The organism is Streptomyces specialis, from assembly GCF_001493375.1.
Classification (GTDB): Bacteria; Actinomycetota; Actinomycetes; order Streptomycetales; family Streptomycetaceae; genus Streptomyces; species Streptomyces specialis.
Map to the genome: position 1 here is coordinate 580,695 of NZ_LN929895.1, position 57,671 is coordinate 638,365.

General features: G+C 71.2%; 41 protein-coding genes, 1 tRNA gene and 6 pseudogenes (2 of these 48 cut by a window edge). 27 read left to right on the plus strand and 21 right to left on the minus strand.

From position 1 onward, the window contains the following. The 3 genes and pseudogenes from topA to tmk all read left to right on the plus strand — a co-directional run. A protein-coding gene (gene topA / locus BN2279_RS17375; RefSeq protein WP_059010597.1) for a type I DNA topoisomerase crosses the window boundary here: on the plus strand, positions 1-552 show its final stretch. Its footprint begins 2,361 nt before the window's first position; 552 of the gene's 2,913 nt are visible here — the last part of the coding sequence; its start codon lies off the left edge, out of view; it ends in the stop codon at positions 550-552. 258 nt (positions 553-810) lie between these two features. Then, positions 811-1,194 (plus strand): annotated as a pseudogene (locus BN2279_RS31530) (dTMP kinase); the annotation flags it as partial. 349 nt (positions 1,195-1,543) lie between these two features. After that, complete coding sequence (gene tmk / locus BN2279_RS17385) at positions 1,544-3,850, plus strand: dTMP kinase (RefSeq protein ID WP_234347974.1); 2,307 nt, start codon at positions 1,544-1,546, stop codon at positions 3,848-3,850. Positions 3,851-3,853: 3 nt separating this feature from the next. On the opposite strand, the gene BN2279_RS17390 is transcribed toward tmk, so the two are convergent. Next, complete coding sequence (locus BN2279_RS17390; RefSeq protein ID WP_059010601.1) at positions 3,854-4,807, minus strand: choice-of-anchor P family protein; 954 nt, start codon at positions 4,805-4,807, stop codon at positions 3,854-3,856. A 162-nt stretch (positions 4,808-4,969) separates the two neighbouring features. Between BN2279_RS17390 and BN2279_RS17395 the strand changes: the two genes are divergently transcribed. From BN2279_RS17395 to BN2279_RS17405, 3 genes are all read left to right on the plus strand, one after another. Further along, a complete protein-coding gene (locus BN2279_RS17395) occupies positions 4,970-6,172 on the plus strand; it encodes a DNA polymerase III subunit delta' (RefSeq protein ID WP_059010603.1) in 1,203 nt (400 codons plus the stop codon). A gap of 13 nt (positions 6,173-6,185) precedes the next feature. After that, a complete protein-coding gene (locus BN2279_RS17400) occupies positions 6,186-7,778 on the plus strand; it encodes an alpha/beta hydrolase (RefSeq protein ID WP_059010605.1) in 1,593 nt (530 codons plus the stop codon). A 357-nt stretch (positions 7,779-8,135) separates the two neighbouring features. Then, positions 8,136-8,209: transfer RNA gene (locus BN2279_RS17405), tRNA-Thr, on the plus strand. A gap of 118 nt (positions 8,210-8,327) precedes the next feature. Here the strand turns inward: BN2279_RS17405 and BN2279_RS17410 are convergent. Further along, positions 8,328-9,896 (minus strand): tyrosine-type recombinase/integrase, encoded by a 1,569-nt coding sequence (locus BN2279_RS17410; protein WP_059010607.1) that lies wholly within the window; start codon positions 9,894-9,896, stop codon positions 8,328-8,330. A 148-nt stretch (positions 9,897-10,044) separates the two neighbouring features. On the opposite strand from BN2279_RS17410, the pseudogene BN2279_RS17415 reads away from it, so the two are divergent. The 4 genes and pseudogenes from BN2279_RS17415 to BN2279_RS17435 all read left to right on the plus strand — a co-directional run bounded on the left by BN2279_RS17415 (position 10,045) and on the right by BN2279_RS17435 (position 14,261). Further along, positions 10,045-10,301, plus strand: a pseudogene (locus BN2279_RS17415) (hypothetical protein). A 540-nt stretch (positions 10,302-10,841) separates the two neighbouring features. Next, complete coding sequence (locus BN2279_RS17420) at positions 10,842-11,876, plus strand: DUF3631 domain-containing protein (RefSeq protein ID WP_407702262.1); 1,035 nt, start codon at positions 10,842-10,844, stop codon at positions 11,874-11,876. A 329-nt stretch (positions 11,877-12,205) separates the two neighbouring features. After that, the gene (gene mobC / locus BN2279_RS17425; RefSeq protein ID WP_159037250.1) at positions 12,206-12,649 is read left to right on the plus strand and encodes a plasmid mobilization relaxosome protein MobC; all 444 of its coding nucleotides are present in this window, start codon (positions 12,206-12,208) and stop codon (positions 12,647-12,649) included. Between the two features lie 274 nt (positions 12,650-12,923). After that, positions 12,924-14,261 (plus strand): relaxase/mobilization nuclease domain-containing protein, encoded by a 1,338-nt coding sequence (locus BN2279_RS17435; RefSeq protein WP_234347975.1) that lies wholly within the window; start codon positions 12,924-12,926, stop codon positions 14,259-14,261. Positions 14,262-14,339: 78 nt separating this feature from the next. On the opposite strand, the gene BN2279_RS17440 is transcribed toward BN2279_RS17435, so the two are convergent. The 3 genes from BN2279_RS17440 to BN2279_RS17450 form a co-directional block, all read right to left on the minus strand. Then, on the minus strand, positions 14,340-14,885 hold the full coding sequence (locus tag BN2279_RS17440; RefSeq protein ID WP_059010614.1) for a class IV adenylate cyclase: 546 nt from the start codon (positions 14,883-14,885) through the stop codon (positions 14,340-14,342). Positions 14,886-14,916: 31 nt separating this feature from the next. After that, complete coding sequence (locus BN2279_RS17445) at positions 14,917-16,011, minus strand: radical SAM protein (RefSeq protein WP_059010616.1); 1,095 nt, start codon at positions 16,009-16,011, stop codon at positions 14,917-14,919. Between the two features lie 132 nt (positions 16,012-16,143). Continuing rightward, a complete protein-coding gene (locus BN2279_RS17450) occupies positions 16,144-16,569 on the minus strand; it encodes an ATP-binding protein (RefSeq protein ID WP_059010618.1) in 426 nt (141 codons plus the stop codon). A 626-nt stretch (positions 16,570-17,195) separates the two neighbouring features. Between BN2279_RS17450 and BN2279_RS17455 the strand changes: the two genes are divergently transcribed. Then, positions 17,196-18,143, plus strand: a complete 948-nt coding sequence (locus BN2279_RS17455) for an NsdA family TPR-like regulatory protein (protein WP_159037251.1) — start codon at positions 17,196-17,198, stop codon at positions 18,141-18,143. A gap of 466 nt (positions 18,144-18,609) precedes the next feature. On the opposite strand, the gene BN2279_RS27890 is transcribed toward BN2279_RS17455, so the two are convergent. Genes BN2279_RS27890 through BN2279_RS27895 form a run of 3 tightly spaced genes read right to left on the minus strand, consistent with a single transcriptional unit; the run spans position 18,610 to position 23,290 of the window. After that, a complete protein-coding gene (locus BN2279_RS27890; protein WP_159037252.1) occupies positions 18,610-19,821 on the minus strand; it encodes a DNA adenine methylase in 1,212 nt (403 codons plus the stop codon). A 46-nt stretch (positions 19,822-19,867) separates the two neighbouring features. Next, positions 19,868-21,241: a hypothetical protein gene (locus tag BN2279_RS29435; RefSeq protein WP_159037253.1), complete on the minus strand. Its 1,374-nt coding sequence runs from the start codon at positions 21,239-21,241 to the stop codon at positions 19,868-19,870. 42 nt (positions 21,242-21,283) lie between these two features. After that, positions 21,284-23,290, minus strand: coding sequence for an ATP-binding protein (locus tag BN2279_RS27895; protein ID WP_159037254.1), 2,007 nt, complete (start codon positions 23,288-23,290; stop codon positions 21,284-21,286). A 495-nt stretch (positions 23,291-23,785) separates the two neighbouring features. Between BN2279_RS27895 and BN2279_RS17470 the strand changes: the two genes are divergently transcribed. Then, entirely contained in the window at positions 23,786-24,172 is a 387-nt protein-coding gene (locus BN2279_RS17470) for a hypothetical protein (protein WP_059010624.1), read from the plus strand. A 518-nt stretch (positions 24,173-24,690) separates the two neighbouring features. On the opposite strand, the gene BN2279_RS31215 is transcribed toward BN2279_RS17470, so the two are convergent. Both BN2279_RS31215 and BN2279_RS28935 read right to left on the minus strand, forming a co-directional pair. Next, complete coding sequence (locus tag BN2279_RS31215; RefSeq protein ID WP_324612848.1) at positions 24,691-25,626, minus strand: tetratricopeptide repeat protein; 936 nt, start codon at positions 25,624-25,626, stop codon at positions 24,691-24,693. Between the two features lie 234 nt (positions 25,627-25,860). Beyond that, a pseudogene (locus BN2279_RS28935) lies at positions 25,861-27,229 on the minus strand (AAA family ATPase); the annotation flags it as partial. 495 nt (positions 27,230-27,724) lie between these two features. Here BN2279_RS28935 and BN2279_RS27900 point away from each other — a divergent pair. From BN2279_RS27900 to BN2279_RS17490, 3 genes are read left to right on the plus strand one after another with little or no spacing between them, the layout of a single operon-like run. Continuing rightward, a complete protein-coding gene (locus BN2279_RS27900; RefSeq protein ID WP_159037150.1) occupies positions 27,725-28,387 on the plus strand; it encodes a helix-turn-helix domain-containing protein in 663 nt (220 codons plus the stop codon). After that, positions 28,384-29,742, plus strand: a complete 1,359-nt coding sequence (locus BN2279_RS17485) for an ATP-binding protein (protein WP_059010629.1) — start codon at positions 28,384-28,386, stop codon at positions 29,740-29,742. The genes BN2279_RS27900 and BN2279_RS17485 overlap by 4 nt, the downstream gene beginning before the upstream one ends. Then, on the plus strand, positions 29,723-30,628 hold the full coding sequence (locus tag BN2279_RS17490) for a tetratricopeptide repeat protein (protein ID WP_059010631.1): 906 nt from the start codon (positions 29,723-29,725) through the stop codon (positions 30,626-30,628). Before BN2279_RS17485 ends, BN2279_RS17490 begins: the two co-directional genes overlap by 20 nt. A gap of 44 nt (positions 30,629-30,672) precedes the next feature. Here the strand turns inward: BN2279_RS17490 and BN2279_RS27905 are convergent. Both BN2279_RS27905 and BN2279_RS29440 read right to left on the minus strand, forming a co-directional pair. After that, positions 30,673-32,024: pseudogene (locus tag BN2279_RS27905) on the minus strand (tyrosine-type recombinase/integrase); the annotation flags it as partial. A gap of 75 nt (positions 32,025-32,099) precedes the next feature. Beyond that, positions 32,100-32,246, minus strand: a complete 147-nt coding sequence (locus BN2279_RS29440; protein WP_159037255.1) for a hypothetical protein — start codon at positions 32,244-32,246, stop codon at positions 32,100-32,102. 281 nt (positions 32,247-32,527) lie between these two features. Between BN2279_RS29440 and BN2279_RS29445 the strand changes: the two genes are divergently transcribed. After that, positions 32,528-33,592, plus strand: a complete 1,065-nt coding sequence (locus BN2279_RS29445) for a helix-turn-helix domain-containing protein (protein ID WP_159037256.1) — start codon at positions 32,528-32,530, stop codon at positions 33,590-33,592. A 391-nt stretch (positions 33,593-33,983) separates the two neighbouring features. Here the strand turns inward: BN2279_RS29445 and BN2279_RS29450 are convergent, their stop codons facing one another. Continuing rightward, a complete protein-coding gene (locus BN2279_RS29450; RefSeq protein WP_159037256.1) occupies positions 33,984-35,048 on the minus strand; it encodes a helix-turn-helix domain-containing protein in 1,065 nt (354 codons plus the stop codon). Between the two features lie 281 nt (positions 35,049-35,329). Here BN2279_RS29450 and BN2279_RS29455 point away from each other — a divergent pair, with 281 nt between their 5' ends. Both BN2279_RS29455 and BN2279_RS27910 read left to right on the plus strand, forming a co-directional pair. Then, positions 35,330-35,476, plus strand: coding sequence for a hypothetical protein (locus BN2279_RS29455; protein ID WP_159037255.1), 147 nt, complete (start codon positions 35,330-35,332; stop codon positions 35,474-35,476). 75 nt (positions 35,477-35,551) lie between these two features. Further along, a pseudogene (locus BN2279_RS27910) lies at positions 35,552-36,888 on the plus strand (tyrosine-type recombinase/integrase); the annotation flags it as partial. 59 nt (positions 36,889-36,947) lie between these two features. Here the strand turns inward: BN2279_RS27910 and BN2279_RS17520 are convergent. Further along, a complete protein-coding gene (locus tag BN2279_RS17520; RefSeq protein ID WP_159037257.1) occupies positions 36,948-37,970 on the minus strand; it encodes a tetratricopeptide repeat protein in 1,023 nt (340 codons plus the stop codon). Here BN2279_RS17520 and BN2279_RS17525 point away from each other — a divergent pair. Continuing rightward, positions 37,963-39,981 (plus strand): tetratricopeptide repeat protein, encoded by a 2,019-nt coding sequence (locus tag BN2279_RS17525; RefSeq protein ID WP_059010639.1) that lies wholly within the window; start codon positions 37,963-37,965, stop codon positions 39,979-39,981. The two genes, BN2279_RS17520 and BN2279_RS17525, sit on opposite strands and share 8 nt — an antisense overlap. A 12-nt stretch (positions 39,982-39,993) precedes the next feature. On the opposite strand, the gene BN2279_RS17530 is transcribed toward BN2279_RS17525, so the two are convergent. Continuing rightward, positions 39,994-41,736: a hypothetical protein gene (locus tag BN2279_RS17530; RefSeq protein ID WP_324612846.1), complete on the minus strand. Its 1,743-nt coding sequence runs from the start codon at positions 41,734-41,736 to the stop codon at positions 39,994-39,996. A 133-nt stretch (positions 41,737-41,869) separates the two neighbouring features. Further along, entirely contained in the window at positions 41,870-42,523 is a 654-nt protein-coding gene (locus tag BN2279_RS17535; protein ID WP_079032246.1) for a TetR/AcrR family transcriptional regulator, read from the minus strand. 106 nt (positions 42,524-42,629) lie between these two features. Between BN2279_RS17535 and BN2279_RS17540 the strand changes: the two genes are divergently transcribed. Continuing rightward, the gene (locus BN2279_RS17540; RefSeq protein WP_199827747.1) at positions 42,630-43,550 is read left to right on the plus strand and encodes a zinc-binding dehydrogenase; all 921 of its coding nucleotides are present in this window, start codon (positions 42,630-42,632) and stop codon (positions 43,548-43,550) included. Positions 43,551-43,576: 26 nt separating this feature from the next. Here BN2279_RS17540 and BN2279_RS17545 read toward each other — a convergent pair whose 3' ends face one another. Further along, positions 43,577-44,308, minus strand: a complete 732-nt coding sequence (locus BN2279_RS17545) for a TetR/AcrR family transcriptional regulator C-terminal domain-containing protein (RefSeq protein ID WP_104531050.1) — start codon at positions 44,306-44,308, stop codon at positions 43,577-43,579. A gap of 80 nt (positions 44,309-44,388) precedes the next feature. Between BN2279_RS17545 and BN2279_RS17550 the strand changes: the two genes are divergently transcribed. Both BN2279_RS17550 and BN2279_RS17555 read left to right on the plus strand, forming a co-directional pair. After that, positions 44,389-45,609: a glycosyltransferase gene (locus BN2279_RS17550; RefSeq protein WP_059010644.1), complete on the plus strand. Its 1,221-nt coding sequence runs from the start codon at positions 44,389-44,391 to the stop codon at positions 45,607-45,609. A gap of 144 nt (positions 45,610-45,753) precedes the next feature. Next, a complete protein-coding gene (locus BN2279_RS17555) occupies positions 45,754-47,445 on the plus strand; it encodes an FAD-dependent oxidoreductase (protein WP_059010647.1) in 1,692 nt (563 codons plus the stop codon). Positions 47,446-47,518: 73 nt separating this feature from the next. Here BN2279_RS17555 and BN2279_RS17560 read toward each other — a convergent pair whose 3' ends face one another. The 3 genes from BN2279_RS17560 to BN2279_RS17570 all read right to left on the minus strand — a co-directional run bounded on the left by BN2279_RS17560 (position 47,519) and on the right by BN2279_RS17570 (position 51,122). Beyond that, positions 47,519-48,322: a calcium-binding protein gene (locus BN2279_RS17560; protein ID WP_059010649.1), complete on the minus strand. Its 804-nt coding sequence runs from the start codon at positions 48,320-48,322 to the stop codon at positions 47,519-47,521. Between the two features lie 63 nt (positions 48,323-48,385). Continuing rightward, the gene (locus BN2279_RS17565; RefSeq protein WP_079032247.1) at positions 48,386-49,630 is read right to left on the minus strand and encodes a PP2C family protein-serine/threonine phosphatase; all 1,245 of its coding nucleotides are present in this window, start codon (positions 49,628-49,630) and stop codon (positions 48,386-48,388) included. Next, positions 49,575-51,122 (minus strand): sensor histidine kinase, encoded by a 1,548-nt coding sequence (locus BN2279_RS17570; RefSeq protein WP_234347976.1) that lies wholly within the window; start codon positions 51,120-51,122, stop codon positions 49,575-49,577. The genes BN2279_RS17565 and BN2279_RS17570 overlap by 56 nt, the downstream gene beginning before the upstream one ends. Positions 51,123-51,293: 171 nt before the next feature. Here BN2279_RS17570 and BN2279_RS17575 point away from each other — a divergent pair, with 171 nt between their 5' ends. The 5 genes and pseudogenes from BN2279_RS17575 to BN2279_RS17595 all read left to right on the plus strand — a co-directional run bounded on the left by BN2279_RS17575 (position 51,294) and on the right by BN2279_RS17595 (position 56,729). Beyond that, positions 51,294-51,665 carry a hypothetical protein gene (locus tag BN2279_RS17575; RefSeq protein ID WP_059010653.1) on the plus strand — a complete coding sequence of 124 codons (372 nt, stop codon included), beginning with the start codon at positions 51,294-51,296 and terminating at the stop codon, positions 51,663-51,665. Between the two features lie 56 nt (positions 51,666-51,721). Then, complete coding sequence (locus tag BN2279_RS17580; protein WP_079032285.1) at positions 51,722-52,093, plus strand: response regulator; 372 nt, start codon at positions 51,722-51,724, stop codon at positions 52,091-52,093. Between the two features lie 116 nt (positions 52,094-52,209). Next, positions 52,210-54,018 carry a glycoside hydrolase family 15 protein gene (locus BN2279_RS17585; RefSeq protein WP_059010657.1) on the plus strand — a complete coding sequence of 603 codons (1,809 nt, stop codon included), beginning with the start codon at positions 52,210-52,212 and terminating at the stop codon, positions 54,016-54,018. Between the two features lie 87 nt (positions 54,019-54,105). Further along, positions 54,106-55,044 (plus strand): annotated as a pseudogene (locus tag BN2279_RS17590) (lycopene cyclase family protein); the annotation flags it as partial. Between the two features lie 182 nt (positions 55,045-55,226). Further along, positions 55,227-56,729, plus strand: coding sequence for an FAD-dependent oxidoreductase (locus BN2279_RS17595; protein ID WP_059010956.1), 1,503 nt, complete (start codon positions 55,227-55,229; stop codon positions 56,727-56,729). 33 nt (positions 56,730-56,762) lie between these two features. Here the strand turns inward: BN2279_RS17595 and BN2279_RS17600 are convergent, their stop codons facing one another. Further along, positions 56,763-57,671, minus strand: the 3' portion of a protein-coding gene (locus BN2279_RS17600; protein ID WP_059010659.1) for a Rieske (2Fe-2S) protein. Its footprint extends 84 nt past the window's final position; 909 of the gene's 993 nt are visible here — the last part of the coding sequence; its start codon lies off the right edge, out of view; the stop codon is at positions 56,763-56,765.

The following is a 57,671-nucleotide window of genomic DNA, read 5'->3' on the forward strand; positions in this document are numbered from 1 at the left end:
TACCTGAAGAAGGGGACGGACTCCCGCTCGCTGGCCACCGAGGAGCAGCTCTTCACCGTCACCCTCGACGAGGCGCTGGCGATCTACGCGCAGCCCAAGCAGCGCGGCCGGGCCGCCGCCAAGCCGCCGCTGAAGGAGCTGGGCGCGGACCCGGTGACGGGGCGGCCGGTGGTGGTCAAGGACGGGCGGTTCGGCCCGTATGTGACGGACGGGGAGACGAACGCGACGCTGCGGCGCGACGACGACCCGGAGACCATCACGCCGGAGCGCGGCTACGAGCTGCTGGCGGAGAAGCGCGCCAAGGGGCCGGCGAAGAAGACCGCCGCGAAGAAGACGGCGGCCAAGAAGACGGCCGCGAAGAAGGCCCCGGCCAAGAAGACGGCGGCGAAGAAGACCACCGCCAAGACCGCCGCCAAGAAGACCACCGCGAAGACGGCGGCGGCGAAGAAGACCGCCGGTGACGCCGACGCGCCCGCGAAGAAGGCCCCGGCGCGCAAGAGCGCGGCCAAGAAGACCACCGCGGCCCGGTCCGCGGCGGGCGCGCCGGAGTAGCCCGCGACGGCGGGGCCGCTTTCCCGGGCAGATGTTCGGGTACGTGGTTTCGCCGTCCGCGCCGAAGGTTACGCTGGCCGAATGACGCGAGCAGAGCAACCCGAGGTTGTCGACCCCGCCCGCGGCGCCACCGACGAGGCGCTCGCCGCGGACTCACGCGAGCGCGCGCGACGGGCCCTGTTGCAGGTTCCCGAGCTGCGTCGGCTGTGGGAGGCGGCGTTCGCCGGCGGCATAGGCGACGCGCTCGCCCAGCTCGTGCTGATCGTGCTCTCGGTCCAGGCCGCGCTCCACGTCCCGGAGGACGGTGGCGAGCCGCTCTTCGGCGGTGAGTACCGGGGCGTCGCGCTCGCCGTCACCCTCGCGCTCGCCGTGCGGCTGCTGGCCACCGGCCTGACCGGGGTGCTGTTGCTCGGCCCGCTGGTCGGCCTCCTCGCGCCGGCCGGGCCGCTGGACCGCCGCTGGACGCTGGTCGGCGCCGACGCCGTCCGCGCCGCGCTGATGATCGTGGCGCCGCTGTGGATCGACTGGCTGCCCGGCAGCGCGTACGTCTACATCCTGCTCACCGTGTTCATCACCGGTTCGGCGGAACGGATCTGGGCCGTCACCCGCGACACCGTCGCCCCCGCCCTGCTGCCCGCCCCGCCGCCCGAGGGCGCCGCCGTCCGCCCGCTGCCCGACCACCCCGAGGCGCTGCGCCGCCTCTGGCTGCGCAGCGCCTCGGGGCGGCCGGGCCGCGGGCGGACGGCGTCGCCCTCCGGCGGCGGGGCGGGCCGCTGTCTCTTATTCCCACCTCCCCTCCCACGCGCCACCCTCCCCCGCCCTCTTCGGCGGCACATCCAGTGGGGCAAAGGCGCCAGGGCGGCCCGCGCCGCCCGAGGGCGCCGCCGTCCGCCCGCTGCCCGACCACCCCGAGGCGCTGCGCCGCCTCTGGCTGCGCAGCGGCTACGTCGCCATTCCGCTGGCCGCCGTCGCCCTGCTCGGCGCCGCCCTGGTGAGCAACCTGCTGGCCACCGGCCTCGACTGGTTCTCCACCCACCAGGCGGCCCTCGCCTCGTATGTCGCGGCCGGATTCTTCGCCGCGTCCGTCTCGGTGCTGTACTTCCTGCGGCTGCCCGGCACCGCGTCCCGGCGGCCCGGCTCGCCGCTGGAGGGCCTGCGCCGCCCGGCCGCCGGAACCGGCGCGGAGAAGGGCAGGACCGGCGCCGTTCCCGTGCTGATCCTCGGCTGCGCCGCCGTCGCCGCGGCCATCGCCGCGGCCGTCGCGCTCGGTGTGCTGCGCGTCGGGGACCAGGGCGGCGGCCCGGTCTCGTTCGCGCTGCTGGTGCTCGGCCTGACCGGCGGCGTCGCGGTCGGCGTGCGGACCGCCCCGGCCGCGCTGCCCGCGCTGTCGCGGCGCCGGCTGTTCGCGCTCACGCTGGCGCTCACCGGCCTGGGCCTGTTCGGCACCGGCATGATCGCGGACCCGGCGACCGTCCTGTTCACCGCCGCCGTCACCGGGCTGGTGGCGGGCGTCGCCGCCCACACCGGGCACGTGCTGCTCGACCAGGAGACCGAGGCGTTCCGCAGGCCCCGGCTCACCCAGCACCTGCACGCCGTGATCCGCGTCGCCGTCGCGGTCGCGCTGGTCGCCGCCCCGCTGGGCGCGGCGTTCATCGGCCCGCACCGCGTGGAGCGCGGGGACTTCGTCCTCCAGCACGGCGGCGCCGCGTTCACCCTCATGATCGTCGGCGCGCTGATGCTGCCCGTCGCCGCCGTCGTGCTCGGCCGCACCGACGACCGGCGCGGGGTGCCGTTCGGCCGCGATCTGGCCGTCGCGCTGGGCGGCGGCTCGCGGCCGGAGCGGTGGGCACCGGCGGCGGACGGGTTCTTCATCGCCGTCGAGGGCGGCGACGGCGCGGGCAAGTCCACCCAGGTCGAGGCGCTCGCGGAGTGGATCCGCAGCAAGGGCCACGAGGTCGTCGTCACCCGCGAGCCCGGCGCCACGCCGGTCGGTCAGCGGCTGCGCGCCATCCTCCTCGACGTCGCCTCGGGCGGCCTGTCGGACCGGGCCGAGGCGCTGCTGTACGCGGCGGACCGCGCCGAGCACGTCGAGTCGGTCATCCGGCCCGCCCTGGAACGCGGCGCCGTCGTCATCTCCGACCGTTACACCGACTCGTCCATCGCCTACCAGGGCGCGGGCCGCGACCTGTCCGCCACCGAGGTCGCGCGGATCTCGCGATGGGCGACGAGCGGGCTCGTGCCGCACCTGACGATCCTGCTGGACGTGTCGCCCGAGACCGCCCGCGAGCGGTTCACCGAGGCGCCGGACCGGCTGGAGTCGGAGCCGAACGAGTTCCACCAGCGGGTGCGGGCCGGGTTCCTGGCGCTGGCCGCCGCCGACCCGGCGCGGTATCTGGTGATCGACGCGGGCCAGGACCCGGCGTCCGTCACCACCGCCGCCCGGCACCGGCTCGACCGGATGCTGCCGCTGTCCGAGCAGGAGCTGCGCGCCCAGGAGGAGGCACGGCGGCGCGCGGAGGAGGAAGCGCGCCGGCGTGCGGAAGAGGAACGCAAGCGCAAGGAAGAGGAAGAGCGCCTGGAGCGCGAGCGGCAGGCGGAGCTGGCACGGCTGCGCGCCGAGGAGGAGGAGCGCAGGCGGCGCGAGGAAGAGGAACAGCGCCTCGCCGAGGAGGCCCGCCGGGCCGAGGAAGCGCGTCGGCTGGCCGAGGAGGCCCGCAGGCTCGCGGAGGAGGAACGCCGCCGCCGCGAGGCGGAGGAGCGGCTGCGCCGGGAGGAAGAGGAACGGCGCCGGCGCGAGGCCGAGGAGGAGGCGCGGCTGCGCGCGCAGGCCGAGGAGCGGCGCCGCGAGAAGCAGCGGAAGGCCGAGGAGGCGCTGCTGCGCGCCGAGCGGGCACGGCAGGCGGCCGCCGCGGCCGCCGCGGCGGCGGCCGAACCCGCGGCACCGGCCGCCGAACCGGCCGCTCCCGTGGCCGGTGAGTCCGACAGCACCAGGACCGTGCAGCTCCCGCTGGCCGACCCGGACAACGAGGAGACGGCGGTCATCCCGCGCGAGGGAGCGGAAGCGGTCCGCGAGACCCGGCCGATGCCGAAGATTGGCGACGGCGACGGCGGTGACGTCGTGCCTCCGCCTCCGCCGCCCGCGCCGCCGGCCGTTCCGCCCGCGCCGCGCACCCGCCCCGAGTGGGCGGAGGAGACGCCGCTGGACGACGTCCCCTCGCTCGCGGACGAACTGCTCGGCCCGCACCGGGACGAGGACGACGAGAACGGGCCCGGCGGCGGCCGGGGCCGGCGCCGCTGACCGTCAGCCCGCGTCGCGCTCCAGCTCGGACGGGTGACCCATGACGACCTCCTCGCCCGCGGCCACCCGGTACGGCCCGGAGCAGACCGCGTCGGCGTCGGGCATGACGTACCCGTCGGGGACGTCGGCGACGCAGACGTAGGCGTCCATGTCGTCCCGGGGCACGAAGTCCACGCCGCACCGGCCGGCGGCGCCGGTGGCGCAGCTCCCGAGGACGAGACCGGCCTCGTCGACGACCTCGAACCGGACTCCCGCGACACCGGCCGGCGCCGCGCCGCTGTCGGCGGTCCCGTCGTCGGCTTCGTGCGCGACGCCGGTGAGGGTCGCGATCCCGGTGCGGGTGCCGCAGTTGGCGCTGCCGAGGGTCAGCTCGCCCTCCGCCAGCGTCAGATGGAACGCGTTGACGGTCAGCGAGCCGTCGTCCTCGGCGATCTGCTCGTTGAGGACCACCCGGCCGAGGCCGTCGGGCAGGAGGAGCGTGGTGTTCGGCGCCGGGGTCTCGGCGAAGGTCATGTCGGTCCCGGAGGGGACGCCGAGGACGACGTCGCCGAGGGAGACCGCGCCGACCGGGGCCGCGCCCAGGCCCGTCGAGCAGCCGGCGCGGATGTGACCGGTGCGCAGGGCCATGTCGCCGATGCCCAGACGCGCGCTCTCGACCCCGGCCTCGGCGGCGCTGCGGCCCCGTTCGTCGTCGCCTGAGGCGGTCGCGGTGACCTGCTGGACGGTGCCGAGGTCGTCCAGCTCGACGGTCTCGACGGTGATCCGGGCCGGACCCTCGGGGTAGGCGGCGTACGCCTCGGCCACGTCGAGGTCGCCGAGGCGGGCGAAGACGCCGAGGCCGGAGCTGGAGGCGGGGACCGGGGCGTCGTCCGCGACGGCCTGCGACGATCCGGGGACGGTGAGGAGAAGCGCCCCCGCCAGGGCTGCGGTCGCGGCGGCGCGCAGGATGTGCATCATGCGGCAAACGTTCCATATGACGACCCGAATGTGCGCCCAGCGTCACGGTGTCACCACGGGAGGTTCCTCCGAACGGGCCCCGCTGTCAGTGGGGTGCCGCACAATGGTCCCCGGTGCCGGCGGTGGGCCGGCGGTTCCCGTTGCGGTGGGAGGGAGTGCGCGATGGCGGTCTGGGACGATCTGGTCGGTCAGGACCGGGTGGCGGAGCAGCTCGCCGCGGCGGCCCGCGACGCGCACGCCTATGTCGCGGCGGCGTCCGGCGGCGCGGAGCCGGAGCTGTCCGGTTCGGCGATGACGCACGCCTGGCTGTTCACCGGCCCGCCCGGCTCGGGCCGGTCCACGGCGGCGCGGGCGTTCGCCGCCGCGCTCCAGTGCCTCAGCCCCGACCTCGCGCTCGGCGGCCGGCCCGGCTGCGGCTTCTGCGACGGCTGCCACACGGCCCTCATCGGCACCCACGCCGACGTCGAGGTGATCCGCACCGACCTGCTCACCATCGGCGTCAAGGAGACCCGCGACCTGGTCCGCCGCGCGCAGCTCTCCCCGGCCGGCGGCCGGTGGCAGGCCATCGTGCTGGAGGACGCCGACCGCCTCACCGAAGGCGCGGGGAACGTGCTGCTGAAGGCCGTCGAGGAGCCCGCCCCCCGCACGGTGTGGCTGCTGTGCGCCCCCTCCACGGAGGACGTGCTGCCGACCATCCGCTCCCGCTGCCGCCACCTCGCGCTGCGCACGCCGCCGGTCGCCGCCGTGGCCGACGTCCTGATCCGCCGCGACGGTGTCGAGCCCGACGTCGCCCGCGCCGCCGCCCAGGCCACCCAGGGGCACATCGGGCGCGCCAAGCGCCTGGCCACCGACGAGCAGGCCCGCGCCCGGCGGGCCGCCGTGCTCCGGCTCCCCGAGCGGGTGAAGGACATCGGCGGGTGCCTGCGCGCGGCGCAGGAGCTGGTGGACGCCGCCGCCGCGGACGCCAAGCAGCTCGCCGAGGAGCTGGACGAGAAGGAGACCGGGGAGCTGCGCGCCGCGCTCGGCGCCGCCGACGGCAAGCGCCTGCCGCGCGGCACGGCCGGGGCGATGAAGGAGCTGGAGGACCGGCAGAAGCGCAGGGCGACCCGCACCCAGCGGGACGCCCTGGACCTCGCCCTGACCGACCTCACCGCGTTCTACCGGGACGTGCTGGCCCGTCAGTTCGGCTCCACCGTCGCCCTCGCGGGCGGGGAGAGCGCGGCGGCCGTGGAGCGCGTCGCCGCCGCCTCCCGCCCCGAGCAGACGCTGCGCCGGATGGAGGCCGTCCTCGACTGCCGCCGCGCCCTCGACCGGAATGTGGCGCCCCTGCTCGCCGTGGAGGCGATGACGATGGCGCTGCGATGAGCGACTACGCTCGATGACCATGAGCCTCCGCACCACAGGCCGCCTCGCCCTCGGCCTCCTCGCGTCCACGGCCCTGCTCGCCACCGCCTGCTCGTCCAACGACCGCCCGGACGAGCGCGCCCCCTCCGGCATTGGCGAGACCTCCCCGGCGCCGGACGCGCCACCGCTGGAGCCCCTCCCCGAGGAGATCCCGGCGGAGCTGCGGTCGTACTACGACCAGGAGCTGAGCTGGAGCGCCTGCGACGCGGCCGGTTTCGAGTGCGCGAGCCTCACCGTTCCCCTCGACTACGAGAACCCCGACCCGGCCGACGACATCCGGCTCACGGTCACCCGGGACCGGGCGGGCGACGCGTCGCGGCGGATCGGCGCCCTCCTGATGAACCCCGGCGGCCCCGGCGCCTCGGCGGTCGACTTCGCGCAGGGCTCCGCGGAGTACCTGTTCCCCGAGGAGGTCCGCGCGCGGTACGACATGGTGGGCCTCGACGCCCGCGGCACCGGGCGCAGCGAGCCCGTCGAGTGCCTGTCCGGCCCCGAGATGGACGAGTACACGCTGACCGACCGCACCCCCGACTCGGACGCGGAGGCCGACCAACTGCTCGCGGCGTTCGAAGAGTTCGCCACCGGCTGCCAGGAGCGGACCGGCGAGCTGCTGGGGCACATCTCGACGATCGAGTCGGCCCGCGACATGGACGTCCTGCGCGCCGCGCTCGGCGACGAGGACCTGTACTACGTCGGCTTCTCGTACGGCACCAAGCTCGGCGCCGTCTACGCCGGTCTCTTCCCGCAGAACACCGGCCGCCTCGTGCTCGACGCCGCGATGGACCCCCGGCTCCCCACGCTGAACACCGACCGCGAGCAGGCGGGCGGCTTCGAGACGGCGTTCCGCTCGTTCGCGGAGGACTGCGTCTCCGGCCCCGACTGCGCCCTCGGCTCGGAGGACGCCGACGACGCGTCCCGCCGCCTGTCGGACTTCTTCGCCGAAGTCGACGCCGAGCCCCTCCCGTCCGGCGACCCCAACCGCCCGCTGACCGAGTCCCTCGCGACCACGGGCGTCTCGATGGCGCTCTACGCCGAGGACCTGTGGCCGATGCTGCGCGCGGCCCTCACGGCGGCGATCGACGAGGGCGACGGCGGGCCGCTGCTGGAGCTGGCCGACATGTACAACGAGCGCGAGCCGGACGGCAGTTACGGCACGACGATGTTCGCCTTCCCGGCGATCAGCTGCCTCGACAGCCCGGCCGGCAACGAGGACGCCGAAGCGCTGGAGGACACCATCGGCTCGTACGAGGAGGCGTCCCCCACGTTCGGCCGCGACTTCGCCTGGGCCACGCTCCTGTGCGCCGCCTGGCCGGTGGAGCCGACCGGCCACCCGGTGAGCATCGCCGCCGAAGGCGCCACCGACATCCTGGTGGTCGGCACCCTCCGCGACCCCGCCACCCCCTACGCCTGGGCCCAGGGCCTGGCCGACCAGCTCGCCACCGGCATCCTGCTGACTTACGACGGCGACGGCCACGGCGCCTACGGCGGGACGAGCGAGTGCGTCAACTCCGCCGTCAACAGTTACCTCCTGGAGAACATCAGCCCGGAGGAGGGCACCACCTGTTGATGACCTGGGATGATGTCGCTATGCAGTGCATCCGCTACCGCACGGCCATATCGGCCCGCACCCAGAACGCGCCCCTACCGGAGGGGCTGAACGAGCAGGACCTCGACACGCACCTGACGGCCTGCCCGGAGTGCCGCCGCTGGTCCAACCGCCTCCGCACCCTGCGCGAAACGACCGACGACCTGCTCCGCAGAAGGCGTTCCAGCCCACCCCCCACCCCCCCGCGGCCTGTCCCATACCACGCACCCCACCCCCGCCGTCCTCCCCCCCCCCGCACCAGACGCACGCCTCTCCCCCCTGGGTAGGCAGGGTCAGATGTGTATAAGCGGCAGCCCCACCCCGGGGGACCGCACACCCGCCGCCTTAGCTCAGTCGGCCAGAGCGACGCACTCGTAATGCGTAGGTCAAGGGTTCGATTCCCTTAGGCGGCTCGCGGAAGGCCCAGGACATCTTGCTCATGACCTGGGCCTTTAGTTTGTCCGCGATCTTCAGCCGCTCAGACGGTGGTTGGGACGGGACTCCTTGCGTGAGCGATGCGTGAGCGGAGCCTCAGCGATCCCGCCTCTTGCCCTTCCCTTTTCGGTTCTTCTTCTTGCGGTGCTTCGGCTTGTCGTCCCGCTTCTGACCTGCGCGAGGAACCAGCTTGGCGGCTGCCTCGGCCGCCTCCCTGGCGACGTGCGGGAAGACGCTCTGGTAGATGTCGCGCGTGATCCGGGTGTCGCTGTGCCCCAGCGTGTCCGACACGATCTTGATGTCGATCCCCGCGGCGAGCATGAGCGTGGCCGCGCCGTGCCGGAGGTCGTGCAGCCGGATCGGCGGCAGCCCGGAGGAGGCGACCAGCCGCGCGAAGTAGTCTGTGATCTTGCCCGGATGCAGCCATTCCCCATTCTCCTGCGCAAAGACCCGGCCGGTTTCGACCCAGGCCGGCCCCCACTCCTCGCGCTCCCGCTGCTGCCGCTCGCGGTGCCGTTTGAGGACGGCGGCCGTCTCGTCGTCCAGGGCCACGACACGGAACCCGCTGTCGGTCTTGGGCGCCGACTCCGCGACATCCCAGCCGTCCTGCACGAACTGGGTGGTGACGGTGAGCATGCCGGTGTCGAGGCTGACCTCCGACCACGGCTGAGCACACGCCTCGCCGCGGCGTAGCCCCCGCAAGGCGATCAGGTGCCAGAGGGCGTAAAGCCGGTCCTCGGCCACGTGGTCGAGGAAGGCCCCGGTCTGCTGCGGCGTCCACACCATCACCGCGGAGGGCTTCTCACCCGTCAGTTCCCACCTCGCGACCCGCTCATCCGTCCACACCAGCGCCTTGGACTTGCGGACGGGATCCATCTCGACATGGGCTGCCGGGTTGAAGGTGATGATCTGCTGCGCGATGGCATCGTTCAGCGCGGCGCGCAGGGTGGCGCGGATGTGCTGCCGGGTCGCCGGTCCGGTGGTCCGCCGGAAGGGCGGCATCGCGTCGATGGCTGACTTCATCGCCTTGCGGCGATCCCGATTTTCCTTCCCCTTCCAGGGAAGCGTGGCCAATTCCGCCAGGGCGGACCGGCGCTGGGCATTCTGCTCCTCGATTTCCGCGTTGGCATCGGATATCGCGGCGAACATGTCGGAGAGGTGGCCTACACGGAGCCGGTCCAGACGGTGATGGCCGATGCGCGGTTTGAGGTGCATGCGGATATCAACCTCATAGCGGGTGATACCCGATGCGCGTATGCGTTTGGCCCCCAGCCACTGGTCCAGCCAATCCCCGATCGTCAGATAATTCGCCAGGTCCTGGCCGGACGCGAGACGACGGCGGATTTCCTCGACGTTCGGCAAGGGCGTCTTCTCGTCGGCCACTCGCTCCAGCAGTTCGGTGACCTTGGCGACGGCCTCCGGGTCGTCCGCATCCGCGAGGGCGAGGAGCGCCCGCACGTGGTCGAGTGCTGCCTGCGCGTCCTTCAGCGAGGCGAAGCCGGCGCGGCTGAAGGAGCGGCGCGATCCGTCCTCACGAGGCGGCAGCTCTTGGCGGACCGAGTAGTAACCGTGGTTACGCTTAGCCAGGTTCGGGCAACTCTTGCCGAGCGGTTTACCTGTCTGCGGGTCGCGGCAGTAGCAGCGCCGATGCGTTGATCCCTTCATCGCTACCTTCCGTACGGAGTTTCGTTCGCGCGCCCGGGTGAGCTCCGGGCAGGCTGTGCATCCAAGCATGGAAAGGGCGGAATGGGTGGCCGGGGATTCCGTGATATGTGTACTGGCCCAACGACCGCCGGACGGAACAGGAGCTCTCATGGCAACGCACGAAGTCACCACCGCAGAGCAGGGAATGACCCAGGAGGAACTGCTTTCTCTCCCCGCGGCGATCAGCCTGGAAACCGCGAACCGTGCGCTTGCCATCGGCCGCAGCACGGGCTACGCCCTCGCGAAGCGCGGTCAGTACCCCTGCCGAGTCCTCCGGCTGGGCAACGCCTACCGCTCGTGACCGCCGACCTGCTTGCGCTGCTCGGCGTCCAGGGCGAGCAGTGCTTGGCCGAAGCCGCTGCCTGACCCGGAGGTCAGCATGGACTGTTCAGCAGCTATCGACGTAGTGTCCCGGTCGCCCAGACCGGCGGGGAAGGCCAGTCGGCCCCCGGCGCGCCAACGCCGAGGGCCGAGGAGTCCCCAGCCGAACGCCCCGAGCGGGAACGATCGATACGGCGGTGCCCGGGCCTTGCCCGCCCCAGCGCCGCCGGGTGAGGAGCATCTGTGGAGCACCCTACGCGGCAGTCGGCTGCCGCTACACCCCCCACGGCCGCCTGCCCGCAGGCGAAACCCGTCCTGGTCCACGCGGACCAGGACGGGGGCGCGACCGCCGCCCCGGGCGGGTCCACACCGCCGGCGGACCGCACTCCGCGGTCTGCGGACCGGTCCGCGTCCGGTCCACGCGCCGACGGGACGGTCCCCGGATCGGGCCGTGCTACCGTTCCCGGGCTCCCGCCGCGGTCCACGGGCTGTGGACCGGACGGTCCGACGGATCGGTCCACGACCCCGTCCGCGGGCTCCGGAGCGGAACTGCTGGACGAACTACGCGAGTCGATAGCCCGGTTCGTGATCCTGCCGAGCGCCCACGCTCTCGACGCGGTGGTGCTGTGGGTCGCGGCGACGCACCTGCAGATGGCGTTCCAGCACGCGCCGCGCCTCGCGATCCTGGGCCCGGTGAAGCGCTGCGGGAAGTCACGACTGCTCGACGTGGTAACCGAGTCGGTGCACGATCCCGTCATCACGGTCAACGCCTCACCGTCAGCGATCTTCCGGTCGATCACCCATCAGCCGCCCACGCTGCTGGTGGACGAGGCCGACACCCTCTTCGGCACCGTGAAGGCGGCGGAGAAGAACGAAGACCTGCGCGGCCTCCTCAACGCCGGGCACCAGCGCAACCGGCCCACCCTCCGCGTTGGCGGGCCCGAGCAGAAAGTCCTGCGCTTCCCCACGTTCGCCATGGCCGCACTCGCTGGCATCGGGGACCTGCCCGACACCATCATGGACCGGGCCATCGTCATCCGGATGCGCCGCCGGGCGCCGGGGGAGACGGTCGCGTCGTTCCGTTCCCGCCGGGACATCCCTGCCTTCCACCGGCTCCGCGACGGCCTGTCCGCCTGGTCCGCCGAAGTGCTGGAGGCGGCGAGCGCGTCCGAGCCACCCATGCCGGTGGAGGACCGGGCCGCCGACACTTGGGAGCCGCTGGTCATCGTCGCCGACCTGGCCGGAGGCACATGGCCCGCTCGCGCCCGAGCAGCATGCCGGGCGCTGTCCGCATCGGAGGCCCGGCAGACGGAGGACGACGGCCTGCGCATCCGCATCCTCATCGACATCCGCCGCGTCTTCGCCGCACTCGGCGACCCGGACGCCCTGCCCACCGCCCGCCTGATTGCCGCCCTGCGCGACGACGCCGAAGCGCCGTGGAGCGAGCACGGCAACGGCGGACTGACCCCGAGGGGCCTCCAGCTCCTGCTCCGCGACTACGGGATCGCCTCGGCCAATATCCGCTTCCCCGATGGCAGCCAGGCGAAGGGCTTCGCCCGCGGCAGGTTCCTCGATGCGTGGCGCCGGTACTGCCCCGAGGCCGTCACCGAGCCCTGCTGACCCGTACCAGTCGTCCCCGCGCAGACAGGCGCGGGGACGACTCTCTTCCGCGCGACGGGTCCACCCGTACCGGCGGTCCGACTCGTCCCCACGCCGACCAGCCATGCAACGAGTGGGACGACTTCTGTCTCCCTCCCGATCACCGAGGTGCCCGAGCCGTGCATGACGACACTCCCACCGCCCACCAGTCCAGCCATCCCGACGACCGACACCACGCAGCAAGGTATGGCGTTGGACCGTCCAAGGGCCGGTCCAGCGCGAGGACCTCCGCCCCGGGGGTGGCGGAGGAGGGCTGGCTCCTGGGGGAGCCGGCGGGGGAGCGGCGGCCGTTGCGCGCAGCTGTGGCCGCCGCCGAACACCGCCCGCAGCGTCGCCGGAAGCGTCTGCGGAAGCAGCGCACCCAGCGCATCACCGCCCGCTTCAGCGCCGAAGAGGCCGCGGCCATCCGGCACGCTGCCAAGGGGCGGGGGATCGCCGTCGCCCGCATGATCGCCCGCGCCACCATGGCCGATATCGACGGGACAGCCGCGCCGGCCCCGGAGCGGACGACCCTAGACGATCTGATCGACGAGCTGGCCGCCGCCCGGACCCAGGTCTCCAAGATCGGCGGCAACCTCAACCAGATCGCACACCGCCTCAACACGGGAGGCGCCCTCCACGCCGCCGACCAGCCGGTACTGCATCAGGTCAAGGCGGCCCTCGCCGCCGTCGGGCACCTCCTGCGCGCGATCGACGCCGCCGCCGACCGCGCCGCCTCCCGGACCGGCCGGTGATTCCGAAGGTCGGCCGCGCCGGCGCGCGTACGTATGGCGTGCTCGCCTACCTCTACGGCCCGGGCCGCCGCAACGAGCACACCGACCCGCACCTCATCGCCTCCTTCGACGGCTTCGCCCCCGACCCCGGCCGAGACCATACGGCAACCCTCGCCCAGCTCGCCCGTGTCCTCGATCTGCGCGTCAAACAGGCCGGCCACCGCGCTCCGGCGAAACACGTATGGCACTGCTCCCTCCGGGCCGCGCCCGACGACCGGTGCCTCTCCGACGCCGAGTGGGCCGAAGCCGCCCGCCGCGTCGTCGCCGCCACGGGCATTGCCCCCAAGGCGACCCGGACGGCTACCGCTGGGTCGCCGTCCGCCACGCCGACGACCACATCCACATCGTCGCCACCAAGGTCCGCGGCGATCTGAGCGCACCGCGCAACTGGAACGACTACCACCGCGCCAACGCCGAATGCGCCCGCATCGAACGCGAATGGGGCCTATGCCAGGTGGCCCGCGGCGACGGCACCGCCGCGAAGCCGCCCACCCGAGCCGAACAGGAGAAGGCCCGCCGACAGGCGAGCCCACTCACCTCGCGCGAACAGCTCCGGACCCGGGTGCGCCAAGCCGTAGCCCTCGCGGGGAGCGAGCCCGAGTTCTTCCGCACCCTCGACGCGATGGGCGTCCTGGCCCAGCAACGCCAGGCACCGTCCGGCGACATCCTCGGCTACAAGGTCGCCCTGCCCGACGACACCACCGCCCATGGCGAGCCCGTCTACTTCCCCGGCTCCCAGCTCGCTCCCGACCTCCCCCTGCCCCGCATCCGCCAGCGCTTCCCCCCGCCGAGCCACCACCCAGGCCACGACCCCTGGCACTGGGCGACGGCCGCACTCGACGACCTGCCCGCGGCGCTGCTCACCGCGCCCGACGAACACGCCCAGGCCCACATCGCCGCCATCGGCACCCTCCTCGACCTCACCCCCGCGCTCGCCCCGCCCGGCCTGATCAACGAACTCCAGCGCGCCGCCGACGCGTACGAACGCGCCACCCGCTCCCGCATCACCGCCGAACACCGCCGGGCCCGAGCTCTCCGCTCAGCCGCGAAAACCCTTCTGCGCCAGCCACCGCCCCGCGACGGCGCCGCCTTCGCCATGCTCCTGTCCGCCCTCACCCTGGCCGTCATCGCCGCCGCCCACTGGCACCAAGCCCGCCACCACACCCAGCAAGCCGAAGCCGCCCGCCGCGCCCACGCGCACCTCCTCACCGCCTACCAGACAGCAGCAGCCCGGCCGCTGCACCAACTTGTGCAACAAGCACCCGCCCCCGCCACGGCCACCCGGCACGCCAGTACCCTCCGGCACGCCCTCCCGGACCACGCCGACCGCATCCTCACCGACCCCGCCTGGCCGGCCCTCACAGCGACTCTCGCCGCCTGCGAAGCCGCCGGCCACAACCCAACCGCCCTCCTGCAGCGGGCAGCCGGCGCACGCCCCCTCGACGACGCCCACTCCCCGGCCCAGATCCTCATCTGGCGCATCCGTCGCCTCACCTACCACGCACCCCGCTCCGCACCAGCAGCCAGTCACCTCGCTCCACAGCCAACCCGCCCTCACCGCCGCCGGCGCTGACGTCCGCGTCGATCGATCTCCGGGCCGCGGTGCCCCCGCCGGAGCAAGGGGCACCGCGGCGCCGTGGATGCTTCCCTCTCAGCCGAACAGCAGGGTCGGCTCCGCGAGGATGTCCCGCCCCAGCTCGCTCTTGTAGATCAGGTCGATGCTGCCGAAGCGGGCTTCGGCGTAGTCCAGGCCCAGGTCGGCTGTGGCCTTGCGGACGGCGTCCTCCGACGGGCCCTCGATCTCCAGAAAGGTATCCAGGCCCGGCCAGGTGTCCAGGTCGTACGTGATCCCGTCGAGGCGCCACTCCTCGCGGTAGTTCTGCTGGTAACGGACTTGGCGCAGGCCGGTGGCCTTCAGGAGCTCGGCGGTCTTGGCGAGGTCGTTGACCTCGATCTCGATCTCGGTCGTTCCGCCGATGTGGCTGGCATCGCTGACTTGCTTGAGGGTGAGGGTCGTCCTGCCGCCCTCGTCGCGCAGGCGCAGCCACTGCTCGCCCTGGACGGCGTCGTTCTCGAAGATCAGGCGCGTGAACAGGGTGCGGTCGAAGACCCGCTCGGCGCCCGCGTGCCGCAACTGGTCCCGCAGGGCCGACACGTCGATCGCCAGGAACTTCGCCTCGTACTCGTGCTCCGCCATCGTTCTCCTTTGGTTCGGGTGGGGCGGTTGTCTACGCGGTCAGGTCGTGGAATTCCTGCTCGCGGAGCTTCTTGATCTCGTCGCACAGGCCGCTGCCGACGAACTCTTCCACAGGCAGGCACAGGTCCATGCGCTGAATGCAGACGCCGACGTGGAAGGCGCTGGCGGGGTCGCGGTAGAGCCGGAGGCCGTAGTAACCCTCCTGGCAGTCCACGTCGTTGTTGAAGCGGCAGCCCGTACAGGTGCTGGGCAGGCGGAGCGGCCGGATGTGCTTCACCATGAGCCGGCGGCCGTTCGGGAGCCGGTAGGCGATGCGGAAGCCGGAGGAGCCGGCGATCAGGTGCACCTCTTCCGGCTCGGCGCCCAGCTCGTCCAGCAGCGTGTCGATCGCGTCGAGCGACGCGTCACCGTCGGCCAGCGAGGACAGCACGCGGACGGACAGCCTTGGCGAGTAGGTCTCCAGCAGCTGGTGGACGCGAGGGATGTGCGTGCGGTCGGGCAGGACGACGTTGGCGCACGTGCGAAGGCCGAGGTCCAGGGACACGCGGAGAGAGGTGTTGAGCGCCTCGATCTTGGCCGCCGCGAGCGATGCCCGGCGGAACTTGGCGTTCTGCACCTGCGCCAGCTCCTCGGGGTCGGTGCCGAAGACCGAGAAGTTGACGCGCTGGAGGCCGGCCTGGACGCAGCCGGGGAGAATACGCTCGCCATTCTCGCCGTTCGAGGTGACGCTGACCGCGAAGCCCGTGTTGCCCGTCAGCGCGACGATCCTCGCCAGCTCCGGGTGCAGGGTGGGCTCGCCGCCGGTGAGATGGGCCTCGTCCAGGTCCAGGGCGTCACGCAGGCGCTCAAGGGCGCTGCGGAACGAGTCGTCGGCGCGTATGGGCGCCGCCACGAAGCGCGCCCCGTTCGTGGCCAGGTAGATCGAAACGCGGCCGGAGCGCCCGGCCGGCGTGAACGGCCCCGCAGGGCGCGCGTGGTTGTCCGCGCTGACCAGCGTGCCCTCGTTGTGGCAGAACGTGCAGGTCATGCCGCACGAGTCGATGACCTTGATGCGGAGGGTCCGGTCCGTCGAGACCCGGACCGGCACAGCACTACTGAGGCCCTGGAGGGCCCGGTGCTGGAACACGTGACACTTACTCCTTTGCTCGTCGGCGGCACCCGGCTTCGTACCGGAGCGCCACCTGGCTGGAGCCGACCCCGCCCGGGCCAGGGGACGCCGGCGGGCAGGGTCGGCGGCTGTGGGCCACGCGGCGACCGGCTAGGCCGTTGCCCTCAGCGGACGGGAAATCCGGCCTGGGAGGACCGGCTCCGCGCCGTTCGCCGGGACTCGGGCCGATGCCCCGGCCGGATGCGGCTCGATCTCGAACCAGACGACCTTTCCCGCGGGGTGCGGCTCGGTGCCCCAGGCCACGGCCAGCGCCTCCACCAGGAGCAGCCCGCGCCCCGACTCGTCCTCCGCACCGGGGGCCTGGGCCCGGGGCCGTTGGCGGCTGGCGTCGGTGACCTCCACCCGCACGCGAGCACCGGTCCACCGCACGCAGACAGCGCAGGCGGCACCGGAGCCAGCCAGGGCATTGGTGACCAACTCACTTGTCAGCAGCCGCAGATCGTCCAACCGGTCCTCGGCCAGGCCGAGCCGCCAGCCGCGAACGGCCGCGGCCACCCGCCGCCTCGCGACCCCCACCGCGTCTCCGTCCGGCCGCACGCGGAAGCCGTAAGGCGTGTGCTGAGGTAGTCGCTTTGGCACGGCAGATCACACTCCGCTTCCCTTTCGCTGTCGCCCGGGACTCCGGTGCGGAGCTACGACGTTCCACCGTGAGCAGCCAACTACGTAAGGTTTCATGGGGTTTCAACCCCTCGCCCGGCCCTGCGCGGAGGGTGTCCGCCGCGCTACTTTGAGCAGGAAGGCGATGATGGGGAGGCCCCGATGGCTGGTCAGCCAGGAGAACCGCTGCAACACCCGCTGTCCTACGCGCGAGCGATGCTGGGAGCGGGCAAGGCGAGGTTCGCGGAGTTGGTCCGCCTGCACGGGCAGGCCCTCGGCCACAACCTGGGGACGACCCGTTCGACCGTCTTCAAGTGGGAACGCGGTGACCACGCCCCGGACGTCATCACCCAGCTCGTCATCGCTGGCCTCCTCGGCGTCCCCGACTCCGTGCGTCGGTCGGTTCCTTGGCCCCGCTGGCTACCGGCCCGCCCGCAGACATCGTTTGCCACTCCGTGGACACAGGCGGCTACGCTGGAAGCCCTGACCCAACTCGCGGGGACCGGAGGGGCTTTCTCGGCGTCGGCGGCGTCACGCTCGTGGGAGTGGGCGCCCAGTGGGTGGCGGCCGACCCGGCCATCGCTGCTGCCACGTCCGGCGACACCGTCACCCACAGCATCGTCGACCGCATGGCTCAGCGGGTCGAGTCGCTGCGCGCCATGGAGGAGGAGGCTGGCGGGGGCGACTTCCTGGAGTCCGCCCGGACCGACCTCCGGCTCATCACCGGAATGCTGGAGAACGGTCGTTACACCGAGGACATCGCCCGGCGGCTCTACACCCTGGCCGCCGAAGTCTGCTGCCTGCTCGGCTGGATGAGCTACGACGCCAGCCTCCACTCGGCCGCCCAGCAGCACTACAACGTCGGCCTGCGCGCCGCCAAGCTCGCCGGGGACGACACCCTGGGCGCCCACATCCTGTGTTTCATGGCCACCCAGGCCACCAACCAACGCGAGCAGTCCGCCGCCGTCGGCCTGGTGGACGCCGCGGACGCCGTCCGCACCCGCGTTCCGGCCGTCATGCGCGTATCGCTCGCCGGCCACCAGACCACCGTCTACAGCCAGGCCGGAGACAACCGCCGGGCCGCCGAAGCCCTCAACCGCGCCTTCGACGCCCTGGAACAGGTCGATGACGCCGACATCCCGCCGTATCTGCGATGGATCGGCGAAGGGCAGCTCGGCTCGACTGAGGGCCGTTACTTCCTCATCTCCGGCCAGGCCGCCCGAGCGACCGAGGCCCTCGAACGCTCCGTCAGCCGCTCCACTCCCCGCGACCGCGCCGTCCGCTACGGCACCCTCGCCCTGGCCTACCGCCGGACCGGCGACCTGGACGGCGCCCTCGACGCCACCCACAAGGCCGCCGACCTCATCGACCAGGGCATCCACACCCAACGCGGTATCGAACGCCTCCACGAGGTCCGCACCGCCATCGCCACCCACCGCTCCGAACCACGCGTCCGCGAAGCGATGGAACGCATCACGACGCTGGCGGCGTAGCGCGCTGCGATGGCACGGTGAGGGGCAGCCTCATGCCATACGAGGGGACGGCAGCGGCCGCGGTCGGGTCGGTTGCCTGCTGCTGGAGAACGCGGTACACGACGCCGGCCTCGGGCACGACGTCCAGGCCGCCGGAGCCCATGCTGGTGCTCCGGATGCGGCGGGCGATCCGAGCGGCACCACATCGGCAGTGATACGGCTGCGGACGACCGTCACCGGGCCGCTCACCGAATGCGGACCGCTGGCTGCGGCACCGTGCTGCCGCGCGGCCTCGGGACATCAACCCAGTCCGACCGCTCCGCCCCCCCGTTCAAGTTGAAGGTACATCAGGAATGCTTCCGGCGCCTCTTCGAATGCGCTTCACCGGACCTGGGTATGCCTGGAATGCATAAGGCAGGTGCGGAGCACGCTCAGAGGAGCATTACGCCTCTCATCGCCCGCACGGACCTAGCTCCCCTTTTACCTGCTACGGCAAGCGAAGTTCTTCGTCTAGTGGCACGGTCGAGGGAGGGAGTGTCGTGATCAGTAGTTCCTCGGCGGATCTCTTGCCAGAGCGCCCAGCTGCCGAGTAGCGCGTAGAGACCAGCCGCTTACTAATCCGCCACTGGCGTACGCCGAGAGTATCGCGATCAACCTCTGACGGAGTCATTCTGGTTTGTGCATAAAGCCATTTGCTCTGCATGAGTATGGGATGATCATCATAGCTGAGTAGCCAACGGAACTGTGCCTTCGTCCGGAGGTAGCCCGCGAGGCCGAGATGGAGTGCATCAGCACTCGCACGGGAGGAGGCGCCACGTCCATCGCCGCCGTAGCCGCCACGAGGGTCGAACGAGGTTCGGTATAGGAGGGAAGATTTTTCAATGTATGGAGGGTCGAGATATGCGACGACACGAGAAGGCAAGAGCTGCGGGTAGTGCTCGGGAACGTCGTCAAGCGTCTGCCGCCAATCCTTGCACCACACGTCTACTAGACGCCCGATGTCGTAAAGATGACCGATGTACCTAAGCCGCTCGGCGAGTGCGTCTGGATTCCAGCGGCATCCGATCGGGTAGTTGCTTGCCTGAGTGCGTCCGCCAATAGGGCCGGCCTTACCATGCAAGATTCCCGAAAAGGTAGTGCGGTTGAGAAATAGACATTGCGTGGCTACACTTAGGCGACGACTGCGTGCAGTCATCTCTGGGCGCGGGGTCCACTCACGCCAGTAATCCCATCGTTTCACGGCCAATGCTCCACCATCGCGAACATACCTCTTCCATTCCTCGTACATTCGGTCGACGAGCTGCTCGGTATCAGCAGCGGCCGCTTGCCAAAATGCTGTGACGAGGGGGTCGGCATCTGCGAGCAGGATGCGGTCGACGACTCCCTCGCCAATGGCGCGCAGTGATGCCGATGCGCCGCCGGCGAAGGGCTCGACAAGAAGATTCACCTCGGGAACTTCGCGAGATCGCTTGGCTGAAGTAATCACTCGAGAAATTACGGGGGCTAGCGACGATTTTGCGCCTGGGTAGCGCAAGGGAGACTGCCAACGACCGCTGGAGAGCGCATGGGAGATGGGCTCAAGCTGCTGGAGCAAGGGACGAGTCTGGGTATGGATGGCCTCGTCGATGCCGAGAGAAGTGGCAATCCGGGCAGGGCCGCTTGCGGGGGTAGTAGTCACTGACGAGGTCACAGAAGTCACCGTCCCATCTTGCCGGATCTGTGAGTGATCCGGAACATGATCGGGGCTACCCCTTAAAGTACGTTGGTGGTTGCACCGCCTGGAGGTCAGGTTTCAGGCCAGGGATGTTCTGCTGCGCCATCATCGTCAAGACGGAGCGCCCCACACCTAGAGGCAGCGCCGCCGCCGAGTGTGCTAGGGCGATGGGCACGACAGCATGCTGGTACATGCGAGTCCTGAGCGAGTCGAGAATCTCACATATCAGTCGAAGTGTCGGATATGCCTCCCAGCCCTCGACCTCAGGGCTGCCGCCGTCGTACGGTGATAGACCCGCTGCGGGGAGAACCGTGATGACCAGCGGATCGCCGGTTCGAGTGCGGTAGATGAACCGGCGTCCATAGAACTCATCCACGCCATAGTGATTGTTCTCGGGACGTCCCGAAATTTTGTTGATGTAGGCGTTGGTAAGCCGCATGACGTGACCTGGCGGGATTAAATCCTTGATCAACTCTGCATGTTCGACGAATGCACCCGACTTCTCGATGCCTACGACAAGAGGCGCGACGAGGTCGCGTTTGAGGCACCAAGTACTCAGGTCGCCGAGGTGTTCCTCGAACCTTCGCTTAAGCGGGGCAAGCGGACCGAATAGCGCCAGCGGGCCATCAGTGATGAAGAGGGTATGCTGCAGAACTTCTGGTGCAGTGTCGGCGAAGAAATTCAGGTAGCATATGGACATCAATCGCTCGGCGACGGTCATGACGCGACCGAGCGGAGTGAAGTTCGAGCCCTCGACGTTGTATTCTTCGTGAGTGCGCAGAATGTCAGCGAGGTACAGGCGCGCGTGGCATGATGGGCACGAGCCACCCTCCTTGCCCGCCGCAAGCGTGAATTTGGCGTTCGCCTTCTGGCCGCATGCCGGACAGACACGGAGATTGATACTAGTTGCGGCATTGCCGCGAGTTCCGTGGAGCGCTAGAAGCCCGTCTGCGAGGGTCATTTCGGTACTGGAATCAAAACGCGAATTGTGAAGAAAATCTTCGAGCTCGGTTCGCCATGTTTCCACGCCACTCATGCCGGGACGGGTGAGCTGAGATCCCGGCAGAGCAACGTCGAAGGCATATTCAGAGTGGGACTTGCGAACCTCACGCGGGTCGATATGCTTCACTCGTGAAAGCTGGCGAAAGACGTCAAGCCGTACCACCGAGCCGGCTACCCGGAGATATCCAACCTTCACAGTCGGGTGGTCGCGAGTAGTGTCCACCTCGGTATCCGACCCGTCGACCGTGATGGAGAAATCGACTTCGTCGATGTTGCCCACAAGCGGTAGTTCCCCGAGAGGCAAGCACAGCTCGGAGATGCTGGCCTTCCCGCTGGGCCGGGCGCTGGCGATGGTCCAGCGTTGAAGGGCAGCCTTGACCGCCTCGTTCTTCACCGTCTCCACGTGCCCAAGCCTGGAGGCCTTTTCACCCTCATAGGGCACGAGTTACTCATCTCCGATCGTGACGTCGATGCTCGCCAGCCCAGCGGCTTTTCGGGCCCTGTTGACCATATCGTGATCGAATTTGGCGATCTGCACCGGGACGATGTACTTTCCTGAATAGGTCTTCATCCGCGCGAAGCCGACATCCTCGGCTCGCATGATGCTCGGAGCCCAAACTTTGAAATCATAGTAATGCGACAACTCGCGTGTTTCGTGATCGGAGTTGAGGTGGGCGATCAGCCAGTTCGAGGTGTTGGAAAGCATGCGCTTGTCGACGGATGTCACTTCCTGCGTTGCGTAGATCAGCCCCATCCGGTACTTCGCTGCTTCCTTCGAAATGCGGACCCAGGGGTCGTCAGCCACCTCGCGTCCACCACGCTCGAAGAGGTTGTGCGCCTCTTCGACGATGATCTGCATCTCGATCGGATCGTGGTCGGCACGGAACCGCTCGCCCGCCTTGTTCAATAGGTGCGTGACGATGCGTTCGGACATAACCTTGACCACTTTTTCATTCCCGCTGGAGAGGTCGACGATCGCGAGTCGACCCGCCTGCATGTCGCCCCACAAATGGTCACCAACATCGCCGGCAGATTGAGGGCCATGGAAGGGGCGTATACTTCGAATGGCTGCGGTCACACCCGTGTAATTGTACACATTCCAGATCGCGCTGAAGTGGCAATTCTTGGTGTCGTGCCATTTTCGGAAGTCACTTTCCCGCTCTCCCACCCACTCGGCGAGTGCAAGTGCTCCTGCAGGGCCGATTACACGATAGGCTCCCGCTCGGCCAGCCTCTGCCACAGCTCCAGGATGGGCGCTCATGAACTCTGTCATCGGGCCTGACTCGGCCGCGATCACGAGAGGTTGCGGCAAACTATTCGCCTCGAATCCACATTTGGCCAGAAGACCGTAGAACGCAACCGCCGCCCAACCCCAGCGGCTGTATCGGCTACGATCGGTCCGGTCGGGCTCAGAGAGCATGGCCGACCGGAAGCTTTTCCCGTAGTTGGTGTCTACCGGCGCGGTCGCCTCGCTGACTAGGCTCCAAGCCGCTTCCAGTACTTCGCGGTCATAGAAGTTAATGCGAAGAGGTTTCTCGCGACTATCGATCTCGCTGGGCTCCATTTTGTAAATTCGTACCGTCTGCTCATTGTCACCGAGAAGGCGAAGGCCTGTCCGATCCTGCTTATTGACATTCGCGTACTCGCCTTGGGGGTCGAAGATGAGCTGCCCAATGGATCGATTGTGTTCCGAGCCGTACCGATGGACTGCGGTAACTAGGGTCTTGATGGTATTAGATTTTCCAGTTCGGGTCATGCCGAAGACGGCAGTTTTTCGTCCAATGAAGTCAGAGACATTAATGCGGACTTCTGCCTGATCGGTGCCGGCGATCAGGGCTTTACGGCGCGTGGCAGCGAATCGCACCTTTCCAATTGCTAGGGCGTCCTTCTTGTGCGTAGGCTCGGGGTAGGACGCTAGCCATGACAATACGTCAGTTGACGGTAGGAAGACTTGGTAGCGCGCAGAAACAACCACATTATCGATGTCTGCCCCGTACTTGATCGGGGCATCGCGGGTGTCGGTCTCAGTATAGAAAGTGCCCAGAACCTCGCAGTCGAAGGCCGACTGCTGAAGTTCATTTCGTGTGAGCACGTCCGTGACATCGTCAAATCCGACTCCTGATGCGCCAGCGTCGCGGACGACCGCCAGGCGCGTCTGGATTAGCTCCGCTTCGTTGGGGAGGGGCGCGGTACCGCGGACCCGCAGTAGGATCACCTCCTGATCTTCAAGAACGAAACCTGAAGTCGTGTTCTCGCCTGCGACTGCTAGGAGGAATCCTCCTCTGGGAACCCCTCCGGCCTCCTTCTTCTTGAAGTCATCGGTCAGCACCACGGCCGAGTCGTAGTCGAGTCGGTAGATGCCCCCAACTGGCACGCAGCCCTTGTTGACCAACGCAGTCAGCGGCTTCTTGAGCCCAACTGACTGTGAGAGCCCCTCAGTGATACTCAACACGCATCGCTCCTCTGCCAGGCGCCGACAACCCGGCGCGCCCGCTTGGTGGTTGTGGTCCGGGGTCCTCCGGGACGTTACACGTGGCCGCTGACAAGTGTGATGCCTTCGGGGGATGTTGGCGGGCAAGTCTCGACGAGCTGTCGCCCTGGTCGGCATGCTGCCGCCGAGTACGCTTGATCGGTCCCGGCTGCCCGGCTCGGGAGGCAAGGGCGTCGTCTACAAGGGAACGGAAGATCAGCAACCCGGCGCTGCGTGAGCGACGCGCGAGCGGACACGATGGCACGGAGCGGATCAGAGGTGCGCGGACGAAGGCCCCACGTTCCTGATCAGCGGAAACGATAACAAGCGGGTACCAGCGAGTACGACGTGGAACGACTACGTAGGGCTCGTAATGCGTAGGTCAGGAGTTCGATTCCCTTAGGCGGCTCCGGCGCAGGCCCAGGACAGTAGTTCGCTGACCTGGGCCTTCTGCTTTTTCTGGTCTACGCTGGGCGCATGGGACAGGACCAGGACGGTGAGGCGTTCGCCGCGCTGGTCGCGCAGACCACGGCGGTGCTTCTCCCCCGCGGGCTGGAGGTCGAGCCGTTCGCCGTACGCAGCGCGACGGCCGCCGCGGTCAGCCGCATCGCGGCCCGCACGGGCCTGGACCTGGACGAGGCGTTGGTGGTCGTCTCGGCGGAGTCGGTGGCCGAGCTGATCGCGACAGCCGCTGATCCGTCCCCGGAGGGTGCCGAGTCGGTCCACGCTGTCCGTCCGGTTTCCGGCTCGACGACCGGAAAGTCCCTGCGGGAGTCCCGAAGCTGGGCCGTCTGGCGATGGCTGCTGCCCAGGCGGGCAAGTAGGCCGTCCTCAACGGAGACGCGCGCTCGGCGGCACAACTGATGGACTTGGCCACGGAAATCGGTGCAGCGATCACTGTCTTCCGCGAGTCTGCTGGCGAACCGGTGATAACCGTCGGGGTGCTGGCGAATTGGCCGACCTCGTTGAGAAGGTCGCTGAGCGGGTCGAAAAGGGTGGGTGGAGTGCTTGCCCGTGCGGAGAGGAGCACGGTCAGACAGAGATCGATCGGCAGATCGTCGAGATCATGCGCGGTGACGCGGAGTTGGCGCGTGCTGTGGGCGGTAGGGCGGATTCGTAACCGTGCCATTGACGTGCCGAAAACGGGCAGCCAGGACGTCGCGGCCCGCCGCTGTTCACCGTTCTTGGGAAGGGAACGAGGGGTGCTTCTGTTTGGGCGAGTGCGCTGACAGAGCAGGCCGCCACCTGCCTGCGGTGAGTTCCTCGATGCGGCCGGTCGGCTGTGGATGAGGGGGGTGAAGGCGGGCTCGGCGACGGTGGGGTCGCCCACTGGCCGTCGAGACCGGAGGGCGCTCGCGCCCAGTGCCGGGTCCGGTGTGTCTTTATCCCTGGGTGAGGGCTTGGAGGTGTTCGCGCAGGGCGGTGGCCTGGAGGTCGGTGAACTCCGCGAGGAGGGTGAGGGCTTCGGTGCGGCACTGGCGGGCTTGGTCGGGCTGGTGGTTGTCGGTGTGGGCGTCGGCGAGGTGGGTCAGGCATTGTGCGAGGTTCCACGGGGTGAGGGGTGCGCGCAGGATGCGGGCGGCGGTGCGGTGGAAGTCGATGGCTTCTTCCAGACGGCCCAGGGCACGAAGGGTCTGGCCGATGCCGTCGTGGGCCAGGGCTTGTGCAGTGCGGTTGCCGAGGGTGCGCTGGAGGGTCTCGCAGGCCCAGTACGCCTGAAAAGCCTGGTTGTGGTGGCCTTGTTCGCGCAGGACGGCGGCCTGTTCGAGGCGGGTGGCGGCTTCGAACGCGGGATGGGTGCTGTCTTCCAGCAGGGCAAGGGCTTGGTCGAGGTGGGGCTGGGCCTGGTCGGGTTGCCCGGCTTCTCTGGCGATGCGGGACAGCAGAAGCAGGGGGTCGACGTGCAGGTAGGTATCGGCGTGGGTGTCGCGGTAGACGGCCAGGGCCTGATGGGCGAGACGGGCGGCCTGCTGCGGTTCAGACAGGTCGGCGGCAGCGTAGGCGAGGTTGTTCAGGACTGGACCGACCCGGTGCGCGGGGCCGTACTGCTGGTAGAAGGCGAGGGCTTGTTCCAGGCGGGTGCGGGCGGGGGCTGGTTCGTGGCGCCACAGGTGGACCAGTCCCAGGCCGTTGGCGGATTCCGCGACTCCGGCCCAGTCCCGGGTGCGGGTGCGAAGAGCCAGGGCGGCGTGGTGGTGTTCGGCGGCCTGTTCCAAGCGGCCGGATTCCTTGTACGCGGTGGCGAGCGTGTGGTGCATGAAGGCCTGGGCGCGCGGGTCGTCAAGGCGGCTGGCGGCGTGAAGGCCGGTGTCGGCCATGGTGATCCAGTCGTCGAAGGAGCCTCTTGCGATGTGCAGGCCGTGCAAGGTGGCGGGCAGTTGCCACGCGGCTTCTTCCAGCCTGGCGTCGGCGGCGGCACGGGTGAGGGCCAGGAGGTTGGCCTGCTCGGCCTGGTGCCAGCGCAGCGCGTCGGCCCGGCCGGTGAAGGGCAGCGGTACGGCGGTCTCCGGGCCGGTGGGCGGGGCCAGCACGGAGGGGTAGAAGGACTGGGCGGCGGCGCGGGCGGCGTCGGCGGTGTGCAGGTACCACCGGGTCAGCCGTGTGAGGGCGGCGTACTGGTCCTCGATCGTTTCGTCCTGGTGGGCCTGGGCGGTGGCGTACGCGCGCAGCAGGTCGTGGAACTGGTAGCGCTCCGGGCCGGTCTGCTCGATCAGGTGTGCCCCGGCCAGCAGGTCCAGCAGGCTCCGTGTCCGGGCGGGCGGCTCACCGGCCAGGGCGGCGGCGGCCGGGGCGGAGAAGTCGGGTCCGGGGTGCAGCCCGAGCCGGCGGAAGAGGCGGGCGGCCGGGGGGGGGGGGGGGGGGGGGGGGGCGGGTGCGGCCCGCCGGGGCCCGCGGGGGGGGGGGGGGGGGAGTGGGGGCGTGGTGGTGGTAGTTTTGGGGGTAGGTGCTCGCGCTGGCGTCGGGGGTCGCAAGTATCCTCGGCGTCGGGAGCGAGAGAGGTGGATAAGAGGCGGGGCGGGCGGCCGGGGGTGGCAGGGTGCGGTAGGACCAGGCGAACACGGTGCGCACCGCGTCGGCTTCCTCGTCGTCGGGGTCGGACAGCGCGTCCCACAGGGTCGATTCGTCGCGCAGGTTCGCGATCAGCTCGGGCAGGGGCAGCAGCGGGCGGGTCGCGGCGCGTTCGGCGGCGATCCGCAGCGCGAGGGGCAGCCGGGCGCACAGCCGGGCGAGTTCGGTGACGTGGGCGGGGTCGTCGCCGGTGCGGTAGCCGCGGGTCGCGGTGGTGATCAGCTCGGCGGACTCGCTTTCGGTGAGCATGCCCAGGGTGATGCGGCGGGCGCCGTCTCGTACGGCCAGGCCGGACAGGCGGTGTCGGCTGGTCACCACGGTCAGGCACCCCGGGGCGCCGGGCAGCAGTGGGCGGACCTGCCCGGCGCTGGCGGCGTTGTCCAGCACTACCAGCATGCGCCGGCCGGCCAGCAGCGACCGGTACAGCTCGGCGCGTTCCTCCACACCCGCCGGGATCGCCGGCGGCGGGACACCGAGCGCGCGCAGGAACCGCTCCAGCACGGCCTGCGGGGCCAGCGGCGGCCCGGTGTCGTAACCGTGGAGGTTCACAAAGAGCTGCCCACCGGGAAAGCGGGCGCTGATCCGGTGGGCCAGACGGATCGCCAGCGACGTCTTGCCGACCCCGGCGGTGCCGACGATAACCAGTACGGACGCGGCATCGTCGGGTCTCTCGTCGCCGGTCAGCAGCGCCTGGGCCCGGGCCAGCTCGGCGGCCCGGCCGGTGAAATCGGGCACATCGCCCGGAAGCTGACGCGGCACTGGAACCTCCACCCTCACCGAGGCGGGCCCGTGGAAGTGCACCCCACCATGCACGTGGCCGGCCTGCACCACATCCCGCGCCGTCCCCGACAGATCCGACCACACCCCACCCTGCCCGGACTCCTGGCCCGGCTCGCCGGGTAACTCATCGCTCACAAACCTGCTCCCCTCTCTCTTCTACACATCTGACGCTGCCGACGAAGAGGATAGTGCAGATCTCGGTGGGCCTCGTCCCCTCACCAACAAAAAAACGAGACCCACATGCACCCCACTCATAGCACACAACAACTCTTGGCTGTCGGGACTGCGAACCATAACGTATCGATTGCTTTGGTTTTATTTTTTTTTTTTTTAAAAGAAAAAGCCGGTCATTGTGTTTTCTCCCCGGGGGGGGGGGGGGGGAGGGGGGGAGGGGGGGGGGGGGGCCCCCCCCGCCCCCCCCGCCGCAACGGCTCACCCCGGTACGCGTCTTGCGCGCGCCCCCGGCCGCCGCGTAAACGTGGCCATGCCAATCCGCGCGACCCGCAGCGGGGCCAACTAGCCCTGTGGACGGGTGAGTTCGCGTGGTTGGGGAGTGGATGGGGAACTGTGACGCAGGGGGACGCGGACGTGGACGGCGCAGGCAGTGGCCGCTTAGACGACCAGGGCGCCCTCGTACCCGCCCGCCGGGACGGGCACCTCCCCGCCGTGCCCACCGCCCCGCCGTCCGGTGGCAGTCCGCCGACCCAGGGCCCGCCCGGCACGCGGCCGGCCGGGGAACCCAGCCCTGAACGGCAGGCGGCTGAGGCGTTCGCGGCCGAGCTGGAACGGCTGCGCGCCGGGCGCGCACTGACCCGTAACGCGCTGGCCGGCCTGATGGGCTACACCCCGACGTACATCAGCCACATCGTCGCCTGCCGCCAGGCCCCCTCCAGGGAATTCGCCGAGGCCGCCGACCGTGCCCTCGCCTCCGGGCAGACCCTGACCGGGCTGTGGCGGGCCTTCCACACCGCCCGCACCGCCCGGCGCCAGCCGCCCGGCACCGCGCACCCTCCGGACGGGCCCGGCCCAGCTCCTGGCAGCGACCCGACCCGCAACTCCGCAGGTGTGGAGGCGGGGCCGCAACTGCCGCCCGCGCCCGGTGAAGAGGCTGGCCAGTACCGGATCAGCCTGCACGGGGCCAGCGGGGTCGGGTTCCAGTTCGGCGGCAGCAACAACACCCAGCACATCCACCAGCCTCCGCCTGCCCCGCCGGCCGGGGACGAGCGGTGACGCCCGCGTCCCCCGCCGACCCGGACCCGGCCGGCGACGAGCACGACGACACCACCCCCCACCGGCTGGACACACCTCCCGCCGCGGCGGGAGACGGACCGGTGGTAGAAGTGCACGGCTCCAGCGGCATCGCCTTCCAGCTCGGCGGAAGCCACAACACCCAGCACATCCACCAACCGGCGCCCCCGCCGCCCATCCCCCGGGGCAGCGACCTCCCCAGGGACATCGCGGAGTTCACCGGCCGCCACGACGAACTCCAGCGCCTGGTCGAAACGGCCCAGGCGGGACGGACGCCGCTGATCACCATCCACACCGTCGACGGCATGCCCGGCGTCGGCAAAACCGCACTGGCCACCAGAGCCGCCCACCTGCTCACCGACCGCTACCCAGACGGGCACCGCTTCGTCCGCCTGAACACCCACACCACCACCCCCGCCCAGCCCGCCACCGTCCTGGCCGAGCTGCTGCGCAGCCTGGGCATCGATCCCCGCAACATCCCCGACAGCATCGACGAACGCGCGAGCATGTGGCGCGACCGGCTCGCCGGGCGGCGCATGCTGCTGGTCCTGGACGACGCCGCCACCGCCGCACAGGTCGAACCCCTCATCCCCGCCAACCGCGAGTGCCTGGTCATCATCACCAGCCGACGCCGCCTGCTCGACCTCGACGGCGCCCGCCCCCTCCCCCTCGCCCCAATGCCGCCCGACCAGGCCGCGGAACTGTTCGTGCGGCTGTCCCGCCGCACCCCCACCCCCGGCGACCAGCCCGCCATCGACAAAGCCGTCGACCTGTGCGGGCACCTCCCACTGGCCATCACCATCCTGGCCGCACGCCTCGCCGTCCAAGCGGCCTGGACCATCACCGAGTTCGTCGACGAAGTCGCTGCCTCGCAAGACCGGTTGGGCGAACTGGAAGCCGGCGACCGCGCCGTCAACACGGCCTTCGACTTCTCCTACCACCACCTCGGCCCCGACCTGCAACGCCTCTACCGACGCCTCGGACTGCACCCCGGACCCGACACCGACCCGTATGCCACCGCCGCCCTCGACAACATCCCCCACGACCTGGCGCGCCGCCGGCTGCGGGAACTGCACACCCTCCACCTCATCGACGAACCCGCACCTCGCCGCTACCGCCTCCACGACCTCCTGCGCCACTACGCCCACATCCACACCCACCATGACCCCCCGCACGAGCGCGACCAGGCCCTCACCCGCCTGCTCGACTACTACACCCACACCGCCCAGCAAGCCGACCACCACCTCACCCACACCCCTCTACACATCTCACGCTGCCGCCCTCGGCCAGGCCAACACCCTGGCCGACCTGGGTTTGGTGCGGCGGCTGACGGGTGACTACACGGAGGCGGGGCGGCTGGCCCAGCAGGCGTATGACCTTTACACCGGCCTCGGCAACCAACTCGGCCAGGCCAACACCCTGGCCGACCTGGGCCGGGTGTGGCAGGCGACGGGTGACTACACGGAGGCGGGGCGGCTTGCCCCGCAGGCGTCTGACCTTTACACCGGCCCCGGCAACCGCCACGGCCAGGCGTACACCCTGCTCAACCTGGGCCGGGCGCGGCGGGCGACGGGTGAGTACGGTGAGGCGGGGTGGCTGGCCCAGCAGGCGTATGACCTTTACACCGGCCTCGGCAACCGCAGCGGCCAGGCGTACACCCTGCTCAACTTGGGCCGGCTGCGGCGACTGACGGCTGATTGCGGTGAGGCGGCGCGGCTGGCCCAGCAGGCCCACGATCTCTTCACCGCCCTCGGCGACCCCCATGGCCAGGCCAACACCCTGCAACTGCTGGGCCAGACCAGCACCCAGCAAGGAAACTTCCCCCAAGCCGCTGACCTCCTGGACCGCTCCCGCGCCCTGTTCCACGACGTCGGCGACACGCAAGGTGAGGCGGAAACCCTCAACTCCACCGGCGACCTCCACACCGCCACCCACCAGCACCCGGCCGCCCTCGACACCTACCAGCAGGCCCTCACCCTCGCCCGCCAGGCCGGCAGCCCCATCGACCAAGCCCACGCCCTGGAAGGCGCCGCCCGCGCCCACCACGCCCTCGGCCACCCCCAGCAGGCCATCACCACCCTCCGCGAGGCAGTCGCGACGTATCAGCGCATCGGCGCCGCCGAAACCACCACCGCCACCACCTACCTCCACCAGCTCGAAACCGAACACCCCCAACCCCAGCCGCCCGGCCCGGACACCACCGGCCCCGGGCGTGTGCCGTAGGAGCATCGGCCCCTCCGGGGACCCGGTTGCTCGCTGCTCGGCGATCAGGTGGGCGTGGGGCGGTTGCGGGGGACGAGTTGGACGACGGCTTCGGCGGCGGCGCGGGCGAGGTCGTCGAGCACGGCTTGGTAGACCTCGCGGGTGATGCGGGTGTCGGAGTGACCAAGGGTCTCGGAGACGATCTTGGAGTCGATGCCTGCGGCGAGCATGAGGGTGGCGGCGCCGTGACGCAGGTCGTGCAAGCGGACGGGGGCAGGCCGGCGTCGGCGACGAGGCGGTTGAACAGGTCGCTGATCTTGCCGGGGTGGAGCCAGGAGCCGTCTTCGGTGGTGAAGATGCGGCCGGTTTCGACCCAGGCGTCTTCCCACTGCGCGCGTTCGGCCTCCTGCCGGTGGCGGTGGGCTTCGAGGTCGTTGACGGACTCGGCGTCCAGGGCGATGACGCGGATGCCGCTGTTGGTCTTGGGGACGCCTTCGATGATGTTCCAGCCGTCCTAGACGAGCTGGGTGGCGACCGACAGGGAGTGACTGGGGGCGTGGAAGTCGGTCCAGCGCAGGCCGCAGGCTTCGCCGCGTCGCATGCCGCGGAAGGCCATCAGCCTCCACATGCAGTACAGGCGGTGGTCAGCGATGAAGTCGAGGAAGCGGCCGGTCTGTTCCGGGGTCCAGACCATGACTGGAGAGGGGCGTTCGCCGGTGGTTTGCCAGTGGGCGACGCGTTCGTCGGTCCACACCAGGGCCTTGGGCTTGGTGCCGGGCATCAGCTCGACGTGCTCGGCCGGGTTGTAGTTGGGGATGAGCCGCTGGGCGATCGCGGTGTTGAGCGCGGCCCGCAGCGTGGCCTTGATGTGGTACTGGGTGTTGACGCCGGTGACGCGGCGGAAGGGCGGCATCGCGTCGATCGAGGCTTTCAGCGCCTGGCGGCGGGCGCGGTTGTCGGTGCCTTTCCACGGGATGGTGGCAAGGTCGTCGAGGGCGGCGCGGCGCTGGGTGTTCTGCTCCTCGATCTCGATGTTGGTCTCGTTGATAGCGTCGAACATCCGGTTCAGATGGGCGACCTGCAGTTTGTCCAGCCGTATGGAACCCAGATGCGGTTTGAGGTGGATGCGGATGTCCGTCTCGTACCGCTGCCCGCCTGTCCGCAGCCGTTTCTTCCCGGCCAGCCACAGGTCCAGCCACTCGACTACGGTCATCCGCGGGTTGAGGGCTTGTCCTGCGGCCAGGCGGCGGCGGGTTTCGTCGTAGTCGGGCAGCGGCTCGCGCTCCTGCCCGCACTGCTCCAGCATGTCGCTGACCGCGAGGAGAGCGGCGGGGTCGTCGGCGTCGGGGATGGCCAGCAAGGCGCGGACCTTGTCCAGCTCCTCCTTGGCATCGGAGGCGGTGGTGAAGCCTCGCCTGCTCGGTGGCCATCCACTCCAGGTCCAGCGGCTCGTGTGGCGCGCCCGATCCGGCTCGTGATTGGGGGCGCTGGGTCAGGTGCGGGTGAGGAAGGCGGTGGCGCGTTTGTCGAGTTCGGCGGCGGTGCGCAGGCCGCGTGCGCGGTAGGGGGCGAGGCCGCGGCGTATGGTGCGGACGGCTTCGGTGATGCGGGCGGAGGCGGCGGCGTCCATGTGGTCCATGGCTTGGGTCCAAGTGGCGCAGGCTTGTTCGGGGTTGCCCTGGCGGCACGGCGCATCCCCGCAGTCAGGTGCCTCGACAGGCTCTGCATGTGCAGGAGTGTCGAGACGCGCTTCCCAGGAAGTACCGGGTCTCGATGTCTTGGGACGTCTCTTCTGAAGACGCCCCAGGCGGTATGGAGGATCTATCGTGCGATGCTTCCGCGCTACCGGTTCCTGCATGTATATGACGGCCAGCGTGGACGCCGCTCGAGGATCCACTTGGCCATGGGCAAAAAGGATCGATGGCGCAATTGTTCGACTCTTCGCTCGATCAAGTGGCCCTGTTCGGGAAGGGCGTGCGATTCTCCCGGATTCACCATACTCGGTCGTGTGTGATCGGCGAAGATTGGGGTGCGGACATGCCAGATGTTTTCGATCGTATCGAGTGGAAGGTTCGAGACATCTTCGGAAAAGAGCGGGTGTGCGTGCATGTCGGGAATGTTGAGGAGTGTGACATCAAGCGGCATCCTTCTTATCCGAAGTTCCGCGCCGAGGCGATATTGGCGGGGATTCGGTCAGCCCCGACTTCCCGCCTGTGGGAGTCCCTGATTGCCATGGGAAGGCTGTGTGACCTGGAGGGTGATGACACGTGGCGGTTGGTCGTCCTCGACTGCATCGTTCCCTGTTTTCGTTCTCTGTCCGCGAAAATTGCCCGCGATTTTCGAGTCGACCGCGAAGAAATCCGGTCGGCTATGGTGGCGACCGCATTGGAGGTGTGGGCAGACACTGCCATGGGCGTTCCGCCGCGTCACGTCAGGGATCGAATGGTGAAGGCGGCCTTCGATGTGGCCTTCCGCCATGGGAATGCGACCTTGTCGGAGTACTCGACGGACGACATTGAAATATTCACTCCCGAAACACCTGCCCAGGATCCCGGGCTGAGGGCGTCGTCGATCATCGATCTCAACAGTATCCGTGATGCGGATGTCGCAGAAAAGATCAGAGGTGAGCGGGTCGGGGCACTGTTTAAGGCGGCGGGTCACTTCGACGTCGTGCAGGGTTTGCATGAGGACATCCGCTCCGGTCGCCGTTCTGGATCGGTCAGCCAGGCCGTGGTCTCGTCACTGTCGCGATTCCGAATTTCTAACCCCAACTCCTATTATTACGCCTCAGACCTCTACCCCCCGTTCACCGGGCTCCGAGAAGCAGCAGGCGTGATGGGGATTCCCGAATCTGCCGCACACCGACTCGTCAGGGCGGGAGAGTTCCCCTTCCCCGCAGCAAGGGCGGGACGGAGCTACAAAGTCTCGGTCAAGGCCCTCATGCATTTTCATGGACATCCCGGATTCCATTATCCACGTCGATGACGTAGAGAACGGTGCTCTCCATGCGAGCCTCGGCGTACGGTGAGCCATGATGCCGTCAGCCCAATGCCGCACTCAAAGTTGTGAGACGCCGCCGCAGCAACGCTTTGGGCGGCGTAAGCCAAGGGAACCGACTCCTGTTGCAGGATCAGTAGCAGTGTGCAGAAGTCCGGCGGTGTCCGTCGACGCAGGTCAGCCAACAGGTCAGCCCGCAGCGGACACCGCCGGACTTCTGCACACTGCTACTGATCCTGCAACAGGAGTCGGTTCCCTTGGCTTACGCCGCCCAAAGCGTTGCTGCGGCGGCGTCTCACAACTTTGAGTGCGGCATTGGGCTGACGGCATCATGGCTCACCGTACGCCGAGGCTCGCATGGAGAGCACCGTTCTCTACGTCATCGACGTGGATAATGGAATCCGGGATGTCCATGAAAATGCATGAGGGCCTTGACCGAGACTTTGTAGCTCCGTCCCGCCCTTGCTGCGGGGAAGGGGAACTCTCCCGCCCTGACGAGTCGGTGTGCGGCAGATTCGGGAATCCCCATCACGCCTGCTGCTTCTCGGAGCCCGGTGAACGGGGGGTAGAGGTCTGAGGCGTAATAATAGGAGTTGGGGTTAGAAATTCGGAATCGCGACAGTGACGAGACCACGGCCTGGCTGACCGATCCAGAACGGCGACCGGAGCGGATGTCCTCATGCAAACCCTGCACGACGTCGAAGTGACCCGCCGCCTTAAACAGTGCCCCGACCCGCTCACCTCTGATCTTTTCTGCGACATCCGCATCACGGATACTGTTGAGATCGATGATCGACGACGCCCTCAGCCCGGGATCCTGGGCAGGTGTTTCGGGAGTGAATATTTCAATGTCGTCCGTCGAGTACTCCGACAAGGTCGCATTCCCATGGCGGAAGGCCACATCGAAGGCCGCCTTCACCATTCGATCCCTGACGTGACGCGGCGGAACGCCCATGGCAGTGTCTGCCCACACCTCCAATGCGGTCGCCACCATAGCCGACCGGATTTCTTCGCGGTCGACTCGAAAATCGCGGGCAATTTTCGCGGACAGAGAACGAAAACAGGGAACGATGCAGTCGAGGACGACCAACCGCCACGTGTCATCACCCTCCAGGTCACACAGCCTTCCCATGGCAATCAGGGACTCCCACAGGCGGGAAGTCGGGGCTGACCGAATCCCCGCCAATATCGCCTCGGCGCGGAACTTCGGATAAGAAGGATGCCGCTTGATGTCACACTCCTCAACATTCCCGACATGCACGCACACCCGCTCTTTTCCGAAGATGTCTCGAACCTTCCACTCGATACGATCGAAAACATCTGGCATGTCCGCACCCCAATCTTCGCCGATCACACACGACCGAGTATGGTGAATCCGGGAGAATCGCACGCCCTTCCCGAACAGGGCCACTTGATCGAGCGAAGAGTCGAACAATTGCGCCATCGATCCTTTTTGCCCATGGCCAAGTGGATCCTCGAGCGGCGTCCACGCTGGCCGTCATATACATGCAGGAACCGGTAGCGCGGAAGCATCGCACGATAGATCCTCCATACCGCCTGGGGCGTCTTCAGAAGAGACGTCCCAAGACATCGAGACCCGGTACTTCCTGGGAAGCGCGTCTCGACACTCCTGCACATGCAGAGCCTGTCGAGGCACCTGACTGCGGGGATGCGCCGTGCCGCCAGGGCAACCCCGAACAAGCCTGCGCCACTTGGACCCAAGCCATGGACCACATGGACGCCGCCGCCTCCGCCCGCATCACCGAAGCCGTCCGCACCATACGCCGCGGCCTCGCCCCCTACCGCGCACGCGGCCTGCGCACCGCCGCCGAACTCGACAAACGCGCCACCGCCTTCCTCACCCGCACCTGACCCAGCGCCCCCAATCACGAGCCGGATCGGGCGCGCCACACGAGCCGCTGGACCTGGAGTGGATGGCCACCGAGCAGGCGAGGCTTCACCACCGCCTCCGATGCCAAGGAGGAGCTGGACAAGGTCCGCGCCTTGCTGGCCATCCCCGACGCCGACGACCCCGCCGCTCTCCTCGCGGTCAGCGACATGCTGGAGCAGTGCGGGCAGGAGCGCGAGCCGCTGCCCGACTACGACGAAACCCGCCGCCGCCTGGCCGCAGGACAAGCCCTCAACCCGCGGATGACCGTAGTCGAGTGGCTGGACCTGTGGCTGGCCGGGAAGAAACGGCTGCGGACAGGCGGGCAGCGGTACGAGACGGACATCCGCATCCACCTCAAACCGCATCTGGGTTCCATACGGCTGGACAAACTGCAGGTCGCCCATCTGAACCGGATGTTCGACGCTATCAACGAGACCAACATCGAGATCGAGGAGCAGAACACCCAGCGCCGCGCCGCCCTCGACGACCTTGCCACCATCCCGTGGAAAGGCACCGACAACCGCGCCCGCCGCCAGGCGCTGAAAGCCTCGATCGACGCGATGCCGCCCTTCCGCCGCGTCACCGGCGTCAACACCCAGTACCACATCAAGGCCACGCTGCGGGCCGCGCTCAACACCGCGATCGCCCAGCGGCTCATCCCCAACTACAACCCGGCCGAGCACGTCGAGCTGATGCCCGGCACCAAGCCCAAGGCCCTGGTGTGGACCGACGAACGCGTCGCCCACTGGCAAACCACCGGCGAACGCCCCTCTCCAGTCATGGTCTGGACCCCGGAACAGACCGGCCGCTTCCTCGACTTCATCGCTGACCACCGCCTGTACTGCATGTGGAGGCTGATGGCCTTCCGCGGCATGCGACGCGGCGAAGCCTGCGGCCTGCGCTGGACCGACTTCCACGCCCCCAGTCACTCCCTGTCGGTCGCCACCCAGCTCGTCTAGGACGGCTGGAACATCATCGAAGGCGTCCCCAAGACCAACAGCGGCATCCGCGTCATCGCCCTGGACGCCGAGTCCGTCAACGACCTCGAAGCCCACCGCCACCGGCAGGAGGCCGAACGCGCGCAGTGGGAAGACGCCTGGGTCGAAACCGGCCGCATCTTCACCACCGAAGACGGCTCCTGGCTCCACCCCGGCAAGATCAGCGACCTGTTCAACCGCCTCGTCGCCGACGCCGGCCTGCCCCCGTCCGCTTGCACGACCTGCGTCACGGCGCCGCCACCCTCATGCTCGCCGCAGGCATCGACTCCAAGATCGTCTCCGAGACCCTTGGTCACTCCGACACCCGCATCACCCGCGAGGTCTACCAAGCCGTGCTCGACGACCTCGCCCGCGCCGCCGCCGAAGCCGTCGTCCAACTCGTCCCCCGCAACCGCCCCACGCCCACCTGATCGCCGAGCAGCGAGCAACCGGGTCCCCGGAGGGGCCGATGCTCCTACGGCACACGCCCGGGGCCGGTGGTGTCCGGGCCGGGCGGCTGGGGTTGGGGGTGTTCGGTTTCGAGCTGGTGGAGGTAGGTGGTGGCGGTGGTGGTTTCGGCGGCGCCGATGCGCTGATACGTCGCGACTGCCTCGCGGAGGGTGGTGATGGCCTGCTGGGGGTGGCCGAGGGCGTGGTGGGCGCGGGCGGCGCCTTCCAGGGCGTGGGCTTGGTCGATGGGGCTGCCGGCCTGGCGGGCGAGGGTGAGGGCCTGCTGGTAGGTGTCGAGGGCGGCCGGGTGCTGGTGGGTGGCGGTGTGGAGGTCGCCGGTGGAGTTGAGGGTTTCCGCCTCACCTTGCGTGTCGCCGACGTCGTGGAACAGGGCGCGGGAGCGGTCCAGGAGGTCAGCGGCTTGGGGGAAGTTTCCTTGCTGGGTGCTGGTCTGGCCCAGCAGTTGCAGGGTGTTGGCCTGGCCATGGGGGTCGCCGAGGGCGGTGAAGAGATCGTGGGCCTGCTGGGCCAGCCGCGCCGCCTCACCGCAATCAGCCGTCAGTCGCCGCAGCCGGCCCAAGTTGAGCAGGGTGTACGCCTGGCCGCTGCGGTTGCCGAGGCCGGTGTAAAGGTCATACGCCTGCTGGGCCAGCCACCCCGCCTCACCGTACTCACCCGTCGCCCGCCGCGCCCGGCCCAGGTTGAGCAGGGTGTACGCCTGGCCGTGGCGGTTGCCGAGGCCGGTGTAAAGGTCATACGCCTGCTGGGCCAGCCGCCCCGCCTCCGTGTAGCCACCCGTCGCCTGCCGCACCCCGCCCAGGTCGGCCAGGGTGTTGGCCTGGCCGAGTTGGTTGCCGAGGCCGGTGTAAAGGTCATACGCCTGCTGGGCCAGCCACCCCGCCTCCGTGTAGTCACCCGTCAGCCGCCGCACCCAGCCCAGGTCGGCCAGGGTGTTGGCCTGGCCGAGTGTGCGCATCGGCCGCTGACGAAGGAGGCTGCGCGGGACGGCCCGGCCCCGGCTGCTGCCGCCGGGCACGGCGGTGTTCACCGACCGCGAGGCGGTGCTGGCCGAACTGACCGCGCTGGTGGACGAGTCGGAGGCGGCGCGGATCGTGGTCCTGCTCGGCCCTGGAGGTATCGGCAAGACCGCCACGGCCGTGCACTGCGCCCGCGCGCTGGCGGACCGGTTTCCCGACGGCCAGCTCTACGCCGACCTGCGGGGCGCCTCGGCCGCCACGGCCGTGGCGCCTTCCGAGGTCCTGCGCCGGTTCCTGGCCGCGCTGGGGGTGGCGCCGGACCGTATCCCGGCGGACGAGCAGGAGCAGGCGGACGCCTTCCGTGACCTCACCGCGCGCAGGCGGCTGCTGGTGCTGCTGGACAACGCTCACTCGGCCGCGCAGGTCGTTCCGCTCCTGACCGCCTCGGCGACGTCCCTCGTCGTGGTCACCAGCCGGTACCGCCTCCCGGAGTTGGTGCGGGACTTCGGGGCGCGTCTCGTCGCGCTGGGTCCGCTCTCCGCCGCCGACTCGGTGCGGCTGCTGACCCGGATCGCCGGGCCCGCGCGGGTCGCGCAACAGCCGGCGCTCGCCGAGGTCGCGGCCGGTTCGTGCGCGGGCATGCCGCTGGCGCTGTGCGCCACGGGTGCCCGGGCCGCGGAGCGCGAACACCTCAGTTGGGAACGCATCGTGCGGGAACTCTCCGGGGAGGGACGCGACGCCCGGCGCGAGGACGCGTCGCAGCCTGTCTTCCGCGCCACCGACCTTTCGTACGGAGAGCTGAGCCCGCCCGCCGCGCGCCTCTACCGGTTGCTGGGCCTGCGGCCGTGGCCGCAGATCTCCGTGGGCGCCGCCGCCGCGATCGCCGGCACCGGCGGTGAGGACGAGGCCCGCGCCCTGCTGGAGGAGTTGGCCGGTACGCACCTGCTGGAGGAAGTCGCGGACGAGCGTTACCGGTTCCACGACGTGGTCCGTCAGCACGCCGAACGACGGGCCAGGCAGGAGGAGGACCAGCGGGAACTCGCCCTGGCGACGGGGCGGATCGTGCGCTGGTACCTGCGCGGGGCGGCGGTGGCCGACATGGCCGTGCTGCCCGGCCGCTGGCGTCTGGGCCCCGCGTACGCCGCGCTCGCCGCCCGCGCCGACGCCGAACCGGTCACGGCCGCGCGGGGATTGGAGTGGCTCGGGCGCGAGCGCGAGAACCTGGCGGAGGCGGTCGTCGCGGCGGAGGAGTACGGCTTCGACGATCTGGTCTGGCAGATGTGCGAGGCGATGTGGGGCCTGCACCTGAAGCTGGGGTTCCACGAGCAGTGGGCGGACACCCACGCGCGGGGTGTCGCCGCCGCCCGGCGCGTCGTGGACGCGTTCGGTGACGCGCGGGCCGAGGGCCGGATGCGCGTGCAGTACGCCTTCGCGCTGATGGGGCTGCGGCGGTCGGTGGAGGCGGAGGAGGAGTTGCGCGCGGCGGCGGCGGCCGACCGGCGGGCCGGGCACAGGCGGGGCGTGGCCACGGCCGAGGAGACTCTGGGGCTGCTGCGGTTGCGGCAGTGGCGGTACGCCGAGGCCGAGGCGCTCTTCGCGCGGGCCCGGGACACCCTGGGCGGGATCGCGCCCGGGGAGGAGGGCGCGCCGGACGTGCCGCGTGCCACCGCGATCCTGGCGTACCACACCGGGCGCGCGCTGCGCGGGCGCGGGCGGCTGGACGAGGCGGTGCGCCAACTCCTCGAAGCCCTCGCGCTCTTCCGCGACCTCGCCGTCCCCGACCCCTACAACGAGGCCAAGGTGCAGGCGAGTCTGGGGGAGACGTTCCTGGACGCCGGTGACGCGGATGCCGCGCGCCGCCCCCTCGACGACGCGCTGGAGGTGCTGGCGGCGCAGGGGGAACGGCTTCAACGGGCCGAAGCCGCCCGGCTGCGGGCCCGTTGTGCCATGGAACTGGCCGACGCGGAAGGGGAGGTGCGGTTCCTGCGCCTGGCCAGGTCGCTGTACGAGCGCGGGGGTGAGCCCGCCGTTGTCACGCGGCTGGACGCGCGCCTGGCGGAACTTGGCGCCGACGCCGAGTAGTCGGGCAGGTGTTCACCCGGTGATCTCGACCCGCACCCGGTGCCGGGCCCGGCCCGTCACGACGGTGAGCCCATGGGCGGCGGCGTCGGCCAGCGAGCCTCCGTCGCCGAGCCAGGCGTGCAGCGCCGAGGCGTAGGCGGCCGGATCGCACAGGTCCACGCGGCCCGAGGCGTCCGGGGCGGCGGTGAGGCGCGCCGGGCCGTCTCCGCGCGCCCGCACGGTGCAGCGGTCCGGGCCGGTGATGTAGGCCGCCAGCCGGCAGCCCGGATGGCGGGCCAGGATCTCGGCCGTCCACACGGCCGGGGGTCCCACCCGGGGGTCGTCCTCGGCGGCGTAGCACAGGATCACGTCGGCGATGCGGAGCCGGCTGATGTCCCGGGTGTCCTCGTGTACGGCGGTGTGGGCGCCGTCGTGTCCGTCCGTCTCCGGTTCGAACCGGGCGTCGGCGTACCGTTCGACGGCGACCTCCGGCGGGCCGCCGGGGGGGATCCGGGGGAGGACGCGCAGGGGGGCGGTGCGTTCGGGCGGGGCCCGAGTGGGGTTGTGTGCCGCGCCCGGTGGGAGGAGGCGGTCGAGGGTCGCGGGGCGGCCGGCCGGTTCGGCGAGGGCGAGCAGGTCGTAGAAGAGCGCGCGCAGCAGCGCGGCGGACCGGGCGGGCGCGGAACTCACTTGTTGGGACAGCGTGTTGTAGCGCGCGGGGTCGTGACGTTCGATCGCGTCGTCGAGTTGGGCGGCGAGTCCGTCGTGGAGGCGCAGGCGGGGCGCGGTCCGTCCCAGGGCCGCCACGGGGGAGCCGGGGTCGAGATCGGTGCCGAGGTCGGGGTCGGGGAAGGCAGCGAGCAGGACGGGGCGGCCGATGGCGGCGGCGTAGTACGTGACCGAACCGTGGTCGCCGATCACGCAGTCAGCTGCGATCAGGGCCTGCCGCCACGCCTCCAGCGGCGGGATCAGCGCCAGTCCGGCCCGGCGGGCTCCGTCCAGCCAGGCCCGTACCTGCCCGGGGCCGTGGCCGTGCCAGATGTTGGGGTGGAGCACGGCGGCCGAACGGTACTCGTCGGCCGGCAGTTCAGCGGTGAGGCGTGGCAGCAGGCCGAGCAGCGGATCGGGTGGTTCGCCGCCGAAGAGGGAGCGGTGGCCCCAGGTGGAGGTGACCACGATCAGCCGCTGGTCCGTCGCGACGCCGAGCGCTCTGCGGAACCGCTCGCGGTGGGGTAGGGCGGCGAGGAGCCGGTCGTAGCAGGGGTCCCCGGCCAGTACGGCGGTGGGTACGGCCTCCGGGCAGGCGGCGGCGAGCCGTTCGAGCTGCTCGGGGTGGGACAGGACGGTCGTGGAGGCTATCGGCTTCCCGTTCCGCAGCAGCCACTCAGGGCCCAGGCCGAACGCCGCTTGGCGCTTGGCGCTTGGCGCTTGGCGCTTGGCGCTTGGCGCTTGGCGCTTGGCCAGTTTCTTATTGTATCCGACCCCATGAGAAATGACGGCCAATTTGCCCCGTATTTCGTGAAGTTGGCCGCCGTAGCTTGCCGATATCGCGAGGTCCACAGGGAGCTCCACCGCCTGCTTCCAGGGGAGCACGGGAAGTCCCGCTGCCTCCAGGAGGCCGGGTACGCCGTCCAGGAACGGCGACGATTCCGTGCACGTCGCCAGCAGTTGCACGCGGGGGTCGTCCGCGAACAGCGGCAGGACGTCCAGCAGTCGCGTCGCCGAGGTCACGTTGTGCACGACGAACAGCACGCGCCGGCACCCGCGACGGGTCACCCAGTGCTCCGCGTCCGCTCCCACGGGCACCCTGACCTGCCGGATGTCCCCCACTCCCGCTCCCACGCACCTCTCCCGCCCGCCGCCCGGGCATCGGGCGATGCTAACCCGCCGCGTACGACGACGCGGCGGGCTAGCACCGCCCGCTGCCCGGGCGGCGGGCGGGGGGTCTCTTGTTCACATCCGGCGCTGCCGACGCCAGGGGTGAGCGACCGCTGGTCTGGCAGCGGAGCCCGGCCAGTTGTTGGACGGAGCGGGTGAAACGGTGGGGGTCGCCGGGGGGTGTCAGGTGGCGGACGAGGGCGCCGTCGAAGACGGCCAGTAGGCCGTGGGCCAGGAACTCCGCGTCGAGGTCGGGGCGTTCGGCGCCGAGCAGGGTGCTGAGGTGGCGGTGCCAAAAGCGGTAGCTGGGGTCGGCGTACTTGTTCTCGGCGCACGCCTGCTCGTGGGCCGACATCAGGACCGCGTTGTCCTCGGCGATCGCGCCGAGCGCGTCGAGGAAGGCCGACAGCCGCTCGCGGGCGGGCGCGCCGGGGCCGAGGGGCGGCGGGCCGTGGGTGACGGCCTCCTTCAGCGCGCGGGACCGCTCCTCCAGCAGCGCCTGGAGCAGCCCGGCGCGGCTGCCGAAGCGGCGGAACACGGTGCCCTTCCCGACGCCCGCCAGCGCGGCGACGCGGTCGAGCGACACGTGATCGCCGCCGCCTTCCGCCAACAGCCGTTCGGTCGCGTCGAGTACGGCCCGGCGGTTGCGTACCGCGTCGGCGCGTTCGGCGCGCTGTCCGGCCACCGCCCTCACCCCGCATCAATCGGACCATCGGTCCGTATATGCTACCGTGCCTTACCGGACCGATGGTCCGGATCATTCTCGCGGCGAACCAGGAGACGCCATGGACATGCGCGCGCTCGTCGTCGATCCCGGGGCACCCGGTGCCCTCCGGCTCGGCACGGCTCCGGAACCCCGGCCCACTCCCGGCCAACTCGTGCTGGACGTCCGGCATATATCGCTCAACCGTGGCGAGGTGGTCTTCGCCGGCCGGCGGCCGGCGGGCACCGTGCACGGCTACGACGCCGCCGGGATTGTCGTGCGCGCCGCCGCGGACGGCACCGGGCCCGCCGTGGGTGCCCGTGTGGCGGCCTTCGGCGAGGGCGCCTGGGCGCGGCGGATGGCCGTGGACACCGCCTCGGGGGCCGAGGTTCCCGACGAGGTCGGTCTCGCCGACGCCGCCGCCCTGCCGATGGCGGGCGTCACCGCCCTGCGCACCCTGCGGTCCCGCGACATCCTGGGCCGGCGGGTGCTGATCACGGGCGCGGCCGGGGGAGTCGGCCGTTACGCGGTCCAGCTCGCCGCGCTGGGAGGCGCCCATGTCGTCGCGTCCGTGGGCTCGCCCGCCCGCGCCGCCGGGCTGGCCGGACTCGGCGCGCACGAGGTGGTGGTGGGCCTTAAGGGCGTCGACCGGCCCGTGGACCTCGTCCTGGACAACGTGGGCGGCCCGCAACTCGCCGCCGCGTGGGAACTCCTCGCACCCGGCGGGGGCGTGGTGAACATCGGCTGGGCGTCCGAGGAACCGGCCGTGTTCGCGCCGTACTCCCTGTTCTTCGTCGGCCCGTCCAAGACCATGAGCACGTTCGGCGATGTCCACGAGGTGGGGCCCGACCTCGCCACCCTGCTGGGTTTCCTCGCGGCCGGGCGTCTCTCGCCGGAGGTCGACTGGCGCGGCTCCTGGGAGCAAGTGGCGGACGCCGCCCGGGCGTTGCTCGACCGCCGGATCGCCGGAAAGGCGGTCCTGGACGTGGGGCCCGGGGCGGCGGACTGACCGCGCGCCGCCTCGGGCGGGCCCGGTCAGCGGGTGGTCGCGGCCTCGATGCCGTCGAGGAGGTAGTCGAGGCCGGCCGCGAAGTCGTCCTCGTCGTGTTCGTCCGGCAGGCGGCCGTGGGCGGCGAGTGCCGGATACGTGTCCCGGTGCGTCCACAAGTGGGTGTGGACCGCGCGGTGTTCGCCGGCGGTGAGGCGGAACGCCGCGTGGGTCGTGGCCGCGCCGGTGACCTGGCCGCACAAGGCCCAGGTGGCGGCGGTCAGATGACGGCCGGTCAGCCCGGCGCGCACCAGTGCCGCCTGGAGGAACTCCACGCGGGCCAGCGTGTTGGGGCCCAGCATCGGGCGGCCGAGGAGGCACGCGGACCACGGGTGGCGCAGCAGCGTGGCGCGCCAGGCGAGGAGCAGGGTGCGGAGGTCGGAGCGCCAGTCGCCGCCCGGCGCGGGGAGGGGGACCTCGCCGAGGAGCGCGTCGAGGGTGAGGTCGAGGACATCGTCCTTGGTGGCCACGTGCCAGTAGAGCGTGGTCGATCCGGTGCCGAGGCGTTCGGCGAGGCGGCGCATGGTCAGACGCTCGATGCCCTCCTCGTCGAGCAGCGCCATGGCCTCCGCGACGATGCGGGAGCGGCTGAGCGGACGGTCGGCCCGCTGGGGCCGGTCGGCGCGGAGCCAGACGCAGGGGGAACCGGAGTCGTCCCCCGGTTCGGTGCCCGGTCTGGAACCCGGTGTGACGCTCATCTCATCTCTGGCCTGTCTCATGGGCCCCGAGGCTAGCCTGCGGGCATGACTGGATCAATGATCCGGTACCGGACCGACGTTCGAGAAAGAGGGATGGTCCCATGCGCGTGGCCTTCTTCGCCCAGCCCGAGTACTCTCACCTGATGCCCGTCGTGGTCCCCGTGGCGGACGCCGCCCGGCGGGCCGGGCACGACGCCGTCGTCGCCACCGGGCCACACCTCGTCGCGGCCGTGGAGCGCGCCGGACTGCGCGCGCTGAACCTGCCCAACGCCCAGAGCATGGCCACGATCTGGAGCGATCCCGAGCAAATCGACCAATACGGCCTGGACTTAAGCATGCTGGACAAGGTGGCGGTCGAGACGGTCGCGAGCCCGCCCGGCGCCCTCGCCAGGAACTTCGCCGGCCGGCTGGCGCTGCGTTTCGCGCAGGACCTCATCGAGGCGCTGGAGGCGTGGAAGCCGGATCTGGTGGTCCACGAGACCGTGGCCTTCGCCGGCTACTACGCGGCCGAGGCCCTCGGCGTCCCGCGCGCGGTGCTGGACATCTCCCCGATGGTGACGTTCGAAGCGGAGTCGCTGCTGCGGGAGTTGAACGACCAGCGCCGCGCCCTGGGTCTGCGCCCGACGGACGATCCCTGGCACCCCTACCGGACGACGGTCGCCGGGGTGGTGCCCGAGGCGTTCTATCCTCCCGAACGGCGCACCGCCGGGCTGCGCCACTACCGCCCGGCGCTGGTGCCCGCCGGTCAGCGGCTGGACCCGGGCGTCGTGGAACTGCCGGACGACCGGCCGCTGGTGCTGGTCAGCATGGGGTCGTTCGCGCCGCGGGTGCTGGCGCGGCGCCCGGCGGTGCTGGAGGCGCTCGTGGCGGCGATGGGCGAACTGCCCGTCACGGCGGTGGTCGCGCTGGGCGAGGGGCGGACGGCGGAGGACTGGCCGGGGCGGTGTCCGGACAACGTGCACCTGACGTCGTTCGTGCAGCAGCAACTCCTGCTGCCCGCCTGCGACCTGTTCGTCACGCACGGCGGGTTCAGCGGTGTCAGGGAGGCGTTGCACGCGGGCGTGCCGATGGTGGTGCTGCCCCTCTTCGCCGAACAGCCGCAGAACGGGGCCCGGGTCGCCGAACTCGGCCTCGGCGCCACCGTTCCCGTCGAGAAGGCGGACACCGCCGCGCTCGTCGCCGCGTGCCGCCGGGTCCTGGAGGACCCGGGGTTCCGTCACCGGGCCCGCGCCATGCAGCGCCGGTTCCTCGCCCTGCCGGACTTCGGGCGGCTCGCCGCCGACCTGGACGCGCTGGTGCCCGGCCCCCATACACCCTTCTGACCTGCGGAGCTTGTCATCCAGGTGCGTGTCGCGCCGGGCGGGGTACGCGCCCGGAGCACAACTGGGGGCGGCGTTCTGCCGCTCGCCCCGGCGCTTGCGTAGCATCGGCGTCCCTGGTTTGCGAGCCGTGAGGCGGTCTGGGCGATGGCAGGCGTGGAGCCGGATTTCGATGTGATCGTGGTCGGTTCGGGTTTCGGCGGCAGTGTCGCCGCACTCCGGCTGACCGAGAAGGGGTACCGCGTCGGCGTGATCGAGGCGGGCCGCCGCTTCGCCGACGACGAGTTCGCCCGGACGTCGTGGAATCTGCGGCGGTATCTCTGGGCCCCCCGGCTCGGGTTCTTCGGGATTCAGCGGCTGCACCTGCTGAACAACGTCATGGTGATGGCCGGCGCCGGGGTCGGCGGCGGGTCGCTGGTGTACGCCAACACCCTGTACCGGCCGCTGAAGCCGTTCTACGAGGACGGCCAGTGGGCCCACATCACCGACTGGGAGTCGGAGCTGGCGCCCCACTACGACCAGGCCAGCCGCATGCTCGGCGTCGTCACGCGGCCCGCGCGGACGCCCTCGGACGAGGTGATCCAGAAGGTGGCCGCCGACATGGGCGTCGCGCACACCTTCCACCCGACCCCGCTGGGCATCTGGTTCGGCGAGCCGGGCGAGCGCGCCGCCGACCCGTACTTCGGCGGTGCCGGGCCCGAGCGCACCGGGTGCACCGAGTGCGGCTCCTGCATGACCGGCTGCCGGGTGGGCGCCAAGAACACCATGGCCAAGAACTACCTCTACCTCGCCGAGCGCGCCGGGGCGACGGTGCTGCCGCTCACCACCGTGACCGACGTGCGGGAGCGGGAGGACGGGACGTTCACCGTCTCGACCCGCGCGACCGGCGCTCTGCTGCGGCGCGGGCGGCGGGAGTTCACCGCGGGCAAGGTGGTGCTGGCCGCCGGGACGTGGGGCACGCAGTCGCTGCTGCACAAGCTCCGCGACACCAAGGCGCTGCCCCGGCTCTCGCGCCGCCTCGGCGAGTTCACCCGCACCAACTCAGAGGCGATCATCGGCGCCGCGCGCACCAGGGTCGATCCCGAGCACGACTACTCGCGCGGTGTCGCGATCACCTCCTCGTTCCACCCGGACCCCAACACCCATATCGAGCCGGTGCGTTACGGCAAGGGCAGCAACGCCATCAGCCTGCTCCAGACGCTCTCCTCCGACGGCGACCGGCGGATGCCGCGGCTGGCGCAGGTCGTGTTGCAGGCGCTGCGGCATCCGCTGCGGACGGCGAAGGTGTGGCACGGCTACCGCTGGAGCGAGCGCACGGTGATCCTGCTGGTGATGCAGAGCCTGGACAACTCCATCACCACCTTCACCAAGCGGAGCATCTTCGGCCGCCGGAAGATGGCGTCGAAGCAGGGGCACGGCGAGCCCAACCCGACGTTCATCCGGGCCGGTTACGAGGCCAACCAGCTCGTCGCCCAGCACATCGGCGGCACCCCGGGCGGCACGTGGAGCGAGGTGTTCAACATCCCGCTCACCGCCCACTTCCTGGGCGGCGCGGTCATCGGCGCCACGGCCGAGGAAGGCGTGATCGACCCGTACCACCGGGTCTTCGGCCACCCGGGGATATCGGTGGTGGACGGCGCCGCCATCTCCGCCAACCTCGGGGTCAACCCGTCCCTGACGATCACCGCGCAGGCCGAACGCGCCTTCGCCTTCTGGCCGAACAAGGGCGAGCCCGACCCGCGCCCGGCGCAGGGGGAGCCGTACCGGCGGCTGGACATGATCGCGCCCCGGAACCCCGCCGTGCCCGCCCACGCCCCGGCGGCGCTGCGGCGGGGCTGACGCGCGCGGGCGCCCGGCCGGTTCGCAACCGGCCGCGCACCCGCGCCCGTTCGCCGTTCGCCCGGGTGAACGGTCAGTCCTGGTAGATCCGGTTGGTGCCGGTACCGCCGGAGAGCTGGTCGGTGCCGCCGCCGCCGTACAGGGTGTCGTTGCCGCTGTTGCCGTAGACGATGTCCGGGTCCGCTTCGCCGTACAGCGTGTCGTCGCCCGTGCCGCCGCGGATCTCGTCCTCGCCGGCGTTGCCGTGGACCAGGTCGTCGCCGTCCTGGCCGAGGATGTGGTCGGCGCCCGCGCCGCCGTTCAGCTCGTCGCCCGCGGCGCCGCCGACCAGGGTGTCGCTGCCGTCGTTGCCGTTGGCGTCGCCGCCGCCGGCCGTGGTGGACAGGGTGTCGTTGCCCGGGCCGCCGTTGGCGTTCCAGGCGTTGCTGATCGTGTCGTTGCCGTCGTCGCCGAAGTAGTCCTGGAAGCCGGCGCCCGCGTCGATGATGTCGCTGCCCAGGCCGCCGCGGACCACGCCGGTGCCGCCGACGCGGATCGACGCCTCGTCGTCGCCGTCGCCCAACTGGACGTCGAGGTACGTCGAGTCGCCGATGCCGCTGCCGATGACGCAGACCACCGCGGTCGGGTCGTCCGCGTACAGGTGCGCGCAACCCTCGCCCGGGACGATCGGGACGACGTCGTTCAGCAAGTAGCGGCGGCGGGACTGGAGTTCGGTGACGACCAGCTCGTTCTCCTGGCCGTCGCCCGCCACGTAGGTGACGCTCTTGCCCACCTGTGGCGACGAGGCCGTCGCGTCGGTGGACGCGTGGGCCGGAAGCGCCCAGAGTCCCCCGCCGAGCAGCGCCGTGGTACCGAGCACGGTGATCGACTTCCGCATCGAATCCCCCCAAGGATCGCCAAGTGCGGTGCGCTGTGTGGTGCTTGTCGAACGTGTGACCGTTCAGGGGTGCGAAGGGTTGTGCGGTTCGCTCCGCGCGTTCCACCCGAGGTGCAGGATCGCCAGATCGTCGGTGTGCCGGTCGGCGTTGAGCGCGCGGACGGACCGGAGCAGCGCGTCGAGGTGGCTGTCGGGGTCGGGGTGGGCGGTGTCGTCGATGAGGCGGATCAGGCCGTCCGTGCCCAGGCGCCCGTCCGCGTCGTCGCAGTGCCCCTCGATCAGCCCGTCCGTGTACAGCATCAGCGCGCCGGACGGCGGGAGGGCGACCGTCGTCGGGAACCAGTGGTTCAGGCCGGGCGCGATGCCCAGGGCCATGCCGTGTCGGGCGTCCAGCGGCGCGGTGCCGTCCTCGGTGACGAGCAGGGGCTCGTGGTGGCCCGCGAGGTGGATCGTGGCCCGGCCGTTCGCCAGGTCGAGGCTGAGCAGGCCGCAGGTGGCGAACAGGTCGTCCCGGGTCCGTTCCGCGACGAGAATCCGCTCCAGCAGTTCCAGCAGCGCGGTGCCGCCGTGGCCCGCGAGGGTGAGGGCGCGCCAGGTGATGCGCAGGCAGACCCCGAGCGCCGCCTGGTCCGGGCCGTGGCCGCTGACGTCCCCTATCACCGCGTGCACGACCCCGTCGGGGGTGCACACGGCATCGAGGAAGTCACCGCTGAGCAGGGCGCGTTCACGGCCGGGCAGATAACGCGTGATCGCCCGGACCGCCGAGGTGCCGAGCAACGGGCGCGGCAGCAGGCCGCGTTCGAGCCGGGCGTTCTCCTGGGCGCGGGCCCGGTTCTCCCGCAACTCGGCCCCGGCCCGCTCCACCTGCTTGCGGTGGACGGCGTACCGCAGGGCCCGTTGCAGCAGTTCGGGCTCGACCTTGCCCTTGACCAGGTAGTCCTGCGCGCCCGCGGCCACCGCCTCGGCGCCCGCGGCGGACTCCGCGAGGCCGGTCAGCACAATGATCGCGGCCTCGGGGACGGTCCGCAGGATGGTGGTCACGGCGGCCACGCCCGAGGCGTCCGACAGGTGGAGGTCGAGCAGGACGCAGTCCGTCGGCCGGTCCGCCAGCTCGGCCAGCGCCTCGGCGAGCGAGTGCCGCCACCGCAGCGTGTGGCGCAGCCCGGTGTCGATGAGCAGTTCCTCGACCAGCAGCGCGTCCGCCGCGTCGTCCTCGACCAGCAGGATGCGCAGCGGCGCGGCGGCGGGAAGGTCATGGCCGGGACTCCGCGCCGGTCCCCCCGGCGGCCACCGGGTCCGCCTCGTCATCGGCCGGCAGCTCCGTGCCGACGGGCAGCGTGAAGACCATCCGGGCGCCGGGGGAGTGCGTGACATCGACGGCGATGGTGCCGCCGTACGTCTCGACGATCTTCTTGCACATCGCCAGGCCGATCCCGCTGCCCGGGTACGCCTCCTTGGCGTGCAGGCGCTGGAAGATGGCGAAGACCCGCTCGGCGTACTCCGGGTCGATCCCGATGCCGTTGTCGGTGACGGCGAACCGCCACCAGCCGTCCTCCTCGGCGACCGACACGTGGACGCGCGGCGCCCGGTCGGGGGCGCGGAACTTCACGGCGTTCGACAGCAGGTTCTGCCACAGCATGCCGAACTGCGTGGGGTCGCCCACCACGTGCGGCAGCGGGTCGCGGGTGATCTCGGCGCCGGACTCCTCGACGGCGACGCTCAGCGCGTCCGCGGCGCGGTCGAACGCCTCCGCCAGGTCCACCACGGTCCGCTGGGTGTGCAGCCGGCCGACGCGGGAGAAGTCGAGCAGGTCGTTGATCAGGACCTGCATGCGGTTGGCGCCGTCCACCGCGAAGCCGATGTACTGGTCCGCCCGGTCGTCCAACTGCCCGCCGTACCGCCGCTGGAGGAGCTGGCAGAAGCTGGCGACCTTCCGCAGCGGCTCCTGGAGGTCGTGCGAGGCGACATAGGCGAACTGCTCCAACTCGTCGTTGGACCGCCGCAGTTCGCCCGCCTGGTCGTCCAGCCTGCGGCGGGCCTGCTCGGCGAACGCCAGTTCGTCCACCAGTCGGCGCCGCATCTCCTCCACGTCGCCGCCGAGTTGCCGCAGATCGGCCGGGCCGGTCGCGACCAGCGGGTGACCGAAGTCGCCCTGGGCGACCTGCCGCGCCTCGGCCGAAAGGCGTTCCAGGGGAACGGTCACCCCGCGCCGCATGCCCTCGAACGCGAGCACGGCCAGCGCCACGAGGACGGCGGCGATGGTGAGGAACACGGCGTTGCGCAGCCGCATGGCGTCGGTGAGGTCGGCGCGGCCGGCGTCGGCGGCCTCCTCGAAGTGGGCCTGCTGGACGGCGAGGGCGTCCCGCAGCGCGTCGAACTCCGGCTTCCCCGCCTCGGCCAGCTCGGCGGCCAGCTCCGCCGACGCGTCCGGCCCGGCGGCCGTCAGGGGCTCGGCGACGCGCTCCTGCCAGGCGCGCGCCCGTTCCAGGACGAGGTCGAGGTCGGCCCGCGCCCCGGCGTCGCCGGCCGTCAGCTCCCGCAGCCGCCCGGCCGCCGCCTCCTCGTCGGCCCGGCCCTGCGAGTACGGCTCCAGGAACTCGGCGCGGCCGGAGAGCCCGTAGCCCCGGATGCCGGTCTCCTGGTTGACCAGCGCGGTCTCCAGCCGGACCGCCTCGACCAGGGCCGGCGCGCTGACCTCCGTCAGCCCGTCGGTGACGTCGGTGGTCCGGTACAGGGCGGCGGCGCCCAGCGAGCCGAGGATCGCCAGCAGGACCAGCGCGCCGCCGGCGACCACGGTCATCCAGCGCCGCGTCGTCCACCGCGGTCCTCGTCGCGAGCCACCGGCCGTCATGACGTTCTCCCTGTTGCGGTCCCGGGCGGGCGCCGGGCGTGCCCCGGGCCCGGCACAGGATACAGGTGCCTTGACAACCCGAGTTGTCAGCGGGTGGCGGCGGAACCTACGCTGTGCCGCATGCCCGGCATCCACTTCGCCCTGCGCCTCGACGAACGGGAGATCGCGTTGCTCGCCGACGCGGCGATCGACGACGCCGCCCAGCGCCTCGCCGCGCGGGCCTTCGGCCCCCTGCCCGCCGGGCCGGGGCGCAAGACGGCCGGCGACGCCGAGCAGACCGACGCGCTGGCGCTGCTGCACGCCCTGGTGCACCTCCAGCGCGCGGTGGACAGGCAGCTCGACCGGGCGGCGGAGCACGCCGCCCGCGCCGGGGCCGGGTATCCGGACCTCGGTGAGGTGTGCAACATCAGCCGGCAGGGCGCCCGCCGCCGGTGGCCGGGCCTGGTGCCGTCGGAACGGCGCCGCCCCACGACTCACAGGAGCCGACCGTGACCACGTCCGTGCCCCCGTACGACATCCTGCTCGTCGAGGACGACCCGGCCGACGCCATGCTCATCGAGGACGCCCTGCGCGAACGGGGCTCCTCACGCTCGCTCACCCAGGTCCCCGACGGCGTCGCCGCCCTCGACTACCTGCGCGACCCCGAGCGGGCACGCCCCGACCTGATCGTCCTCGACCTCAACATGCCGCGCATGAACGGCCGCGAGCTGCTCGCCGTGCTGAAGGAGGAGGAGGCGCTGAAGATGATCCCGGTGGTGGTGCTGACCACCTCCGCGGCCCCCGACGACGTCGCCGCCGCCTACCGCAGGCACGCCAACGCGTACGTCAGCAAGCCGGTCAACCTGGACGACTTCACCCGCGCCGTGCACAGCATCGACGCCTTCTACCTGGAGACCGCCGCCAAGGTGCCCCGGGACTGACCCCTCCCCGCCATGGCCCCTCACCACTTCGCGCCCGGCCGCCGGGACTGCGCCGCGCCTTTCGCGGGCAGGCGAACCCCTGGTGCCCGGGGGTGTGGCCGAGGAGGTTCGTTGCCGTGGCGGAAGCCGGGATAGAGGACTACGCGCTGCTGGGCGATCTCCAGACGGCGGCGCTCGTGGGGCGGGACGGCGGGATCGACTGGCTGTGCCTGCCCCGGTTCGACTCGCCCGCGTGCTTCGCCGCGCTGCTGCCCGACGAGAGCGCCGGGCGGTGGGCGCTCGCCCCCGAGGCGGGCGGGACGGGCGCCGCCCGCCGCTACCGGGGCGATTCGCTGGTGCTGGAGAGCGAGTGGCGCACCCCCGAGGGCGTGGTGCGCGTCGTGGACTGCATGCCGCCGCGCGGCGAGGCGGCGGACGTGGTGCGGCTGGTCGAGGGCGTCTCCGGCGCCGTGCCGATGCGCATGGAGCTGCGGCTGCGTTTCGACTTCGGGCACATCGTGCCGTGGATCACCCGCGCCGGCGAGGACGTTCGCGCCGTCGCCGGGCCCGACGCGGTGTGGCTGCGCACGCCCGTGGCCACCGAGGGGCTCGACGAGGGCGTGGTGCGGGCCGCGTTCACCGTGCGGGCGGGCGAACGGGTGCCGTTCGTCCTGACCTACCAGTCCTCGCACCTGCCGCGTCCACAGCCTGTGGACGCGCTGTGGGCGGTGCCCGACACCGAACGGTTCTGGGAGTCGTGGATATCCGCCTGCCGGTACGAGGGCCAGTGGCCGGCGGCGGTACGGCGGGCGCTGGTCACGCTGAAGGCCCTCACCTACGCGCCGACCGGCGGCATCGTCGCCGCCGCCACCACATCGCTGCCCGAGGAACTCGGCGGCGCCCGCAACTGGGACTACCGCTACTGCTGGCTGCGCGACTCCGCCTTCACCCTCCAGGCGCTGCTGGAGACCGGGTTCGTGGAGGAGGCCGCGGCCTGGCGGGAATGGCTGCTGCGCGCGGTGGCCGGGGACCCCTCCGACCTCCAGATCATGTACGGCCTCGACGGCACCCGCCGCCTCCCCGAGGCCACCCTCGACTGGCTGTCCGGCTACCAGGGTTCGGCGCCGGTACGGACCGGGAACGCGGCGGCCGGACAGTTCCAGCTCGACGTGTGGGGCGAGGTGCTGGACTGTCTGCACCTGGCCCGGGACAGCGGCCTGGCCGGGGCCGAGACGGCGTGGAACCTGCAACGGGCGCTGCTGGACCACCTGGAGGGAAGCTGGCGCGATCCCGACAACAGCCTGTGGGAAGTCCGGGGCCCGCGCCGCCACTTCACGCACTCCAAGGTGATGGCCTGGGCCGGCCTCGACCGCGCGGTGCGGGCCGTGCGGCAGCACGGCCTGCCCGGCCCGGCCGGGCGGTGGGCCGCGCTGCGCGACCGGATCCACGCGGAGGTCTGCGAACGCGGCTACGACGCCGAACGGAACACGTTCACCCAGTTCTACGGCTCGCGCGGGCTGGACGCGGCGCTGCTGCTGATGCCCCGCGTCGGGTTCCTGCCGTGGCACGACCCGAGGATGCGCGGCACCGTCGAGGCGGTGCGACGCGAGCTGCACGAGGACGGGTTCGTGCTCCGCTACCGCCCGGAGGCCGACGACGGCGTGGACGGACTGCCCGGCGCCGAGGGCGCGTTCCTCGCGTGCAGCTTCTGGCTCGCCGACGCCCTGCACGGCACCGGGCACCGCCGGGAGGCCCGCGACCTGTTCGAGCGGCTGCTCGATCTGCGCAACGACGTCGGGCTGTTGAGCGAGGAGTACGACGTCAAGCGCGGGCGCCATCTGGGCAACACCCCGCAGGCGTTCAGCATGGTCGGCCTGGTCAACACCGCCCGCTACCTCAGCGGCACCCCGATCGGCACCCAGGACAGCGGAGGCGTCGGGGACTGAGCCGCGCCGCCGGTCGCCGCGTCCGTCCGGGTGGCAGCGAGTGTCGCCCGCCGGGTCCGGCGCCCCCGGTGCGGCAGCATCGCGCGTATGAGCGATGGGCCGGCGGCCGGTGACGCCGTGGACGTGGTGATCGTCGGCGCGGGCGCCGCCGGTCTCTCCCTCGCGCACCGGCTGCCGGACACCGCGTCCGTGGTGCTGGTCGACGCCCCGGCCGGGCCGCTGCGCCCGCCGGAACGCACCTGGTGCTTCTGGGAGGAGGGGCCCGGCGAGTACGACGACGCCGTCTCCGCGTCCTGGGACCTCCTGCGCGTGCGCGGCGCGGACGGGCGGCCGGCCCAGGGGAGTGCGGCGCCGCTGCGCTACAAGATGCTGCGGTCACGGGCGTTCGAGGCGCTCGTCGCCGAACGGCTGCGCGGGCGGCCCGCGTTCCGGCGCGTCGAGGCCGCGGTGGACGCGGTGCGCGACCTGCCGGGCGGCGGGGCCGAGGCGCGCGGTGTCGCCGGGGACGGGCGGCGGATCGCGCTGCGGGCCCGCTGGGTCTTCGACTCCCGGCCGCCGCGCCGCCTGCCGCCCGCGCGGACCACGCTGTTCCAGCACTTCCGCGGCTGGTTCCTGCGCGCCGAGCGGGCCGCGTTCGAGCCGGGCGTCGCCGACCTCATGGACTTCCGCGTCCGCCAGCCGGACCGAGGGCTGTCCTTCGGCTACGTGTTGCCGTTCGGGCCGCGCGAAGCGCTGGTCGAGTACACCGAGTTCACGCCCGCGCTCCTCGACCGCGACGGCTACGAGCGGGCGTTGCGGCACTACACGCGGGACGTGCTGGACCTGGGCGCGGTGCGCGTCCCCGCCGTCGAGCAGGGGGTGATCCCGATGACCGACGCCGCCTTCCCCCGCCGCGCGGGGACATCGGTGTTCCGGATCGGCACGGCGGGCGGCGCGACGCGTCCCGCGACGGGCTACACCTTCGCCGCCGTATCCCTCCGACGCCGCCGGCCCAGAGGGTACAGATTCGCTCTCGGGCGGCCCCCTTCGTCCCACATAAGGTGATACACGCCACCCTCTGTCTCTCATACACCACTCTCCACTTCCCCCGTGTCATAAGACGCGATCCCAGCCCGGCCGGGGCGGCGGCCCGCCGCCGACCGCCCGGTCCGGGCCGGGAGGTCGGGGGGAACGGCGGCGCGCGGCCCGGCGGGGCCGGGCGGGCCCGGCTGCTGGCGCCCGCGCGGGGCGGGGCCCGGGCCGGGGACACGCCGCCCGCCGTGGCCGTGGTCGGCGGCGGCGTCGCCGGGCTGGCGGCGGCCACGGCGCTGGCCGAACGCGGCGTGCGCGTCACGGTGTTCGAGCGCGAGGCCGCGCTCGGCGGGCGGCTCGCGGGCTGGGACATCCGCCTGGCCGACGGCTCCGCCGCGACGATGTCGCGCGGCTTCCACGCCTTCTTCCGCCAGTACTACAACCTGCGGGGGCTGTTGCGGCGCGTCGATCCGGAGCTGCGGATGCTGACCGGGCTGCCCGACTACCCCCTCCGGCACAGCGGCGGCCTGTGCGACGGCTTCGCCCGCGTGCCGCGCACCCCGCCGTGGAGCGCGCTGGGCTTCGTCGCGCTCAGCCCCAGCTTCGGGTGGCGCGACCTGCTGCGGATGAACCCGGCCGCCGCTTGGCCGCTGCTCGACGTCCGCGTGCCGCGCGTGTACCGGCAGCTCGACGGGACCAGCGCGGCCGGTTTCCTCGCGGACATCCGCTTCCCGGCGGCGGCGCACCATCTGGCGTTCGAGGTGTTCTCGCGGAGCTTCTTTGCCGACCCGCGCGAACTGTCGGCGGCGGAGCTGGCGTTGATGTTCCACATCTACTTCCTCGGCAGCTCCGAGGGCCTGTTGTTCGACGTGCCGGACGAGCCGTTCCCGCGCGCCCTGTGGGACCCGCTGCGCCGATACCTGGAGAGCCACCGGGCCGTGGTCCGCACCGGGACCGCCGTCGAACGGGTCGCGCCCGTGCCGGGCGGCGGCGTGGACGTCACCGCCGACGGGGGCGGGACCGGGCGCCATGACGCGGTGGTGCTCGCCCTCGACCCGGCCGGGCTCCGCGCGCTGGTGGCCCGGTCGCCCGCCCTCGGCGACGGCAAGTGGCGCGACCGCGTCGCCCGGCTGCGGACCGCGCCGCCGTTCCTGGTGTCCCGGCTCTGGCTCGACCGGCCCGTCGCCCCGGGCCGGCCCGGCTTCCTCGGCACCAGCGGCTACGGCCCGCTGGACAACATCAGCGTCCTGAACGCCTGGGAGGGCGAGGCGGCGCGCTGGGCGGCGCGCACCGGCGGCTCGGTCGTGGAACTGCACGCCTACGCCGTCGATCCCGGCGCGGACCGGACGGCGGTGGAACGGGACCTCGTCGCACGGGCGCGGCACGTCTACCCCGAGCTGGGCGCGGCGCGGACGGTGGACGCGCGGCATGTGTGGCGGGCCGACTGCCCGCTGTTCGCGGTCGGCGGCTGGCCGGACCGCCCGGCCGTGCGCGGCCCGCACCCGGAGGTCGTCCTCGCGGGCGACGCGATCCGCACCGCCCTGCCCGTGGCCCTGATGGAACGCGCCGCGACGACCGGCTTCCTGGCCGCCAACGCCCTCCTGTCCCGCTGGGACCTGCGCGGACACCCCCTGTGGACGGTGCCCGACCGGGGCCGCTCCCCGGCCCTGCGCGCGCTGGCCCGCCTGGGCCGGGGGTGACCACGCGCCCGGGTCAGCCCGGGTCAGCCCAGGTCAGCCCGGGAAGCGGCCGGTCCGGCGCAGGTGGTGGCGGCGCTCGGCGTAGGCCAGGTCGTCCCGCCACAGGCGGGCCGCCGTCGCCCGCAGCAGCGGGCGGAGCAGCGGTGCCGCGCCACGGGCCAGGGCGAAGCCGGGGCGGCCGGAGGTGGCGATGACCGCCTCCACGACGGCGGTACGGCCGGGGGTCAGCGGCGTCGCGTGCGTCTCGACCACCGAGCCGAGGCCCTCGCCGCCGGTGATCCGCATCGTCACCGTGCGCGGCTCCGGCGCGGTGAACACGGCGCGGACCGGGACGACCGCCCGCCCGGCCACCCGGAACGACACCTCCACCGTGAACCCGTCGCCGCCGCCGTCCCCGTCACCACCGTCCCCGGGCGCCCGGACCGTCAGATCGGCGAACGCGTACGGGTGGAACCACGCGCCGTGCCACGGGTCCAGCCGGTTCGCCAGCACGTCCTCCGGCTCGCACGCGCCGACGCCCGTCCACACCGCCTCCAGCGCCCCGGCCCGGTCCGGCCGGGCCGGGATCACCGGGCGCGGCAACGGCTCCTCGCCGCCCGCCGCGTCCAGCCGCACCCACGCCAGCACCCCGTCGTCGTGCGCGGGAAAGGGCTCCCAGCCCGCGAACGGCCCGCCGTCCAGCGCCAGTCCGTGCCAGTGGCAGATCACCCGGCCGCACCGCACCCGGCTGTCCCGCAGCGGCGCCCCCAGATGGGGGCAGGCGCCGGGCCCGGCCAGCAGCCGTCCGGCGCCGTCCCGCCAGGCGACGACCTCCGTCCCGGCGACCGTACGGCCGAACGGCCGGTCCCGGCCGATGTCCCGGGACGCGGCGAGCACGTACCAGTTCCCCGAGGGCCGGGCCGTGGCGCGCTTCAGCGCGGCGGCGATCAGGCCGGGGGAGGC

Bases quoted from the DNA above. Each gene is read 5' to 3' on its own strand.
- BN2279_RS31215 (WP_324612848.1), bottom strand. From the start codon at position 25,626: ATGGCCGACACCGGCCTTCACGCCGCCAGCCGCCTTGACGACCCGCGC.
- BN2279_RS17400 (WP_059010605.1), top strand. From the start codon at position 6,186: ATGACCATGAGCCTCCGCACCACAGGCCGCCTCGCCCTCGGCCTCCTC.
- BN2279_RS17550 (WP_059010644.1), top strand. From the start codon at position 44,389: ATGCGCGTGGCCTTCTTCGCCCAGCCCGAGTACTCTCACCTGATGCCC.
- BN2279_RS17570 (WP_234347976.1), bottom strand. From the start codon at position 51,122: ATGACCGTGGTCGCCGGCGGCGCGCTGGTCCTGCTGGCGATCCTCGGC.
- BN2279_RS17540 (WP_199827747.1), top strand. From the start codon at position 42,630: ATGCGCGCGCTCGTCGTCGATCCCGGGGCACCCGGTGCCCTCCGGCTC.
- BN2279_RS29450 (WP_159037256.1), bottom strand. From the start codon at position 35,048: ATGGCGCAATTGTTCGACTCTTCGCTCGATCAAGTGGCCCTGTTCGGG.
- BN2279_RS17440 (WP_059010614.1), bottom strand. From the start codon at position 14,885: ATGGCGGAGCACGAGTACGAGGCGAAGTTCCTGGCGATCGACGTGTCG.
- BN2279_RS29440 (WP_159037255.1), bottom strand. From the start codon at position 32,246: ATGGACCACATGGACGCCGCCGCCTCCGCCCGCATCACCGAAGCCGTC.
- BN2279_RS17560 (WP_059010649.1), bottom strand. From the start codon at position 48,322: ATGCGGAAGTCGATCACCGTGCTCGGTACCACGGCGCTGCTCGGCGGG.
- BN2279_RS17470 (WP_059010624.1), top strand. From the start codon at position 23,786: ATGGGACAGGACCAGGACGGTGAGGCGTTCGCCGCGCTGGTCGCGCAG.
- BN2279_RS17410 (WP_059010607.1), bottom strand. From the start codon at position 9,896: ATGAAGGGATCAACGCATCGGCGCTGCTACTGCCGCGACCCGCAGACA.
- BN2279_RS17580 (WP_079032285.1), top strand. From the start codon at position 51,722: ATGCTCATCGAGGACGCCCTGCGCGAACGGGGCTCCTCACGCTCGCTC.
- BN2279_RS17575 (WP_059010653.1), top strand. From the start codon at position 51,294: ATGCCCGGCATCCACTTCGCCCTGCGCCTCGACGAACGGGAGATCGCG.
- BN2279_RS17395 (WP_059010603.1), top strand. From the start codon at position 4,970: ATGGCGGTCTGGGACGATCTGGTCGGTCAGGACCGGGTGGCGGAGCAG.
- BN2279_RS29455 (WP_159037255.1), top strand. From the start codon at position 35,330: ATGGACCACATGGACGCCGCCGCCTCCGCCCGCATCACCGAAGCCGTC.
- BN2279_RS17545 (WP_104531050.1), bottom strand. From the start codon at position 44,308: ATGAGACAGGCCAGAGATGAGATGAGCGTCACACCGGGTTCCAGACCG.
- BN2279_RS17565 (WP_079032247.1), bottom strand. From the start codon at position 49,630: ATGACGAGGCGGACCCGGTGGCCGCCGGGGGGACCGGCGCGGAGTCCC.
- BN2279_RS29445 (WP_159037256.1), top strand. From the start codon at position 32,528: ATGGCGCAATTGTTCGACTCTTCGCTCGATCAAGTGGCCCTGTTCGGG.
- BN2279_RS17555 (WP_059010647.1), top strand. From the start codon at position 45,754: ATGGCAGGCGTGGAGCCGGATTTCGATGTGATCGTGGTCGGTTCGGGT.
- BN2279_RS17390 (WP_059010601.1), bottom strand. From the start codon at position 4,807: ATGATGCACATCCTGCGCGCCGCCGCGACCGCAGCCCTGGCGGGGGCG.